The sequence below is a fragment of the Armatimonadota bacterium genome, assembly GCA_023511795.1.
Taxonomy (GTDB): domain Bacteria; phylum Armatimonadota; class UBA5829; order DTJY01; family DTJY01; genus JAIMAU01.
This window is the reverse complement of sequence record JAIMAU010000006.1, coordinates 1-57,671: the sequence shown is the minus strand read 5'-3', so window position 1 is coordinate 57,671 and position 57,671 is coordinate 1. Positions and strand designations below refer to the sequence as shown.

Annotated in this window: 52 protein-coding genes; 37 read left to right on the top strand and 15 right to left on the bottom strand. The window is 48.0% G+C overall.

Annotation, left to right across the window (positions count from 1 at the left end):
* Positions 1–64: 64 nt before the first annotated feature.
* From hrcA to K6T99_07265, 6 genes are all read left to right on the top strand, one after another.
* Complete coding sequence (hrcA, locus tag K6T99_07290; GenBank protein ID MCL6519624.1) at positions 65–1,102, top strand: heat-inducible transcriptional repressor HrcA; 1,038 nt, start codon at positions 65–67, stop codon at positions 1,100–1,102.
* Between the two features lie 69 nt (positions 1,103–1,171).
* The gene (locus tag K6T99_07285; GenBank protein MCL6519623.1) at positions 1,172–2,746 is read left to right on the top strand and encodes a TCP-1/cpn60 chaperonin family protein; all 1,575 of its coding nucleotides are present in this window, start codon (positions 1,172–1,174) and stop codon (positions 2,744–2,746) included.
* Positions 2,747–2,845: 99 nt separating this feature from the next.
* Positions 2,846–3,517, top strand: coding sequence for a nucleotide exchange factor GrpE (grpE, locus tag K6T99_07280; protein MCL6519622.1), 672 nt, complete (start codon positions 2,846–2,848; stop codon positions 3,515–3,517).
* Positions 3,518–3,528: 11 nt separating this feature from the next.
* Positions 3,529–4,497, top strand: coding sequence for a magnesium/cobalt transporter CorA (gene corA / locus K6T99_07275; GenBank protein ID MCL6519621.1), 969 nt, complete (start codon positions 3,529–3,531; stop codon positions 4,495–4,497).
* Between the two features lie 201 nt (positions 4,498–4,698).
* Positions 4,699–5,145, top strand: coding sequence for an Hsp20/alpha crystallin family protein (locus K6T99_07270; protein MCL6519620.1), 447 nt, complete (start codon positions 4,699–4,701; stop codon positions 5,143–5,145).
* A 106-nt stretch (positions 5,146–5,251) separates the two neighbouring features.
* Entirely contained in the window at positions 5,252–6,337 is a 1,086-nt protein-coding gene (locus K6T99_07265; GenBank protein MCL6519619.1) for an anti-sigma factor, read from the top strand.
* 61 nt (positions 6,338–6,398) lie between these two features.
* Here K6T99_07265 and K6T99_07260 read toward each other — a convergent pair whose 3' ends face one another.
* Entirely contained in the window at positions 6,399–7,181 is a 783-nt protein-coding gene (locus K6T99_07260; GenBank protein MCL6519618.1) for a hypothetical protein, read from the bottom strand.
* Positions 7,182–7,339: 158 nt separating this feature from the next.
* Here K6T99_07260 and K6T99_07255 point away from each other — a divergent pair, with 158 nt between their 5' ends.
* The 7 genes from K6T99_07255 (at position 7,340) to K6T99_07225 (ending at position 16,488) form a co-directional block, all read left to right on the top strand.
* Positions 7,340–7,807, top strand: coding sequence for a hypothetical protein (locus tag K6T99_07255; GenBank protein MCL6519617.1), 468 nt, complete (start codon positions 7,340–7,342; stop codon positions 7,805–7,807).
* Positions 7,808–7,816: 9 nt separating this feature from the next.
* On the top strand, positions 7,817–8,917 hold the full coding sequence (locus K6T99_07250) for a uroporphyrinogen decarboxylase family protein (protein ID MCL6519616.1): 1,101 nt from the start codon (positions 7,817–7,819) through the stop codon (positions 8,915–8,917).
* A 39-nt stretch (positions 8,918–8,956) separates the two neighbouring features.
* Entirely contained in the window at positions 8,957–9,757 is an 801-nt protein-coding gene (locus K6T99_07245) for a M55 family metallopeptidase (protein ID MCL6519615.1), read from the top strand.
* Between the two features lie 101 nt (positions 9,758–9,858).
* Entirely contained in the window at positions 9,859–10,767 is a 909-nt protein-coding gene (locus tag K6T99_07240) for a dihydrodipicolinate synthase family protein (GenBank protein MCL6519614.1), read from the top strand.
* 28 nt (positions 10,768–10,795) lie between these two features.
* Positions 10,796–13,078, top strand: coding sequence for a hypothetical protein (locus tag K6T99_07235; GenBank protein MCL6519613.1), 2,283 nt, complete (start codon positions 10,796–10,798; stop codon positions 13,076–13,078).
* Between the two features lie 135 nt (positions 13,079–13,213).
* Positions 13,214–15,397 carry a ThuA domain-containing protein gene (locus K6T99_07230; protein ID MCL6519612.1) on the top strand — a complete coding sequence of 728 codons (2,184 nt, stop codon included), beginning with the start codon at positions 13,214–13,216 and terminating at the stop codon, positions 15,395–15,397.
* Positions 15,398–15,450: 53 nt separating this feature from the next.
* Positions 15,451–16,488: a hypothetical protein gene (locus K6T99_07225; GenBank protein MCL6519611.1), complete on the top strand. Its 1,038-nt coding sequence runs from the start codon at positions 15,451–15,453 to the stop codon at positions 16,486–16,488.
* Positions 16,489–16,496: 8 nt separating this feature from the next.
* On the opposite strand, the gene K6T99_07220 is transcribed toward K6T99_07225, so the two are convergent.
* Both K6T99_07220 and K6T99_07215 read right to left on the bottom strand, forming a co-directional pair.
* Positions 16,497–17,255 (bottom strand): SDR family oxidoreductase, encoded by a 759-nt coding sequence (locus K6T99_07220; protein ID MCL6519610.1) that lies wholly within the window; start codon positions 17,253–17,255, stop codon positions 16,497–16,499.
* A 91-nt stretch (positions 17,256–17,346) separates the two neighbouring features.
* Positions 17,347–18,498: a hypothetical protein gene (locus tag K6T99_07215; GenBank protein MCL6519609.1), complete on the bottom strand. Its 1,152-nt coding sequence runs from the start codon at positions 18,496–18,498 to the stop codon at positions 17,347–17,349.
* Positions 18,499–18,664: 166 nt separating this feature from the next.
* Between K6T99_07215 and K6T99_07210 the strand changes: the two genes are divergently transcribed.
* Complete coding sequence (locus K6T99_07210; GenBank protein MCL6519608.1) at positions 18,665–19,426, top strand: tRNA 2-thiocytidine(32) synthetase TtcA; 762 nt, start codon at positions 18,665–18,667, stop codon at positions 19,424–19,426.
* Entirely contained in the window at positions 19,416–19,601 is a 186-nt protein-coding gene (locus K6T99_07205) for a hypothetical protein (protein ID MCL6519607.1), read from the top strand. The genes K6T99_07210 and K6T99_07205 overlap by 11 nt, the downstream gene beginning before the upstream one ends.
* Before the next feature lie 10 nt (positions 19,602–19,611).
* Here the strand turns inward: K6T99_07205 and K6T99_07200 are convergent, their stop codons facing one another.
* On the bottom strand, positions 19,612–22,800 hold the full coding sequence (locus tag K6T99_07200; GenBank protein ID MCL6519606.1) for a carboxypeptidase regulatory-like domain-containing protein: 3,189 nt from the start codon (positions 22,798–22,800) through the stop codon (positions 19,612–19,614).
* A 242-nt stretch (positions 22,801–23,042) separates the two neighbouring features.
* Here K6T99_07200 and glmU point away from each other — a divergent pair, with 242 nt between their 5' ends.
* The 3 genes from glmU (at position 23,043) to pth (ending at position 26,071) form a co-directional block, all read left to right on the top strand.
* On the top strand, positions 23,043–24,434 hold the full coding sequence (gene glmU, locus K6T99_07195) for a bifunctional UDP-N-acetylglucosamine diphosphorylase/glucosamine-1-phosphate N-acetyltransferase GlmU (GenBank protein ID MCL6519605.1): 1,392 nt from the start codon (positions 23,043–23,045) through the stop codon (positions 24,432–24,434).
* A gap of 126 nt (positions 24,435–24,560) precedes the next feature.
* On the top strand, positions 24,561–25,511 hold the full coding sequence (locus K6T99_07190; GenBank protein MCL6519604.1) for a ribose-phosphate pyrophosphokinase: 951 nt from the start codon (positions 24,561–24,563) through the stop codon (positions 25,509–25,511).
* A complete protein-coding gene (gene pth, locus K6T99_07185; GenBank protein ID MCL6519603.1) occupies positions 25,508–26,071 on the top strand; it encodes an aminoacyl-tRNA hydrolase in 564 nt (187 codons plus the stop codon). Before K6T99_07190 ends, pth begins: the two co-directional genes overlap by 4 nt.
* 108 nt (positions 26,072–26,179) lie before the next feature.
* Here the strand turns inward: pth and K6T99_07180 are convergent, their stop codons facing one another.
* Positions 26,180–26,440: a hypothetical protein gene (locus K6T99_07180; GenBank protein MCL6519602.1), complete on the bottom strand. Its 261-nt coding sequence runs from the start codon at positions 26,438–26,440 to the stop codon at positions 26,180–26,182.
* 143 nt (positions 26,441–26,583) lie between these two features.
* On the opposite strand from K6T99_07180, the gene thiE reads away from it, so the two are divergent.
* Positions 26,584–27,204, top strand: coding sequence for a thiamine phosphate synthase (gene thiE / locus K6T99_07175; protein MCL6519601.1), 621 nt, complete (start codon positions 26,584–26,586; stop codon positions 27,202–27,204).
* Here thiE and K6T99_07170 read toward each other — a convergent pair.
* The 7 genes from K6T99_07170 to K6T99_07140 form a co-directional block, all read right to left on the bottom strand.
* Positions 27,196–28,971: a hypothetical protein gene (locus K6T99_07170; protein ID MCL6519600.1), complete on the bottom strand. Its 1,776-nt coding sequence runs from the start codon at positions 28,969–28,971 to the stop codon at positions 27,196–27,198. The genes thiE and K6T99_07170 overlap by 9 nt on opposite strands.
* Before the next feature lie 22 nt (positions 28,972–28,993).
* The gene (gene prmA / locus K6T99_07165; GenBank protein ID MCL6519599.1) at positions 28,994–29,860 is read right to left on the bottom strand and encodes a 50S ribosomal protein L11 methyltransferase; all 867 of its coding nucleotides are present in this window, start codon (positions 29,858–29,860) and stop codon (positions 28,994–28,996) included.
* Positions 29,861–29,866: 6 nt separating this feature from the next.
* Positions 29,867–31,012, bottom strand: coding sequence for a molecular chaperone DnaJ (dnaJ, locus tag K6T99_07160; protein MCL6519598.1), 1,146 nt, complete (start codon positions 31,010–31,012; stop codon positions 29,867–29,869).
* 64 nt (positions 31,013–31,076) lie between these two features.
* A complete protein-coding gene (rpoZ, locus tag K6T99_07155; protein MCL6519597.1) occupies positions 31,077–31,517 on the bottom strand; it encodes a DNA-directed RNA polymerase subunit omega in 441 nt (146 codons plus the stop codon).
* 380 nt (positions 31,518–31,897) lie between these two features.
* Positions 31,898–32,932, bottom strand: a complete 1,035-nt coding sequence (locus tag K6T99_07150) for a TonB family protein (GenBank protein ID MCL6519596.1) — start codon at positions 32,930–32,932, stop codon at positions 31,898–31,900.
* 1 nt (position 32,933) lies between these two features.
* A complete protein-coding gene (locus K6T99_07145) occupies positions 32,934–33,347 on the bottom strand; it encodes a biopolymer transporter ExbD (GenBank protein ID MCL6519595.1) in 414 nt (137 codons plus the stop codon).
* A complete protein-coding gene (locus tag K6T99_07140; GenBank protein MCL6519594.1) occupies positions 33,322–33,981 on the bottom strand; it encodes a MotA/TolQ/ExbB proton channel family protein in 660 nt (219 codons plus the stop codon). Before K6T99_07140 ends, K6T99_07145 begins: the two co-directional genes overlap by 26 nt.
* A gap of 350 nt (positions 33,982–34,331) precedes the next feature.
* On the opposite strand from K6T99_07140, the gene K6T99_07135 reads away from it, so the two are divergent.
* The 13 genes from K6T99_07135 to xerD all read left to right on the top strand — a co-directional run bounded on the left by K6T99_07135 (position 34,332) and on the right by xerD (position 47,846).
* Complete coding sequence (locus tag K6T99_07135) at positions 34,332–35,156, top strand: mechanosensitive ion channel family protein (protein MCL6519593.1); 825 nt, start codon at positions 34,332–34,334, stop codon at positions 35,154–35,156.
* 312 nt (positions 35,157–35,468) lie between these two features.
* Complete coding sequence (gene thrS, locus K6T99_07130) at positions 35,469–37,187, top strand: threonine--tRNA ligase (GenBank protein ID MCL6519592.1); 1,719 nt, start codon at positions 35,469–35,471, stop codon at positions 37,185–37,187.
* Positions 37,188–37,348: 161 nt separating this feature from the next.
* Positions 37,349–37,855 (top strand): translation initiation factor IF-3, encoded by a 507-nt coding sequence (gene infC / locus K6T99_07125; protein MCL6519591.1) that lies wholly within the window; start codon positions 37,349–37,351, stop codon positions 37,853–37,855.
* A gap of 122 nt (positions 37,856–37,977) precedes the next feature.
* Complete coding sequence (gene rpmI, locus K6T99_07120; GenBank protein MCL6519590.1) at positions 37,978–38,178, top strand: 50S ribosomal protein L35; 201 nt, start codon at positions 37,978–37,980, stop codon at positions 38,176–38,178.
* Positions 38,179–38,241: 63 nt separating this feature from the next.
* Complete coding sequence (rplT, locus tag K6T99_07115; GenBank protein ID MCL6519589.1) at positions 38,242–38,601, top strand: 50S ribosomal protein L20; 360 nt, start codon at positions 38,242–38,244, stop codon at positions 38,599–38,601.
* Positions 38,602–38,625: 24 nt separating this feature from the next.
* The gene (pheS, locus tag K6T99_07110) at positions 38,626–39,648 is read left to right on the top strand and encodes a phenylalanine--tRNA ligase subunit alpha (protein MCL6519588.1); all 1,023 of its coding nucleotides are present in this window, start codon (positions 38,626–38,628) and stop codon (positions 39,646–39,648) included.
* A 23-nt stretch (positions 39,649–39,671) separates the two neighbouring features.
* Entirely contained in the window at positions 39,672–41,705 is a 2,034-nt protein-coding gene (gene pheT / locus K6T99_07105) for a phenylalanine--tRNA ligase subunit beta (GenBank protein ID MCL6519587.1), read from the top strand.
* A 15-nt stretch (positions 41,706–41,720) separates the two neighbouring features.
* Positions 41,721–42,377: a hypothetical protein gene (locus tag K6T99_07100; protein MCL6519586.1), complete on the top strand. Its 657-nt coding sequence runs from the start codon at positions 41,721–41,723 to the stop codon at positions 42,375–42,377.
* A 294-nt stretch (positions 42,378–42,671) separates the two neighbouring features.
* Entirely contained in the window at positions 42,672–43,979 is a 1,308-nt protein-coding gene (locus K6T99_07095; protein ID MCL6519585.1) for an HD-GYP domain-containing protein, read from the top strand.
* Positions 43,969–44,652 carry an HD domain-containing protein gene (locus K6T99_07090; GenBank protein MCL6519584.1) on the top strand — a complete coding sequence of 228 codons (684 nt, stop codon included), beginning with the start codon at positions 43,969–43,971 and terminating at the stop codon, positions 44,650–44,652. The genes K6T99_07095 and K6T99_07090 overlap by 11 nt, the downstream gene beginning before the upstream one ends.
* 110 nt (positions 44,653–44,762) lie before the next feature.
* Positions 44,763–45,227 (top strand): DUF5317 domain-containing protein, encoded by a 465-nt coding sequence (locus K6T99_07085; GenBank protein MCL6519583.1) that lies wholly within the window; start codon positions 44,763–44,765, stop codon positions 45,225–45,227.
* A 65-nt stretch (positions 45,228–45,292) separates the two neighbouring features.
* Entirely contained in the window at positions 45,293–46,966 is a 1,674-nt protein-coding gene (locus K6T99_07080) for a glycosyltransferase family 39 protein (GenBank protein MCL6519582.1), read from the top strand.
* Positions 46,959–47,846, top strand: a complete 888-nt coding sequence (gene xerD / locus K6T99_07075; protein MCL6519581.1) for a site-specific tyrosine recombinase XerD — start codon at positions 46,959–46,961, stop codon at positions 47,844–47,846. Before K6T99_07080 ends, xerD begins: the two co-directional genes overlap by 8 nt.
* Positions 47,847–47,857: 11 nt before the next feature.
* Here the strand turns inward: xerD and thiC are convergent, their stop codons facing one another.
* Together thiC and K6T99_07065 are read right to left on the bottom strand one after the other, a co-directional pair.
* A complete protein-coding gene (gene thiC / locus K6T99_07070) occupies positions 47,858–49,141 on the bottom strand; it encodes a phosphomethylpyrimidine synthase ThiC (GenBank protein MCL6519580.1) in 1,284 nt (427 codons plus the stop codon).
* Between the two features lie 122 nt (positions 49,142–49,263).
* Positions 49,264–50,304 carry a hypothetical protein gene (locus K6T99_07065; protein ID MCL6519579.1) on the bottom strand — a complete coding sequence of 347 codons (1,041 nt, stop codon included), beginning with the start codon at positions 50,302–50,304 and terminating at the stop codon, positions 49,264–49,266.
* Between the two features lie 304 nt (positions 50,305–50,608).
* On the opposite strand from K6T99_07065, the gene gyrA reads away from it, so the two are divergent.
* The 5 genes from gyrA to K6T99_07040 all read left to right on the top strand — a co-directional run bounded on the left by gyrA (position 50,609) and on the right by K6T99_07040 (position 56,126).
* Positions 50,609–53,065 (top strand): DNA gyrase subunit A, encoded by a 2,457-nt coding sequence (gyrA, locus tag K6T99_07060; GenBank protein MCL6519578.1) that lies wholly within the window; start codon positions 50,609–50,611, stop codon positions 53,063–53,065.
* Positions 53,065–53,487, top strand: coding sequence for an archease (locus tag K6T99_07055; GenBank protein ID MCL6519577.1), 423 nt, complete (start codon positions 53,065–53,067; stop codon positions 53,485–53,487). The genes gyrA and K6T99_07055 overlap by 1 nt, the downstream gene beginning before the upstream one ends.
* Positions 53,488–53,600: 113 nt before the next feature.
* Positions 53,601–54,215: a transcriptional repressor LexA gene (lexA, locus tag K6T99_07050; GenBank protein MCL6519576.1), complete on the top strand. Its 615-nt coding sequence runs from the start codon at positions 53,601–53,603 to the stop codon at positions 54,213–54,215.
* Positions 54,216–54,269: 54 nt separating this feature from the next.
* Positions 54,270–54,719 carry an SRPBCC family protein gene (locus tag K6T99_07045; GenBank protein MCL6519575.1) on the top strand — a complete coding sequence of 150 codons (450 nt, stop codon included), beginning with the start codon at positions 54,270–54,272 and terminating at the stop codon, positions 54,717–54,719.
* 60 nt (positions 54,720–54,779) lie between these two features.
* Entirely contained in the window at positions 54,780–56,126 is a 1,347-nt protein-coding gene (locus K6T99_07040; protein ID MCL6519574.1) for an NAD(P)/FAD-dependent oxidoreductase, read from the top strand.
* Between the two features lie 23 nt (positions 56,127–56,149).
* On the opposite strand, the gene K6T99_07035 is transcribed toward K6T99_07040, so the two are convergent.
* Positions 56,150–57,568, bottom strand: coding sequence for a SpoIID/LytB domain-containing protein (locus K6T99_07035; GenBank protein MCL6519573.1), 1,419 nt, complete (start codon positions 57,566–57,568; stop codon positions 56,150–56,152).
* Positions 57,569–57,671: the final 103 nt, after the last annotated feature.

Genomic DNA, 57,671 nt, shown 5'->3' with positions numbered 1-57,671 from the left:
ATGGTATACTCTTATCAGAAGAAGGTTTGCGCATACGGCTACCTTGTTATTTGAGGTGAAGCCGATGGAACTCGGCGAGCGGAGAAGCAAAATACTGGAAGCAATTGTAAATCAATATGTGAGGACTGCAGAACCGGTAGGTTCGGAAACGCTAGCGGCGAACTACAACTTCGGAATTAAGCCCGCGATGATTCGTCATGAGCTTGCAGCTATGTCAGAGCTGGGCTACTTGAAACAACCGCACAAATCTGCGGGCCGCGTACCATCAGACCTTGGCTATCGGTACTATGTTGACAAGCTAATGCCTGATCCCAAGCTGGGGCGAGCAGAAGCTTCGCGTGCAAGGGCGGCATATAATCCTTATGAGAGCGAAATTGAGAACATCCTTTTACAGACGTGCCGGATTCTGTCTGGATTGGCCCAATATACTTCTCTGGCAACTAAGCCACAGATGGGCACCATAAGTGTTCGCTATGTAGCACTCTCTCCAATTGGCCGGGGCAAGCTTCTTGTAATCACTGTACTTAGCACCGGACATATTGACCACCGATTGCTAGATTGGGAGAGCGACCTCAACACTGTTGACCTTAATTCTATTGGGAGTCTAGTTAACGAGCGTCTACAAGGTGCTGAGTTGCGCGAATTTACTACTAGGATTAGAAATGCTCTGCCGGCAGAGCTTTTTAGAATGACTGCTTTTTACAAAAAGGTGGTTGCCCTCGTAAAGCAGGCGCTGGTTGCGGCTACTGACAGCGAGGTTTTCATAGACGGAACAAGCCATATTCTCAAACAGCCGGAATTTTCCCGAACAGAAAAGCTTACGATGATTCTCAACGCCCTTGAAAAGCGCAAAGTCCTATTCCAGGTTTTGAGCACGGCATTACTTGGCAAGGATGTAACCGTCATTATCGGCGAGGAAAACCAGTTCTGTGAGCTAAGCGATTGCAGCTTTGTTACAGCAAACTATCACATCGGCGATCGCGTATGCGGGAGCATAGGAGTAGTAGGGCCTACAAGGATGGATTATCGGCGTGCAGTGGCCGCTGTTGAGCTAATGGCATCGAGCCTCAGCCAGATGCTGACCCAATTAAGTATTGGATAATCAGCATGTTATGGCGGGTTGCTGGATACCTGAATCCCTCAGCCCCAGGATCCCTTCTTAAGTTCAAAAATGAGTTCAAACATTAAGCAGGTAAGTAAGTCGGCGGACGTGGATGAGCGCCTTGCGGCATTGCTTGCGAATGCAACCGCAGTGCGCGCGGTTGCTTCGTCTGTTGAAGGAACGCTTGGACCTAAAGGTCTGAATTGCATGCTCGTTGACAAGTTCGGCGACGTGACAATTACCAATGATGGCAGTACGATTCTCGACAAGATTGATATAAGTCACCCTGCCGCAAGGTTAGTTATCCGTACCGCCAAGGCTCAAGATGAAGAAGTAGGCGACGGCACAACTACCGCTGCCATCCTAGCTTCTGCCCTTGTAATGGAAGGAGTCAGCAGGGTATCTAGAGGCGTGCCGGTGACAAAGGTGATACAAGGGCTTTCCATTGGTATGAAAAGAGCCCTTGAGGTATTGGAAGCCGCAAGCAAGCAAGTCAAGGACTTCGACGACCCACTTCTTTGGCAGGCGGCTTATATCGCCGGAAGAGAGGATGCCGAGATTGCAGACTTGGTCGTCCAGGCGGCAAAGCTTGTGGGTAAAGAAAAACTGGCGGAACCAGCATTCAAACTTGCTGATACTATTGTCGCAAAAGAAGGCGCGCAGAACGAAGTATTTACAGGTCTCATTATAGAGAAAGAGCGCATGAACCGCCAGATGCCGCGATCGCTTAAAGATGTCAAGGTGTTGGCAATTGATGACGCGCTTGAGCCCGAACGAATGGAAGATGATGCACTTGGCACAGAATCGGGTTTTGCGCGATATGTTCAACTTCAAAACGAGTTTTGTGAAAATTTGCGGAAAATCGTTGATTTGGGAATTGGTCTCGTTGTTACAAATAAAGGTGTTGCAGATTTGGCAGAGGAGTTACTTACCGATGCTGGTATTATAGTTCTCCGTCGTGTATCTACGAGGGACATAGCAAGGATTGTGGAACATACGGGTGCAAAGACAATAAAGCGAGCGGGTCTAAAGAAATCGCTTGAGGAGTTATCTTTGTTTGTTGGGCGATGCGCACGGGTATATGAAGATGAGAGGTTGGAACATACACGTATTATGGGCGGAATTGGGAAGCCTGCCGCCACACTACTTGTCGGTGCAGCAACAAGGGAGGTCAGAGACGAGCGCGAGCGGATTGCGCGCGACGCCGCCTCAGCAGTCCAGGCCGCTATTATAGGCGGGGTTGTTCCAGGCGGTGGCTCTATCGAGATTGCTGCATCGAGAGAGGTTTCTTTCCTGAGAGATGGGGTTAAGGGTATGGCAGCCTATGGCGTTGATTGTGTGGCGGAGGCCCTTAAGAAACCTCTGAGCCAAATCGTTGCAAATGCTGGGTTCAACCCCCTTGAGAAAGTCGAGGACGTGATAGCCGCCCAAGCAGAACAAGGCAAGGTCTCACTTGCCATTGAATGCGATACTGGCGAAGTTGCCGATATGTGGGAGCTGGGGGTAGTTGATCCCTTAAAGGTTAAAGTTCACGCTCTAAAGGCTGCTGCTGAGATTGCAGACGCCGTTCTCAGGATTAATACCATAATTAAAAAGCGTAATGATGACACCGAGGCGACTGCTCAGCCGCCAGCGGGTAAGTGAACGTAATTAGCTTTTGGTGTGAAAAAGCATGCCAGGGTTAACAAGAATTATCATATTCGAAAAGAACAAGCTGTGAAATTTGTTCATTGAGGTAGAAAAATGGCAAATAAACGGAAAATTCCAATAAATAATAATTCAGCGCAAAACTCTTCCGAGTCTGAGGCACAACACCGGGATAAAGAGCTTGAGGAGACTGGCGTAGTTCCGCCTGAGGTGTTTTCAGAATCGCCTGAAGAAGCGGATATTGTCGTGGAATCCACCGCAGAAGAAGTACTTCCCGAAGACATTCGCATCTTAAAGGAACGGTGTGAGGAAGCAGAGAGGCGAGCGGAGGAGGAGCATGACAATTTCCTTCGAACGCTTGCTGATTTTACCAACTACCGACGCCGTGCTAGGGAGGAGTTGGAGCAAGTAAGGAAATTTGCTACCGAAGACTTCATTATTCGGTTGCTTCCAATTCTTGACAACTTTGAAAGGGCTATCAAAGCTGCAGAAGAGACAAAGAATTTTGACTCTCTGCATGGAGGTGTAATACTCATCCTGCGTCAACTCCGTGATCTCCTCGCGAAGGAAGGCGTTGAACCGATAAAAGCTGTTGGTGAAAAATTCGACCCAATGAAGCATGAAGCTGTTGCACGTGTGGATACGACGGAATACCCCGACGAAACTATCGTTGAAGAGGTTCGGACAGGGTACACCATGAATGGCCGTGTGATTAGACCGAGTGCCGTAAAGGTTGCCCACCATCCCAGGGTGGACCAAGACGGTTAGGATATTACGACGTGTTCCGCATTACAGCTTATCACCCGAATAAAGGCGTCCAAATTATAAAAAACATAGCCCAGATTAGTGATTTTATTGCCGATCCAGAGACTATTGTTTGGTTGGACGCTATGAATCCTTCGAAAGAGGAGATGGAAAAGCTCGCCTCAGAGTTTGGTTTCCATCCGCTCGCAATAGACGATTATTTTACTCCACATCATAGGCCTAAGGTTGATGAATATCCAGGCTATCTTTTCTTGGTATCGCACTTTGTAACATACAACCCAAAGAAGGAAGATGTCCGGCCGATAGAGCTTGATATTTTTGTGGGCAAAAACTATATTGTAACTCTACATAAGCAGGAGCTCGCAGTTCTCCATGAGGTTGCGGATAGGTGGAGCCGGCACCCCCAGGCATTTGTGGGCGGTGTTGGACTGCTGTTGTACGATATTCTTGACGCACTGGTAGACTCTTATTTCCCCATCCTTGACCAAATAGACGAAAGGCTTGACCAAATTGAGACCAGTATATTTAAGCAGGAAGCAGCAGAGTCCCCTGAAAGAATATTTCGGCTGAAGCGAACCTTGCTGGTCTTGCGAAGGATTGCAACTCCACTGAGGGATATGTTCAATATCCTAACCCGAAGGGACCAACCGCTTCTTTCGGAGCAGGCAGTGACATATCTGCGCGACATTTACGACCACACCTTGCGAATTGTAGACACCATAGATACCTATCGCGACATCTTAGCAGGTGCGCTGGATGCCTATCTCACGGTAATTTCCAATCAGCTCAATGCTGTGATGAAATCGCTCACGGTCGCAGCGACAGTCTTGATCTCAGTGGGATTGGTAGCGGCTATTTACGGTATGAATTTCCGTTACATGCCGGAACTCACTTGGCGATATGGTTATCCTTACGCTTTAGGTCTAATGGCATTGATTGGTGTCGTTCTTCTCTATTACTTTAAGCGTATCAAGTGGTTGTAATATCCTAGATTGTAGTGTAGGTGCTTAGTTAGCCCTTGTGCCCCAACATGCTTTGAAAAGCCCCCAAATTTTCGTCATCCAAATAGTTTAAGCTCGTTTTTCTCCTGGGTATTAAAAAATTGCGATGGACACTTGTCCACAAAACGCAAAATCCTGATTCGCTAGGACACTCGAAAATAACATTCTTAGGAGGTGAGAGATATGAGTTTAATGAGATGGGAACCATTCTCTGAGCTAAGACGCATGCGAGAGGAGATGGACCGTCTGTTTGAGGAATTTTGGAGAACTCCTTTACTCGTGATGCCACGAGAGGAGGTAATCTCCCCGGCGATTGACATGTTTGAAAGGGATAACAACATAGTCATCAAGGCTGAGCTTCCTGGCCTAAAGCGGGAGGACGTCGAAGTTACGGCTACGGAAGACAGCATCAGCTTGAAGGGCGAGTTCAAGCGCGAGGAAGAGGTTAAAGAAGAAGGCTACTATCGCCGGGAGAGACGAGCTGGTAGGTTCTATCGCAGCATTCCCATGCCTGTAGCCATTAAGCCCGAAGAAGTTAAGGCTACGTTCAAGAACGGTGTACTAGAAGTCGTAGCTCCAAAGGCCGAGGAGGCGAAGGAGAAAGAGAAGAAAGTTCCTGTTGAGGGATAATAACTAAGTGCTAATTATGAGCGGCCGAGCCGGTTAGGCTCGGCCGCAGGGCTTTATGTGGTAGCAAATAGACAACCAATAGCATGAGGAAAGGGGAAAGAAAAGCATGAGAAGCGCAAGGTTAGTACTAATGCTGAGCTTGGCCGCTGTGTTTGTGCTGGGATTGCAGGCTCAGGCGGCCGATGTGTACAATGTGGACCTGAAACCCGTAGGGGATCAGGGAGTGTCTGGTTTGGCCACGATAATTTCGGCCAAGGTTTCGGGGACTAGCCCATATTACAATGTTGAGGTAAATGCCCGAACGGATAAGGCCCCACCCGCTAACATGGTTTATGAAGCATGGTTTGTTGATAATGATGCCAACTACAAACTCAGCCTTGGGGCTTTCGCGGGAATGAGGTTCAATGTAAGAACAAGGCTAGTCCGTTTTTCAGACGCCATGCCATTTGATATGCTGGCGGTTTCTCTTGAACCAGCGGATGATTCCAATCCAATGCCGACCACTATAGTCGCTCAAGGCAACCTTCCTGGCAGTCGTGTTTCAGCGGCTGATTTCTCGCGGGTTGCAGTGCTTCCCGAGGATGAGGCGTTCCTAAGCCACATCATCACTCAGAGATTTGGGTTGAGTAGTGACACAGCGAATGACTTACGGATGCGTGGTTGGAGCTATTCAGATATAGCCGTTATGGCAAATGCGGCTTTTAGGTGCAATAAACAGGTGGCTGATGTGGCTTCAATGCTTGAGTCTGGGAAAACTTGGAGCGACATCGCACAGTCATGCAATATGACAGTTGCTGAGCTTCTCACTCCCGTACCAAGGGTAGAGGTTGCAGGAGCCATAATGGAGCTGCCTTCTGTTACTGCGCCCTCTGGTGCGGTTGCACCGCTGCTTTACTATAAGAGAGGCGCAAATAACGCACCACTCATAACTCAGCAGAAGTGGAATGAACTCCGCGTTCGTGGCTACGATTGGCAAAGTGTAGCTATAGCGGCGAATATTGCTGCTGAGACGGGAGAGAGTGTTGATGATCTGCTTCGCATCAGGAGAATTCAAGGGCTGCCATGGCAAACCATCATAATTGACCGCGCTTTAGATATGAAAAAGATGATGGATGTGAGCGGTTGGCCGTTTAGCAAAGATGAGAGGGAGATGCAGACACCTCCACCGTTGCCTACAGCACCGGCGCAATAAGGTAGCTAAAAATCTGGTTTGGTGAAATGTTCGCACGGGAGCGGTTTTATCCGCTCCCACTTTATTTTTGGAAATGATGATTGCGTGGGCTTATGATTTCTCCAAACCCTGCTATGACGTTATCAAACAGGCTTATACTTTGTAGTTTGAGTATTGGTAAAATTGTTCCAATCACGCATGCAAGCGCAGCCCCGAAGACTGCTGTATTCACATAGAGCCAAGGTAGAAGAGCACTTTGAAGATGGGAGGGTGTTAGAATCCGTACCAAATTCGACGCACCCCATGCGGTCCACAGCGCGAGCAGTATCAAAGCTCCCGACAAAATATAGACCCACATCGGCTTCTCAATTTCATACTCAATTTTAGTGCATCTATCGTCTTCCGGCTTTATATAGATTACTGCATGTTCTGCAAGCATCTGCCTCTGCCTTAAAGGAAGTCTTACTGAATCCTCCAGGTTTTCTGGCCAATCGGCATACATTCTAGCTCGAAGGTCGGCGGTTTCTTGGTCTAGCCATTCGACTTGAATCCCTGTTGGAAAGCTGCTTTTTCCAAACATTGTCGCCATAGAGAGAAGACTAGATTTGTCCTCTTCACGCTTTAATAAATTTTCCAGTGTAATTTCGCCCAAAGCATTAATGCGTTCTTTGACTGCGATAGGTGATGAGGTGACAACGAATGCTCTTGCTGCCCAACTTCTTACGCCGAATCGGCGCGAATGCTCAAATGGTCGCTGATAAGGTGATAAGCGGTCAACCCATCGTACCCAGCGCTTATATACAAGAACAGCTGGTATTCCCAACAATATAAGCAAGCCGATTTCTGCAAATAGTACCCACAACAATGCGCATGCAGCTCCTTGCCATCCTCAAGTTCTCTAGTATAATCTAATTCGGCACCTATCATATATTTCCCTGCACATAGTACTGCTTGACCTCCTTTTAACACAATTCTATAATGGTTCTGCTGATTCAGGAGTGCGCGATTAGCAGGAGGCATATCGTGGAGAGAGCTGGGGGCGACATATCCGGGGGTTCCAATATTACCTCATGTGAGCTTGAACCTAGAATTGTTTTAAGTCTTAGGCTGACATTGCTAATTGCTGCCCTTGCGGATTTGTACCTACTTGTCGACCTTCTTGTCCGTTCGCACAGCCCCTTCAATTTGGCATTTGGAATCTTTGTTATAGCAATTTTAGCTATAGTCATTTGGCTTTACACTCGCATAGCTATAAGTTTTGCTGTCACCGATTTTGGCCTGCAGTTGGTAACAATCCTTGGCTCGAAGGAGAGCATCAAGTGGGCAGAAATACGCCTTCTCAGAGGAAAGAGAAATCGAGCAGTGCTGGTTTCTGAAGATCGTCCAATATACTATCTGTATCTGTTTCCGAAAGATGCAATGATGTCTCTTGCAGCGGTGTTGCGCGAAGCCAGCAATGCGCGAGTTATCGGCTTTGGCGAGAAGCTGTGAGCAGTCTCAATGTTTAATCCTGATAGCTATATAGACCGCATCGAGGAATCTAAAAAGCGGCTGGAAATAATAAGAAGATTTGAAGAGCCAGACCGCGTGCCAATTCAAATAGGCACAGGCGGCAGCTTCTATGCGAAGCTTTTTGGCTATAATATCCGCGACTACTACACCGACCTAGAAGTCTGCTTGGAAGTACAGCTCAGGGGTTTGGAATGGGCATTTGATGAGCTGCAAGACGATAGAGTCAGCTATGGGCTCCATCTGGATTTTGGACCAATTGGCGAAGGGCTTTATTTTGGCTTTCCAATCGAGTATCCGGACGACACATCCCCGTGGGTTGTGAAGACGATTGAGAAGCCAGAGCAAATTGAGGCATTTGAGGTACCAGATCCGGCCGAGAGTCCAGGGATTCAGGAAGCCTATCGCCGAATTGAAAAATTTAAGGAGTTGGTCGAAAAACGTGGAATCAGATTGCCAGCAGGGGGAGCTATCGGAATCCATCCACCATTGAGCTGTGCATGTGCCCTAGCCGAGCCAGAGCTTATATTCTCACTAATGTATGAAGCCCCCGACTTAATTCACCGTTTCTTTGCAAAGCTCCTAGAAGCATTCTGCCGACTTCAGGACTATCGCGACAAACTTGCTGGTCGGAGAACGGAGAGCATTGGTCTAGCCGATGATCATTCTGCATTCATCTCAAATGCAATGTACCGAGAATTTGTCTTTCCATACAATATGGCAATCTATGAACGATATGGCAAGAAGGGTCGGCATCTTCATGCTGACGGCCCAAATGACCACCATTTCGAGATGTATGCGAATGACATGAAGCTTACTAGCATGGATATCGGTGGCTTCAGCGATATAGCAAAAGCCAAACCGGCATTACATGGAAAGACAGTTTTCTCGGGTGGGCTAAATTGTCGGGATTTGTATTATGATTTGGAGACTGCAAAGCCAGCTATTGACCGCGCGATACGCATTGGTGCGCCCGGAGGTGGATTTATCCTGGCGGTTGGCGGCGAGACTTACGTAGGAGTTAATCCTAATACCTTGGTGCAGGCGGTGAAGTACGCAAAGGAAGTGGGAAGATATCCGATTAGAATTTAGCATAGCGAACCGCTGAGCTATGAAGGCAAGGAGGAATGAATGAAGGTCTATATTGTCACCGACCTTGAAGGCGTTGCCGGAGTGATTAGCAAGGAGCAGACTTTTTCAAATCAGCCTGATTACCCCAAGGCTTGTGAGTGGCTTACCCAGGAAGTGAATGCCGCAGTCGAGGGCGCCATTGAGGGGGGTGCAACCGATATCTTGGTGATTGATGGTCATGGGGCGCGTGGAGGACGTAATTTCGTTTATGAGAAGCTGACCCGTGGTGCGAGGTATATTCAAGGCACGCCCTGGACTGAGTATCTTCAAGCATTAGATAGTTCCTACGATGCGCTTTTTCACATTGGTGCTCATGCAATGTCCGGAACTCCCGGCGCCGTTCTTGAGCATACTATGTCATCAGAGGGATGGGTCGAGATGACAATCAATGGCAAACCGATGGGCGAAATAGGCCTTTGTGCGGCAATTGCTGGGGAATACGATGTGCCTTTCGTTATGGTGAGCGGTGACGACAAAGCCTGCGCGGAGGCGGCCGACCTCTCGCCAGGCATCGAGTGCGCAGTAGTGAAATATGGAGTCAGCCGCACTAGTGCAATTTTATTGCCCATCGAAGCGGCTCGAGACCTTATACGAGAAAAAGCAAGGGCGGCCATTAGTAAGGCAAAGGAAATCAAGCCCTTCAAAATTCAACCACCCATTGAAGTAATCGTAACATACTTTCGCACAGATATGGTAGAAAGGATAAAGGAAAGGAAGGGCGTTCGCAAAGTTGGGCCTCTGACAGTTGCCTACTCAGGGAACAGTGTGAAAGAGGCATTTGCTCGCGTCCTTGGAGCCTGAGCCGCTGGCAAATATTGAAAAGGGAGAAAAGGATTTAATATTAGCTAGTGGTTCTTATTTACGGTTAACTTTTCAAAAATCGAAGACAGGAGGTAAGGCTATTGCACGATTTGAGCAACCTTAAGGGGGTCATACCTGCGCTTATAACGCCTCTGACTGACGATCTTGAGTTTGACGAAGCCGGGATGCGGCGGTTGATTCGCTTCGTGCTTGAGAGCGGAGTGCATGGCGTCTTCGTCATGGGATCTAGTGGAGAATTCTATGCATTCACGCCAGACCAGCGTAGGCGCATCGTCGAATTCGTGGTGGACGAAGTGGCTGGCCGCGTACCTGTCTTTGCGGGAATTAGCGATGCAGCAACTGATTTGGCAATTAGAAACGGCAAGGATGCAAAGAAGGCTGGTGCGGATGCTGCAGTACTTGTGCTTCCATACTATGCGACACCTGTTCGTCAGGAAGATATGGCGGCACATTTCCGTTATGTCAGGGAACATATAGACATGCCGCTAGCAATGTACAACGTCCCGCAAGCAGTCAAGGGCTTCATCAAAGCAGAAACGATTGCAAGTCTTGCTGAAGATGGGACTGTATTCGCTCTTAAGGATAGCACTTGTGATTTCAATCACTTCCAGCAGGTAATCATAAAGCTGAAGGAACGGAAGTTTCCCATCTTCCAAGGTAGTGAGCCCCAATTGGCGGCTAGTGTGCTAATGGGAGGTCATGGTGGTGTTCTGGGCCTGGGAAACGTTGCGCCTAGACTGTGCGTAGATATATACGAAGCGGCATCTGCCGGACTAGCAAAAGAAGCAGCAAGGCTTCAGACAATTATGACTGAGTTATGGGACCTATTCTGGGCTGCCGAATCAACGATAGGTGGAATGAAAGCGGCTGTATCTCTTCTCGGAATTTGTGGGCCGGCGACTATGCGTCCAACGCCAGCGGCATCTCCTGCGGCAATGGAGAAGATACGCTCAATTATGAAGAGAGCAGGCATCATGCCTCAAGCATAAACAATATTTTAATTGGAGGTTCCACCAAATGGCTTGTAGATATTTTTGTGTGATTGCGCTTTTGGCCTTTATATTTGTAGGTGTTGCCCAGGCGGCTGACACTAGTAAGGGGCCGTTCCTTTGGGAAGCTGATACTACTTTTGCCGCATTTGCTGATAAAGCAAAAATAGATTCCTATCTTGATAACCTAAAGGCTCACGGCATTAACGGCATTTGGGTGCAGGTCGAAATGTATACCCAGGGCACGGTGAATTATAAGAAGACCACCCTGACCGCCTTGCCAACTGCTCAAAAATTCAAGACTGGCCAGTGGGCGAATGATGACTACCTCAATTACGTTATTGTGCAAGCAAAAAAGCGAAATATGAGCGTAATAATCAAGTTCCATGGCAGCAATGATATTTTGTGGGATAAGAATCCAAATTGGCGAATGAAGGATAGCAAGGGGAATGATGTTCTTTGGGGCGGTAAGTTTAAAAACTTTTGCGTGAATTCGCCATATTGGGACAAGGTTTTCTTCCCCATGATTCGCGAGATTGGAGCAAACTATGCGGTAGATGGGTTTTACTTCGATACATGCCAGGTGGTGTTTCCTAACTCGGATACATGTTTCTGTTCCAACTGCCAGGATAGGTTCCAGAAGGAGACTGGGAAAAGGCTTCCGATGAAGCCTGTCGACAAAGAGAATTGGAACGACGCGGTAGTAAAATTGTATGCCACTAAGCGTGTTGAGTGGCTAAATGAGTTCTACCAGAAATACCGCAAAGTAGTTGATGAAGCTAAACCTGGAGCGATTGCCCTCCTAAATGTTAGCGGTGGTTACAATTCTTATAAGGATGGCCTTTCGACGAGCGCTGCTGCGGAAAACGTTACCATGCTCACGCCCGAACCGGTCAATACTCCGCGGATGTATGCTGTCACCGAGAATCTTAAGCGCAAGAAGGCTGGACAGCCGCCTTTTGACGAGCGCGAGCTTGCCAAGCAAGAGATTAGCTGGAACATGAACAGGTATGGGTATAACGAGTTCATGGTCAAGACAATGCTTGCGGACGGCGGCGGCAAACCTGTTATTCCAATCAGCCGATATTGGTTTACCGACGAAGCTGCTGGGCTTATGGGCCCAACTGACCTAGAGATTGCGCAGATTGAATCAGGCATAGGCGGCGGTGCAAAAGGCTTCTGCTTCTTTGGGTATCTGGGCACTGCCATAGAGAAAGGTACTGTTAGTAAGACTGCGTGGGCTGATTCCAAGTTTATTAGCTATCTAAAAGGTTTGACATCTGGTGAACATGGAAGATGGATTGCTGACATGAAGCCAGATGCTCGAACTTGCATAATTTATGACAGGGGCGCAAGCTTCTGGAACGGCGACTATTGGAAACGCTTCCGGTCGGTAGGCGGCGTCTACTCTCTGCTTCAGTGCTGGAAGAAGAATCCAGTTGAACTTATTTCCGTTGGTGATCCTGCCGAACCTGGATCGCCATCACGGAAGCTCAACCTAGACGAGCTAAAGCGATATCGTGCCTTAATCGTTCCGGGACTTGACCATGTAACTAGGGAAGACTTAGAAACCCTTCGCGCATACGTCGAGGCAGGAAATGGATTGCTTCTAATGGGAAGCATAGGATCAGAGAAGAAACTGGACGGTACGTCCATCGCCGATGATGCCTACCAAATCTTTGGAATATCTACCGAGGGTGGTCCTGAACCTTCGGGGTTTGTGATAAAAAAGGAAAGGCATCCAGTGTTCATGGCTGTAGAAGGGACGGGGAGTTTTGGTAGTTTCCGAATAAGTCCCGATAAACATGATGCAGCAAGCTACAAACCGCGATATGATGATACATGGTCGGTGATGGCTGAAGAGGTGACGGATTCAGGAAGGCGAGCTTGCGTTTTGGAGAAGCGAATTGGGCGCGGGAGAATTGGCTATATTAACTCAAGTGAGGCGAAAGGCTTCACAGGTCAAATGAACCAGCTATTTGTTAATTTTGCAACCTACATCTCTGGCACAAGTCAGCTAATTATGCCAGTCGGCATGTCGCCTGCGTCGAGTTTAAATGTGTTCAAATCGGAGGATGGCCTTACGAGATATCTTCACATTCTCACCCCAGACGGCGAGTCTAATTTTGAGATAAGGTTGTACGCTGACAGAGGCTACTTTCCCGTCTCAGCTGAAATAATGCAGTCCGACGGCACCATTACTCCAGTTAAGATGGACGTGGCTTCTCCAAGCGGCAATTCAGTTATTAGAATCGATAAAATCAAACCAACCTGGGCAATTATAAGAATAAAAACCGAAAAACGCTCATGACTTTGACATTGGCTAGCAAAAGCAATTTAGAGACTATTGTTCGATAGCTAGGGATGAAGTGGGAATGGGGGAGTAGGGAGTCTGTGATAGTTATCACTTTCTCCCATTCTGCTTATTATATTGGGAGGAGAACAAATGCATTGGTGGCAGCGTCCGGTTAGGATGATGAGGCTAGACTATGTTGACAAGCTTGAGCGAATGAAAGACATTGATCTTGATGCTCTAGCTAGGAGTAAACGCGATGATTGGCATATCAATTGCGAGTGGGTTATAGGCACGCCGGGCATTGCACCAGGTCTCGGATATATGACGACATTTAATACCCAAAAATTCGAGAAGTATTCAGCACTTGGTGACTTTGACCTTATCCGTGAGTACCTCCCCTATGCACATAAATATGGCATTCATGTGATTGCTTACCTTAACATGCACTGGTTCTCCTATGAGTTTGCCGACCGACACCCAGGATGGGAACAAATCTTGGCTGATGGCACGCCTTATGGCAGGGTGCGTCCGCTTTATGGGAATGGAACGACCTTTTGCGTGAACAGCGGCTGGCGGCACTGGGCACAAGAACTGATTGTAGAGTGCATGAAAACCGGCATTGATGGAGTATTTCTCGACGGACCTGTAGTTTATCCTGATTGCTGTTACTGCGACTCTTGCCGCTTGCTGTTTGCGGAGCGCTATGGAAGAGAAATTCCGCCAGCCGAGGATTGGAGTAACCCAATCTGGAAAGACTTTATAGAGTTCCGAGAGGATTCGCTAGCACAGTTTCTTGCAGATTGCCGGGCTGCTGTGAAGTCGGTGAATTCTGAAGGGGTGATTTTCCTTAATGCAGGCAGTTGGCATGCTGGTGCGTGGAGAGTAGCACGCGATATTGAGAAGGTTGGCCCATACGAAGACTTCAACGGCGCTGAGGTGTTTTTTCACCCAGGGCCTAGGAACCACATCCTGCATTTCTGGTCAACGGCGGCAAAGCACTTGGTTGCGGGAAAGAAACCAGCAGTTGTTTTCAGCCACCATGCGCTAGGTTCGTGGCATTATGTTCCGTTGCCTCCTATTGAAGCAGAGCTTGCAATCGCACAAACAGTGGCATGCGGGGCAAATCCTTGGTTTGCGGTTTTCGATTATGCTCTCGACCACAGCCGCCATCTAGCAGTTACCCCGATTAAGAAGATTCAAAGTTTCCTTGAAAAGAACGAAGAGTATTATTGCGGAAGCACATCAGCCGCTGAGGTAGCTTTGTACTTCTCTAGGCAAGGTGCGACTTTTTATCTATCGGAATTAGAAGAACTATACGGCGAACAGGGAAGCGGCCGGGAGCAAGATTTAATTGCAGACCTGGGAAGCGGCAAACGCATTGTTGATTGGAAAAAGCGAAAGCAAATCTGCGACGAGCTCCACGGTAACACATACCTTGGTTATTTTACTTCCCTGGTTCGCGAGCACATCCCATTTGATGTTATACTTGACTCCGACCTGACTCATGAAGGGCTTGCAAAATACAAGGTAATAATTCTTGGGAATGCCGCCTGTCTATCGGATATGCAGGTTGAGGCGCTGAAGCAGTTTGTTGAAGAGGGCGGCGGCCTCATCGCCGAATTTGAGACAGGGAGGTATGATGAAAGAGGCAATCGGCGCAAAAAAAATCCGCTGGGCGAAATTTACGGTGCATTGGATATACTTGAAGTGATGACTCCTTCGGTTGCTGAAGAGTATGTTAAAATCAAAGCTAAACATCCAATTACTGAACAGTTCAATCTGGGTCAGCTTATCGCGCGCCCACAGTTTAGTGTCAAGATTAAAAAGGTGGACTCAGCGGAGGTACCTGTTATCTTCATGAACCCTACTGGGAGGTTGTATTCGGGTCTAACTGGCGAGTCACCATATCCCGCGATTATCGCTAACCGGGTTGGAAAAGGGCGCGTGGTTTATTTCCCAGCCTTGGTCGGCGAGTTCTATGCAAGATATCGAATGTGGGAATATCAGGCCCTTATAGGCAATGCTGTTAGATGGGCATGTGGTGGCAACCTTCCAATATTCGTTGGATGTCCTGCGTCTGTTGAGGTCGAGCTCCGACGACAGTCGAGTCCAACTCGGACGATCATTCATCTCGTCAACAACACGGGAGATATGCAAAGACCGATGTCGGGGATTATTCCCATTCGCAATATTCGAATAGCCTTAAAAACAGAAAATGTAAGCCGCGTCTATACGCTCTGGGCCCAACAGAATCTGAATTTTAATCGCACAGACGTGGGTATCGAATTTACAATTCCGGAAATAGGTACCTATGAAGTCGTTGTAGTAGAGTAAACTTATTTGGCGTATGGAACCAAACTAAATACTTCTAATGAGAAGATTAGCTTATGGTAGACGATCACAAGTACAGCGTCCGTCGAATAGTGGCATATAGACATCCCGAACCGGAACAACCAAAGGAGGTCTACGGCCCACTTGGGCCAGATCGAACCTACGGCATTGTACTTGAAGTCATGCTCGTTGGTGAGGGAAGCCCTCACTGGGAATATATAGTGAGGAATAGCTTCACCGGTGAGGTGCGGCAGATTGCCGAAAGCGAGATTTTCCACGGAGCTGACTGCGAGTATTTAGATTTTTACAGGCGTGATTCGATATTTCTCACGAGAGAATCACCTTCTCGGTTTGATGACGAGGATGCGAGGAGCCAGCACTGGCAACGTGCGCTTAAACGTTTTCTTCGAACAGGGGTGCGAAAGCTTCGTGAACGCGAGGAAAAGGAAGCTCGTGCGCGAGAAGAGGGTGTCAATCTTGGCCTTGCCCCAGGGGATTATGTTAGGCTTCGGGGCGACCTCCGTCCAGAAATGGAACAATATCATAACCTATATGGCAAAGTCTTAGCGGTTGCACCTGCGGATATCGAATTTTTAGAGATTGGTCCCGGCAAGGGTGGCATGTTGCCTGGTGTTTACAAGGTGCTGAAATCCTACCACATCAAACTAGATAATGGTGAAGAAGCTGACTTCTATGACGTGGAAATTAAGGCGGTTTATACAACAAATGGAAGACGCAAGATACTAAATTGGCGAGCAGCATCATTTCTTGCAGAGGCATTTGGAGACGAGCCGCCGTATCAAGCCGACCTTGAATACCTCTGCTCGCACGTTTTTACGCGCGCTGAACTGGAGGGGAAAAGTAACGAGGAGCTTGCCGAACTGTTGGCAAAGTTGATATTTGTTAAAGGTCAAGCGACTTTAGAGGAAATTGAGGAGAAACGAGCGGCGTTGGAAAACTCGCCGACGACCTATCTTGTAGACCAAATACTGGCTCTTTCTCGTTTCGATATGTCTAAAAACCGCTCGCTTACAGATGAAGAGATTGAACAATCTCGCATCGCGGATGCCAAACTTAAGGAGTTGTTTGAGTAGGACCTTCCTTAAGTTGCAAGCCATCCGCCGTCAATAAATATAGTAGCTCCTGTGATGTAATCCGCTTCTTCAGATGCTAGAAAGACTGCTAGGTTGGCTATATCTTCAGGAGTGCCCACTCGCCCCTTGGGTATTCGCTGTTTGACGAGTGTTTCCAGGACGCCTTCTTTTTCCAAAGGGGTAATCATAGCGGTTTTTATTACCCCTGGGCCAATTGCGTTGACGTTTATACCATAAGGTCCCAACTCAATCGCCATCGCTTCTGTCATGCCTGTTATTCCACCTTTTGAGGCAGTATAATGTACAAGGTTCGGAAAGCCTATGCCAATTTGGCCTGAGGCAACAGAAGCGATGTTTATGATTCTGCCCCAGCGTCGCTTAATCATATCTCGGGCTGCTGCCTGGGCACAGAGAAATTGCCCTCCCAAATTTATACTTGTTGTTTCATCCCATTCTTCAGGGGTAATTTCGAGGAATGGCTTGAACTTTGCAATGCCTGCGTTGTTCACCAGTATATCTACTTTGCCAAACGTTCGAATGGTCTCGTCAAAGAGATTGTCTACTTGCTCTTTTGAGCTTACGTCACATAAAATTGCACGACCCTTGGCGCCCTGCGACTCAATTTCTGCTACTACGGCTTTGGATTTGTCTGGATTTATGTCAGCAACCACCACAGCTGCGCCTTCAGAAGCCATTGCAAGCGCAATTTCTCTGCCAATTCCTTGCTGAGCACCGGTCACCACTGCACATTTTTCGCGTAGTTTCATGTCTTGGGTCTCCTTTCAAATAAAAACACCAGAATCTTGGAGGAATTATACCCGCAATGGTAGTGAGATAAAGATGGAGTGTTGTTAAAAATTACTTTATCTTGTATACATGCACTTCTAGCGGGGCAAAGTTGTCGCTCCAGATACCGTCTTTTGCTTCCAACGTGCGGGATTCAAAAACGACCTCGACGCGTGCGCTCTTTTGGAGACCCTTTAGATTGAAGGTTGCTTTGCATGCGTCTGAATTGTGATTTACAGCTAAAACGTAGAACGCATCTCCTACTTGCTTGACCATTGTATCTATGGGCGCATCCACTGGCGACACAGCAAGGGTGCCTTCAATACTTCGAGCAAGGAGCGCTGGTGTTAGGAGCTTCATCTCACCAGCCAACTTCTTAACCGTTGCCCAATGGAGTGGGTAGTCGTGAATATAGTACCTTGAGCCGAGGTGAGCCCAGTAAATAATGCCCTTTGCTCCATGAACTAGCGCAAGGTAGGTCATGCATCGCTCTTCCTCGGGTGTTGGCCTATGTACTTTATCTACCTTTCCAGTTTTCCAAACATTCCAGTCAAATGCTTGAAGAACCGCCCATACAGGTTTGTCCTTGCCAACTGCTTTGATGGCGCCCGACACGCAGTCGGTGACGTAGGTTACGGGTCTGTATGGTATAGGATATGGGTCAATCCACATTATATCCGTACATAATCTGTATTTTTCAGCCGCCTGGGGGCTCATTACAACCAAGGAACAAGGATGCTTTGGGTCTGTTTTTTTGATAAGTTTATAGCGGTGAAGTACCTCCTCGACTGAGCCCTTTCCAATGCCTTCGGGCTCGTCAACAACATACCAACCGAGGAGAGCTGGGTGGTTCTTGCGCAACTCAATATCCTTGACAATAGCTTCGTCTGTGAGGGTCTTTCCTCCCTCTATGCTGAAGGGAATTGTAGGGTAGATAAAAGCCAGTATCCCATTGCGAGCCGCCGCATCCAAGAGTGGGGTCACTGTTTCGGGTGTGTAAGCATAAAAAACCGTCATGTTGAACCCTGCGGCTTTGCCCTCAGCCATAACTGCATCATGGTTTTTCCCGTCTTTATTCTGCAGGGTGTATATTCCTATTGGAAAAAACGGCTTCCCATTTACGTTCAAAAATCCGTCTTTATCAAAGGTAATCTGCGGGTTGGTAGAGCCGAGCATTGGGATTAAGCTTAAGAGACATACGGAAAGCACGTCACGTAACCTCATGGAGTCCTCCGATGAATTATTACTTTTGCTACCGAGCGGCAATATAACAAAAAGACGCGAATACGTCAAATAATTTCTAGTTTTAGCTTTGATGCTGATAAAGCAGAAAGGCGGCAGAATGGTTTTTAATAGCAGTGAATAGCTGAATTTGATACAATGAATCGCCATGGCTACTAATCTTAAAGCTGAGCGATTAGCTCGATTCATGCTAAAGAAAGTCAACAAGGCAATTTATGAGTTTAGAATGATAGAGGATGGCGACCGCATAGCTGTTGCGGTCTCGGGCGGAAAGGATAGCCTCAGCTTGCTATATATCCTTAGATTCAGAATGCGCTTCGTGCCTGAGAGATACAGTGTCGTTGCCATCCACGTCGTCGGTGATGCCCGAGGTTCGTACTTGCTACCATACCCAGAGCTTGAGGAGTGGCTTCGGGCGCACGAAATCGAATATCTGGTTCGACAAATGTTCGTGCCCGAAGGGGAGTCAATCCCGATGACCTGTGAGCGTTGCACTTGGAACCGCCGGCGCACCCTTTTTGAGATGGCAAGGGAATTGGGATGCAATAAAGTAGCATTTGGCCACCATCTCGATGATTTGGCAGAAACTGCCCTTCTTAATCTCATTTATCATGGAAGGTTGGAAACAATGACACCATGTGCGTCCTATTTTGGCGGAATGTTTAAGCTAATTCGTCCCTTAGCTTATGTTCCGGAGGCCGAAATTAAACGCTTCTCTTCGCTTATTGAGTTGCCCTCGCCCCCGCCACCTTGCCCGCGGAGTGAGCAAACTAAAAGACAGCTAATGAGGAAACTAATTGAGGAAATGGGTAAAGATGCTCATAGGATTAGGGAGAATATTGTGCGGGCAGCATTAGAAAGCGAGATTTATGAAAAGGAATCTTTAAGGAGGGCAGAGGATGAGAAATAGCAGTGGCAATCCAGGAAACCCAGCGGCCACTCTTGGCATTGGCTTTGGTTCAGTACTAGCTGCGCTTATTTCGTGGTCGCATACCACCTCGGTAGTGTGGACCTTCGTGCACATGATCTTCGGCTGGTTTTATGTAATATATGCGTTAATTGTTGGGAAGGCTCACTTGCTATAGGTGGCGCTCATTATTGCAAAGTCAAGATGTCTTCTTGGCGGAGTACTAAGATGCCGTCTGCTTCCACTAGACCAGTTACCCTAACGTATGCGTTCATGGCCGGCGGCGTTATTCCCGAAAGGTATTTTATTGGCAGGCTGTTGGGCATGGGGCAACCATCGGAAATATAGAAGACTCCTGGGTCCGAACCTATTACCCGCCCGAAAACAACGGCAGTCAGCCCGACGTTGTTCGGGCCTCTTCCCCATGGTGTTCCCTTTTGCCCTTGAACTGGCGGCCCCGGGTCATAGAAGAAATCAGCGCCGCCAACGTCACGGTTTGTCAGAAGAACTGGGTCACCGTTAGCCGAACCGCCAGTGGTAATATACACATCTGTCAGCTCTCTAGTGTGGCCTGCGCTGGACATTCGACCCATCACCGTAAGCTGAGTGCCTCTTGCTATTGATGGCAGAGTCCCTGTGCCCTTTGTGAGTTTGATCCCAACATAGCTGTCGGATTGACGTACCCCCATGCAGTTGGCCGTTGCAGGAAGAGTGCAGACAAGGTTTTGAACTTCTACCCAGCGGCCGTCCAGGCATTTCTTTGCCTCTGCAAGAGATGGCACTGATTGCACCACGCGTATGCCGTCCGACGCCATGATGTCGCTCCATTGATTGTGGGGATTTCTAGCCTTTACCAGGATGTAATATACTTGTCCATTGACAAGCGAGAGCCCAGTCCTGGTGCCTTGTGGGCCACTGGTGTAAAGCCAACCCCCACCAGGAATGATTCCAGATTCATCTGGCGTTGTGCTAATTGCATAGCTGTATAACTGAATACCTGATTCCGGGTCGGATGCTAGCCATGAGCCATGAATGGATGTTGTGCTTGTCTGGTAGACACCATCGTCATTGACGTACACCATCACGGGTGGAGTGGGCACCTCGTAGATTTCAGCGTCATCTGCATAAGCCCAGCTTGGCCCAGTGCCGCCTTCGTAATATTGGCCAAACTTATAGAAAATGGAAATTTTGTCGGTAGTGGCTGTCACAGTTTTTGTATAGTATAGCCAAGTGTTCTGGCCGCCGCTTTCAAGCTTCGTGTATTGCACCGTGCTTGCTTCGCCGTTTGAGGTCTGGCCGGTCAGATCGTATCCTATCTCGGCCCAAGCGCCAGGATCGGTCGCTTGAAACCTAATCCAGCCGCTAACAGTGTACTGTCGTCCAGGGGTCACCCCGCCTACCGATTGGCATATTCCTCCGTGGACGCGGTAACGGTCGGGTCTTCCCCATTTCTGCGCATGGCTTCCGCCGTGAACTGGCGATGTTGAATCGGTGTATGTAATTGAGTTGCTCCAAGGTGAAATCCAGGGGGTCCAATAGTTTGCCACACCATTTGGTTGGAATCCACCCTCAAAATCACCGTTTAGTAACATATTGCTACCAATCATTGTAAGTGTGAAGTTCTGACTTGTAGTTCCTCCTGAAACTACGGTCACATTGGGGATGGTCTGATAGCAGTATGCTGGCTTTGAGGCGGTAACCGTATAAGTTCCTGGCATAATATTGGTTAAAGTATATTCACCGCTACTGTTGGTAGTAGCAGAATAGCCTCCTGGGCTTGTGGAAACTGTTGCGCCATATATTCCGCTTCCGTTCCTATTGCGCACAAAGCCGGTGATAGTTCCGGGGAGCTGCAGCGGCGATTTGTACTCCCATCGCATTGCGTCTGCAATTACGACCTTTGATGCCTCTGCGTTGTCTGAGAGGGAAACATAGCCAGACTGTCCAGCGTTGAATGGGAATGTTCCTAATGAATTCCATTTCCCGCCATTTATCGTCTGGTTGATAATGATTGTGTTCGAGCCATCCTTATGAACAACCGTAAAAGGAGCATTGACGGCACGATTTGTGCCAGCTGGGTACCATGCCATTACTTCATAATTGCCGCTTTGGATCAGGTTTGGCGTCCATCTTACTACATCCTCGCCTGTTCCAGTGCTATTCCAGCGGTAGTCGGCGCCGTATTTGTCTGTAGCAGATGTGCCGGTGTTCCAAGTGCCCGATATCACAGCAAACTGCGAATCTGAATTATCAATGATAATGCCAGGGTCAGGCCAGCGGTATTTTTGTGAGACTGCTTGGTCGAGGTCGCTTAGGATTTGGTTCTTGTACGGATTGCTTGCCCCATCAATATTCCAGTCATCACAATAGGCACACCAGCGATACATATTGATACAGCGGAAAATCGGCTTTCCTTCTGTCCTTGCTTGTTGATTGTACCTATTAATCTCAGCGTAAATTTCTTGCATCCATCCCGGTTCATAATGGCTAGTCGGATTTTCTGGGTGGCCCCCCTTCCAATAGTAAACGCCGTTGCACTCTGTGACATAGAGTGGAAGATGATATAAATCGGCAGGGATGCCATAGTCAATCCAGTCTTTGTACACATAGAAGCTGAAGTATAGCATCTGGCCGCCTGCATTTACCTTCTGAGTACTGTGGATGTCGGCATAGGTATAGCCTCGGGAGTTAATATGCAATGCTATGCCATCAATGCCCCCTGTGCTCTTAATGGCTGTAAGCATTTGGTTCATATATGTCACCCAGTTGATTGGGCAGGCATCGTGGGTATATCCACATACTGTACCGGAGCCATACGGCCCTCCAAAAGGGGCAATTGCTTGGCAGACGACCTTATCGTTTGGTCTAACTGCTTTGATTGCGTTGTAGCACAAACGGAAACATTGAGCATAGCTCTCAGGCGAGACATATGCTTTATGTCCGTTTCTCGGCGGCCATTCGACTGCTAGATTTGTCTCATTTCCAATGACCCAAATATTACAGCCAGGCGAATGTGAAACAAAGTTGGCGCACCTCTGTGCGAAATCGGCGTAATATTCAGGTAGTGGAATTGTGCCGACGTCGCAATAACCGTTGTTAATTCGACAGATTACTGTATGTCCAGCGTTTGAGAAGGACGTGAAGTCTACGCCGCTCTGATCATTTGGGTTGTGTCCAACTGCAACGGTGGCAGTAATCCAGCCGCCGGTGACACCGTATTGTTTGATGTGATTGAGATATTCGGTAGGGGCAGGGTCGTGGTCGTGAATGCCGTAGAGGTACGGGCACTCTGCCGCTAATACTCTAACGGCAGATAGAATAAGCCACAGAATGTATGCTGTGCGGAGGGCGATAAAGAGTCTAGAGCCACCGCTCATGTTTCTTCTCCGAAACATTAGTTACCAAAATGTGTAAAATTTCCATAAATTAGACTACCAAATAACTTTCAGAAAGACAACCAGTAAATATACTAGTTGCTAACTACTATTGCGGCCTTAGTAACGTAGGCAGCAGCATCTACTCCGAAGGAATTCCCATACATCTCGGCGAAGGTATTAAAGATGTTGCGCTCGATAGGGATGTTCAAAATCTAGTAAAATTATCTCTGGGGAGCATGAGGATGCAGGATATTGTTGGGATAATTCTTGCTGCTGGAAAGGGCACGAGAATGAAGTCAAAACTACCGAAAGCCCTTCATCCAATCTGCGGCAAACCAATGACGCGATATATTATTGACGCGTGTAAGGACGCAGGAATTAATGAATGCGTTGTTGTAATTGGGTACGGCGCCGAGCAAGTTAGAGAAGGACTTGGCAGAGATGTCTCATATGTCGTCCAGGAAGAACAGCTGGGCACGGGTGATGCGTGCCGGCGGGCTGTTGATACCCTTGGCAACCGTTCTTGCAATGTCCTCGTCCTCCCGGGCGACACACCGCTTGTGACAGCCGATGTCCTGAAGCGATTAATCAGCGAACATTCTCAGTCTGAGGCGGACGCAACTGTTCTCACGGCAGTTCTCGAAAATGGTGCGCACTATGGCCGGGTCGTACGTGGTTCGGATGGCTCAATTAAACGAATTGTCGAGGCAAAGGATGCCTCGCCTGAAGAGACTGAAATTCGTGAAATCAATACGGCTATCTATTGCTTCAAACTGGCATGCCTCCAAACTTACTTGCAGAAGATTTCGCCAAATAACAAGCAGGGAGAGTATTACCTTACGGATGTAATCGAGTTTATGGCTAATGATGGTCTGAGAGTGGGAGGAGTGGTGTCAGACGACCCGGATGTAGTTCTTGGAGTTAATGACCGCGTTCAGCTTGCGAAGCTGGGGGATGTCATTAGAAGGCGAATCCTCGAGCGGTTGATGCTGGAAGGAGTAACAGTGGTTGACCCATCATCAACATATGTTGATTGGGATGTGAAAATTGGCCAGGATACCATTCTATATCCAGGCACAATTATCGAAAAAGGATGTCAGATAGGTGCCGATTGCTTAATAGGCCCTGCGGCACGGCTGGTTAATGTGGAGGTTGGTGATCGAGTAACAATCCTTTACTCAACCGTTATTGAAAGCGTCATAGATGATGGAACTCGCGTAGGACCATTTGCAAATATACGTCCTGGATGCAAAATAGGTAAGGATGTTCGATTGGGCGACTTTGTCGAAGCAAAGAATGCGATAATTGGAAATTCGGTTTCGATGGCGCACCTCGCTTATGTAGGTGATGCTGAAGTTGGCGATAATACCAACGTCGGCGCTGGAACAATCACCTGCAACTACGATGGCATTAAGAAAAACCGCACAATAATCGGCAAGAACGCTTTTGTTGGGTCGAATGTAACCTTAATAGCGCCTGTTACTATTGGCGATGGTGCTTACATTGCTGCTGGGTCTACAATCACAAAGGACGTCCCTGCAGACTCGCTTGCGGTTGCTAGAAAGCGTCAGGAAGTTAAAGAAGGCTGGGCAAAGCGCCGTCGTGAGAAAAGCCAAAAGGATGGCAATACCTAATCCATTTGCCTTCCATATTGTGGCTGATTTAGCTGCCAACCCTTTATTTTCCAAGTAAAGTCGTGGTATCCCCTAATGATGCTGCCTCAGTAAGGGGGCGAAAGCTAGAAAAAAAGGAGATATGAGATGCCGAGGAATTCTGATTTGCGAATATTTGCCGGGAACTCAAATCCTGGATTGGCGGAGTCTATTGCTCGGGAGCTTGGCCTTTCGCTTGGAAAAATGTTGGTTTCCCGGTTCTCTGATGGCGAAGTTCGGGTTAAGATAGATGAAAGCGCTAGGGGCACGGATGTTTTTCTTATACAATCGACATGTGCGCCTGTCAACGAAAATCTCATGGAGCTTCTTGTAATGCTTGACGCATTTAGAAGAGCCTCTGCGAAGCGCATCACATGCGTAATCCCTTACTACGGCTATGCCCGCCAGGATAAGAAGGTAAAGCCGCGCGAACCTGTCACTGCCAGGTTGGTGGCGGACCTTTTGACAGTTGCTGGTGCAAGCCGTGTTCTTACTGTAGATCTTCATGCCGACCAAATCCAAGGTTTTTTTGATATTCCTGTGGATCACCTTTCAGGTTGCCCCATCATCGCGGAGCATCTAAAGAAATTGGGCCTAACAGATTCAGGTTTGGTTGTGGTTTCCCCCGATGTCGGTGGTGTGGCGCGAGCAAGGGCGCTTGCCGAAATGCTTCAAAGTCCAATTGCAATAATTGCAAAGCGTCGGCCGGAACCAAACAGGGCAGAGGTCATGGAAATCATCGGCGACGTAAATGATAAGATTGCAGTGATGATAGACGATATGATAGATACCGGAGGCTCAATCGCCACAGGAGCACTTGAGCTGAAGAAACGAGGAGCAAAGAAGGTTTATGCATGTTGCACACATCCTGTGCTCTCAGGCGGGGCAATTGAAAGACTAGATGCGGCGCCGATTGAAAAAGTTGTAGTGACTGACACAATACCGGTTAAAGCTCAGCCGAACAGTAAGATTACAGTTCTCTCGGTGGCGCCATTGTTAGCAGATGCAATCCGGCGAATTCACCTAGATGAGTCCGTAAGCGAGTTGTTCAGAGAATGAAAATCATCGTTGGTCTTGGCAATCCAGGCAGAAAATACCAAGGCACACGACATAATGTTGGATATATGACTGTTGATTTGTTGAGTCGCAGGCATCATATTCCTATCAGATCGCGGGCGCTGAGGGCGCTTATAGGCCAGGGGATTATAGCAGACCAAGAGGTAGTGCTTGCCAAGCCGCTCACTTTCATGAACCTGAGTGGTCAGGCAGTGTCGGCATTAGTTCGCAAATATCAGGTAACGACTGCCGATTTGATTATTATTAGCGATGATGTCAATCTCCCATTGGGAAGGCTTAGAATCCGAGCTGGCGGCTCGGCTGGAGGACATGGGGGCTTAAAGTCCATTATTAATGAGCTAGGCACTGAAGATTTTTCAAGAATTAGGATTGGCATTGGCATGCCAGCCGGGGACATGGTTGATTATGTGCTCAGCAAATTTAGCCATTCGGAGATGCCAATTATTCGCGAGGTGGTTTCACGAGCCGCAGATGCTGTCGAAACTATCCTCGAGCAAGGCATAGAACAGGCTATGAACCGCTTCAATGCGCCATCTTTATAAGAGAAAGCTGAGAACGATTACATATTTCCAACTAAAGAAATTTTAATCAAGAAAACGATTACAAAAAGATTGAATAGTTTTCATTTTAGTACTTGACAAGCGTTCGTGCTAGTGGTATATTCGCTTTGGTGTGGGTGAACCGCCAGCGTCAGGGAGGTGATTCTGATAACAAAGTTCGATACCAGAGCTGAGATAAGCCCGGTGGTGGCAGCGGTGGTGATCATACTTGTTTTGGCCGTTGCCGCGGCCATAGTCACCTACCCACTGGTTGCAAGCAAATCCTCCAGGCCAGCCTCGCCTTCCGAATTGCGGCATATCGAACCCGCCCCGGACATTGGCAAGCCTGCAGAGCCTGCGAATCAAAATCAAGCAACGCCTCTACCATCGCCCGTTCCTGATAAACGATGAAGGCAAGATGAGCTTTGTCAGGGGTGAATCGGTCGGTAAATAAGTTGACTTTAAAGTTTTCGAACTGCACCCAAGCAGCTAGCAGAAAGAGCTTACGCCATCAAATAGCTGGTATTTATGTTATTACCGATGAGCAGCTAGCCCCGGGGCGAACCCATCTTGAAATTGCTAGGGCTGCCATTTCCGGCGGAGCTCGTATTATCCAGCTGAGGGATAAAACTGCCGATGATAGCCGCTTAATCGAAGTTGGAACTGAAATCGTTCGGATTACCACTAGGGCTGGGGCTTTGTTCATTGTTAATGACCGGGTCGAAGTTGCTATCGCATGCGGCGCGGACGGAGTACATATCGGGCAAGAAGATCAGCCAATTCAAGAAGTCCGCAAGCTATTCCCCCGCGGAATCATCGGAGTTTCCGTATCAACGATTGAGGAAGCCCTAGCGGCTGAGGAGGCTGGCGCCGACTATATAGGTGTAGGTTCAATTTTCTCAACTTCCACTAAATCAGATGCTGGGCCTCCTATTGGGATTGAGGGCTTAGTAGCCATTCGCAAAGTTTGTAAAATTCCTATTGTAGCGATTGGCGGAATCTCGCTTGAGAATATACGCGAAGTTGCTAGGGCTGGTGCTGATTCGGCGGCAGTTATATCGGCAGTAGTTTGTGCTGATGATATGAAAGCTGCAACCGCCGCCTTAATTGCCGAATTCCAATCTGCCCTACGGTGACTTGTTGCGGTCTTTTTGTTCCACCTTGAGTATTCTAATTGCCTGTGAATCAAGCTTTCTGCTAATGTTTGTTGGAACTCCTCCTGGCTTGGCAGTAAGCATCTCAATTAATCCTCCATGCTGACTTGCCGACGCGGCAAATGCCTTCGCCTTTGGAGACCAGTCAAGATGTATGAGGTCGCTCTCCTTTGAAAACCGAGAAAGCCAGCCTTCTGGGAAGGTTCCAGGAGCGGTAATGATTACTTTGCCCCACTCCTTCTCGATAACTTTGCCATCGCTAGCCCCTAGTAAGTAGTGCTGTGAAGACCCATCTTCAATTAATATAATCTTCTCGCCCTGCTCATTCTTTGTCGTGAAATCTTCGCTTGAGCCAATGTAACCACCGTAAACTCCCGGCATAAGCTGGATATTTTCCACCCGCACGTTGTCTAGGGGCTTAGCTTTCCCTTCGCTAAGATTGGCGAGAATTGGCTTCTCGCCATCGAGATAGGAGATGCAGCCGTCTTGTATGCCTAGGATGCACATTTCTTTGGCACTCGTGGCGACAGTCTTTATGCGGAGGTTTTCTTCAGACATGCAGAGGAGCATATATTCATCTCCAGACCTAACAACGACTGTCCACGTTTTGCCGTCCTCGCTCCACCCATCGTCAACGTACAATCCTGGCAAGCGGATTGACTGGGTATTCTGAGAAAAGGGATCCACGAAGTATACAATGGAGTTTCTCGTTTCCTCAGCACTTAGGTATTTACCATTTATTCCCAAGTCGACGCCTGTGAGTCCTACCACCACTGCTAAAACCCTTGAAGTGGGTTGCCAGCTCAAGTTCGTCGGGAAAAAACCACGTTTGAGAACCGCCAATTTGTTTTTTAAAGAAACTGGTTTCGCGATATAGGGATTCAATAGGAGCACATCTGATGCGTAGCGAATGTCGTCATCCATGCCTGAGACAATTGCCGCTATCATGCTTCCATCCGGTGACCATAAAACCTTTGTGATTGCATCTTCACAGTCGGTGATTAAGCGAGTGGTCCCTCGTGTTAAATCTGCCACCACAACCTTGCCGTCTGCGATGTATGCAATCATCCGCTCGTTAGGCGACCAAACAGGTAAGCCAAAGATGCTGTGTGTTCCAGCAAGCGACCGCAAGCTCTTTGTCGCTGTTGTACCACCTGTGCGTATAGGTCGGCTTCCATCAGGCGAAGCTATTAGGACGTCCACAATATCTCCCCGCCACGACTGGAACGCAAGTCGGCTCCCCGATGGAGAAAAGACTGGAAAGCCATCATCTGGAAATGCGGTTAGCGCATGCTTCGCGCGACGTGTATGGTAATCTGAAAGATCGCCGAAAAGTTCAAGGCTATTGCCTGCAGACATTTCAAGCAAAGCATGCATAACCCTTGGGTCAGTAAATGGTGGCTTGACCACTGCCTGAACATTTTGGCCTTTCAGCACCATTCCTGGCGGTTTGCCTTCCAAACCAAACACCGAAATTTCAACGTCCAGCTTATTGCCAATGGAACTTACTGCCGGCGAACGCATATAGCTTTCAAAAAGCCGCTTTTGGTGGGCCAAGTTCTGCATTAATGCCCAAAAGCCGTAGCTAGTGGGGATTGGTGTACCAACGGAATCTCTATAGGCGATCTCAACATGACGGGTTTCCCACCGGTAGGAAATGTTGTGTGTTGCGGAGCATTTAGCATATATGGTGGATGCGAAAATTATTATGGCGCAGATCCGAAACACAAGGCCTATGGGGGGCTTCATTGTTGGCCTCCTTTGTTAAGAGTTAGCTGGCTTTATGTGCTACCAAGGTTGTCCATTCGCCATCTTTGAGGATCTCCGCTATGTCAAAACCTTCGTTTCGAAGTGCACGTTCGACGTCTGCCGATTTCTCGTCTACGATACCTGAAGCAATGAGGATGCCGCCCCTGCGAAGTACGCGGGCGATGTCAGGAGCGTTTTTTGTGATCGTTTCGGCTACTATGTTTGCCGTGATTAGGTCAACAGTAGTTTGAATGAACCCTAAGTTATCAGTTTGGTGGACCTCGATATGCTCTTCTTCGTTATTACGCTGGACGTTTTCCCTTGCTGCTCGGACGGCGAGCTCGTCTATGTCGAATGCGATTACAAGGCAGGCGCCTAGTTTCGCCGCTGCAATCGCCAAGATTCCCGAACCAGTACCAAAATCTACGACGGTCATGCATTGCCGAACGCGCTTCTCAAGGGCTTCAAGGCTCATACGAGTGGTTGGGTGTTGCCCTGTTCCAAAGGCCATGCCTGCCTCGATTTCAATCACTACGTCGCCGGGTTCAGGATTAAATTTTTCCCATGGGGGTTTAATAACTATATGCTTTCCAACTCGGGTTGTGCGGAAAAACTGACGCCACGCCTCTGCCCATTCTTGTTCTTCGGCATATTTGATAGTAATTTCGGCAGGAGCTGGGTCCAGCCCAAACTTGGTGAGGTTTGCAATGCCACTTTGGATATTGGATATGCGTTCTTCTAGCCGATCGTCAACTGGGAGGTAGCATTTAATGAAGACAGGGGTTTCACCTTGAATGGCTAAGCCACCACATCCGTTCTCAAACATTATCGCTTCGACGGCTTCTTGAGCCGTCACGTTGGTTTGGACTTCCATTTCGGCCCAACGCATGATATTTCAGCCTACTTCTTTTGTTGTTTTTTTTCTAAACAAGCCTTTGCCTCGGCCATTTTCTACCGAGATCCCGCTCAACTGAGCGAACTGCTCGAGCAATTCTTTCTGCTGGGCCGAAAGCTCAGTCGGGATTGTTACTTTGATAACCACGTGTTCGTCGCCCCGCCGCCCTGTATCAAGATTGGGCATACCCTTGCCGTCAAGTTTGAAAACCTGTCCTGGTTGGGTCCCCTGCGGAATGCGCAGAGTAGTAGTCCCACCAAGCACTGGCACCTCAATCGTATCACCAAGCGCAGCTTGAACAAAGCTTATGGGAACCTCGCAAATGATGTCGTCCCCGCGACGCTCAAATATGTTGTGAGGCTTGATGTAGACTATTACGTACAAATCTCCTGCTCGGCCGCCTCGAATACCTGCATCGCCAGCCCCACGGATTCTAATTCGAGAGCCGTTTTCAACGCCGGCCGGTATGTGAACAGTTTGCTCACTCGTCTGGCGAATGCGCCCCTGGCCGCCGCAATTGCGACAAGGGTTCGTAAGTATCTCGCCTGTGCCCCGGCATCGGGAGCATGTGCTTACCGATGAGATATACCCAAGTATTGTTGAGCGACGATGTTCTATCTGGCCAGTGCCGCCACAGTCAGGGCATAACCCTGGCGAACTGCCTTGTGGATACCCAGCTCCATTACAGGCTTCGCATCGTTCCATTCTTGATAGTCGGAATACACGTTCAACGCCGGTGGCAGCTTCCTCCAGGGTAATCTCAAGTTCATATTGAAGGTCTGCACCGGGTTCGGCGGTTGATCTTCGATGTTGTTCTGTTCTTATGCCTGAGCCAAAGAACAAATCGAAGATATCGCCAAATCCGCCAATGCCGAAGTCCTCAAATCCAAACCCAGGTCCAGACCCTGAAAAGCGACCATTTAGCCCTTGATGACCATATCGGTCATATATCTCGCGCTTCTTTGGGTCGCTCAGGACATCATAGGCTTCGTTGATTTCCTTGAAGATTTCCTCGGCGTTCGAGTCGCCCTTATTTACATCTGGATGGTATTGGCGAGCTAACCGTCGGTATGCCTTCTTGATTTCTTCCTGAGATACCCCGCGGTCAACTCCCAATACCTCATAGTAATCTCTTTTCACAGGCATCTTGGTTGTTTAGTTACTCAATGTGTGCTTAAGTTGTTTCGAGGCTTTTTATAATTTCTAAGTATTATTCTTCTACAATCTCGGGCCTTTCTTCGAGCCCGATTTCACCCAATGAACCTTGGTCATCTACATTGGACAAGCCATTGCCCGAAGCAGTGAGCTCTCCTTCTTCCTCATGGGATGTTTTTTCATCGCCCGTCTTTTCCGTGACTTCTTGTACCGGAGCTCTGAGAAGATCGACTGCTTCTTCTATTTCACGCTTGCGTTCGCGAGGAAGAGCAAGCTGTTCTTCCCGGGCCGCTTGTTCCTCTGGAGTTGGCTTGTGAATCCGAATCTTTCCAGCCGCAATTTCTTCAAGAGCAATGGTGATCGGATTTTTGGATGTGCTTTCGACCAGCGGTTGAGCACCCTCGCGCAATTGGCGCGCTCGCTTTGCCACTGCTATAACTAGCGCATACTTGCTTCCTACCTTGGCGTCAAGCTCATCCATCGAAGGATATATCATTCCGACTCCCCTTTCACATTATTAAACTGTTGGCGGTGATAGTAAACCCAAATAACTGCACACCTAACCGCTTGGCTTTTCAATCAAATATCAGATGACAAAGCTCGAAAATTGCAACTTATGATTTTAAATCTAAACACTGCTTGATGTCAAGATGGCTAATGCTTCTATAGCATCGCCGAAAAATTAGAACATTCAAGCAGAAATCTGCATGCAAAATGGATTTACTCATGGGCTAGACACATCTGCGGCAACATCTCATGCCGGGAAGTGCTGACAAAGTTTTTGGTTGCTTCTTCAAAGTATGCCAAGTCTTGCGGCCATGAGGATGAATGGGCGATAAATAGAAAATGGGATGAGCACTGAACCTCTTGATTAGCTTAATCCAGTGCAAAGTGGAAAGTTTCGCGTTTGCGAAAGTTTCGAGGAATGCCGCCCTGAACGGCAGGCTTATATTTTCGACTTTGGACGGTTTCGGTCGCCGCGCGGTCAAGTTCGATGCTGCCGGAAGATTTTGTAACCTTTACGCCCACAACATTGCCTTCTGTGTTGATGGTATACTCGACTGTTACAGAGCCCTCGATTCCTTGGTCCCTGGCTGATGGAGGGTATTTCGGACGCTTTGACCCGCTGACCAATTCTGGCTCAGCCCTGTCGGCCAGGGTTGAGATATGCTTTGGCTTGCAGATTGTGCAAATTGAGGTTGGTTCTTTGCCAGGCCTAAATGACTTAATCACCGTTTTTTCGCAGTATGGACCTGGCAGCATTCCAGATTCGGCGCATACCTTTACGTCTATGTCAGGCGGCGGCGGAGGTGGCGGAGGTGGTGGAGGTGGTGGCGCTGGGTTTGGTTCTTGACCAGGACCTGGAGTCGCATTCGGTAGGGGTTCTGGCTTTCCAACACCTTCTCCACTGCCTGAACCTACGCCCTTGCCGCCCGGGTTTCCAGGAACCCATCCAACTGGTGTCTGGCCACTTGGGCCAATGTTGATATCACCATGATGGCTTGGTGAGCCGAAGTTCAAGTCCCCGCCCGGGTCGCCCGGCGGTTTATTAGAGGCAATGGTTGAGCCAGGAGAATATCCAGAAATTGGCGCCTTTTTTCTAGTCTCTTGATATGGAGGCTGTTTACCTGGCTTTGGTTTTGGCTTTGCTGGCGGTGCTACTGGTATCTTTTCCGGCGGTGGGAGCGGTAAGTGTTCAGACTCGGTTGATTTGAGTTTAGGCGCAGGTTTGATGTTCTCTGGCTCTGAAACTTTCACATTCTCCGGGATGTCAACAACCTCTACTCGAACTAGCTTAAGATCTTCGATTTCAATCGGACGGGCAGCCGATGTTTTGCCAACCAAACCAAGAATGGCAAGATGGATTCCAATCGAAGCAGCAATTGCGTATGTAAGCAACCGGTCGCGCATATTACTTTTTCTCAATCTTTGGTTCTGTGGCAATGGTGATGATTTCAGCGCCGGCCTTTTTTGCTTCATCCATCACCTCGATGCCATCGCCCCAATTGCGGCTCTTGTCGCAATTGATTACAACAACCATTTTAGGATTCTCTTTCAGTTTCTCCCTCAAAGTCGGTTGGATAAGCGCGAATGGAACAGGACGCTTGTCCACATAGAATTTGCCAGTTGCAGTTATGGTGACAACGGTCTTCACCATAGACCTATCTTGAGCCGTGCTTGACTTAGGTAGGTTTACTGGCATGCCTTTCATGGTGGTCATTGCCAGCGAGGCAATCATAAAGAAAACGAGAAGAAAGAAGATCGTGTCTATCATCGGCACGATCTCAATCCTTGCCCTCTTAGGCTCGAAGCGCTTTAGCCTCATGCTGGTCCTCCTCGCCGGCTGACAGGATGTTGACTAAGCGTGTTCCGTATATCTCCATGTCGCTGACCAATGCCTTGGCTTTTTCAGTTAAGTAGTTGTAGCCAACAAGGGTGGCAATTGCAATGGCGAGGCCCGTTGCAGTGGCAATCAAAGCCTCAGCGACGCCGCCGGTGATTGCAGTAGGCGTTCCAATGCCTGACTTAGTGGATATTACATGGAATGAGCGTATCATACCGGTGACTGTTCCTAGCAATCCCAAGAGAGGAGCAATTGTAATTATTGTGTCTAGGATAGGTAACCGGCAAAACAAATTTGGCGTCATTCTGAGAGCATACTCCTCCATGCATTTCTCAGCCTGTCGAGATCCTATTCCACGACATTCAAGCCCTCGGGCGAGCATTTCCGCTAAAGGGGTGCCGACGGTTCGGCAAAGGTTGACTGCATCTGAGCCCTTGCCAAGAGCAAGGCATTTTTCAATGCGTTCCATTAGCTCGTCAGGGTCGGCTCCTGCATTCCTTAGGCGTATGAAGCGCTCAATCATTACTGCTACTGAGATTATCGAGCAGGCTATTAGTGGAATCATTACGGGGCCGCCCTTGCATAGGAAATTGAATGCGTCAACAAACCAAATCATGAAGTTTTTTCCTCCTCGCTTTTAAAGGTGGAAGCATAAGCCCACCAAATCGTCTCATCAGATGTCTCCATACTGTGTCTTCAAAAGACATAAACAGCTATTTTATAATTATCGGCGAAACCCAAGAGAAGCCGCAGCCTCCAAGAAGAGGTTCAGAGTCGATGGGGGCAAAAAATTTTGGCAAATGCTTAAAACACATATCACATGTTTATTATCGGTTAACTGCGAACTAGCATTCAGTGTAACTCCAGCCGCTTGCGCCTTGGAGTAGCCCCTGCTTTTGCATATCTAAGGGAAAATTGTTACAATCCGTTTCGGCTATTGAAAGCTCTGCCAGAGGTGTACAAGGTATGAATTGGAATATCCTGTTTATTGCTGAGTTTTGGAGGACAGCGGCGCACAAGATTATTCCCTCCACTTTGGCCGCGGTTAAGATAGTAGTCATCTTCCTATTAATTCGCGCTGCGGTTAACAAATTTGTTGAACGCGTGATTCAAGTGGTAACTCAGCGCGAAACTAAGGGACCGACACCAGAAACGATTGCGCGTGCAAAAACGCTTGGCACTCTCATTAAGAGTGTAATTTCTTATGTCCTAATTTTTATAGCAGGTGTAATGGTCCTGGAGGTCTTCAAGGTTAACATTGCTCCTGTGCTCACAACTGCTGGGGTCGCTGGTTTGGCAATAGGCTTTGGCGCCCAAAGGCTTGTTCGCGATGTTATTTCTGGCTTCTTTATAGTTTTGGAAAATCAGTATGCAGTTGGGGATTATGTCACCATCGGTAGCATCTCGGGTTTAGTTGAGGAGCTCGGTATGCGAGTCACTAAAATTCGTGACGATGTTGGCAAGCTTGTATTTATATCAAATGGCGATGTAACTCTAGTAACTAACCATTCCCGCGGGACAATACAGGTGTCGTTGGATGTTAACATTGCTCCGAACTCCAATCTTGAGATGGTACGGTCTTTGATAAATGAATTAGGCAAAAGGATTGCGGATGAGGTTGAAGGCGTTGTCACTCCGCCACGTGCTGACGGAATTATAGCCATAGATGCATCTAAAGTTACTATTCGCATTACTGGTTCCGTAAAGCCAGGCTATCAGGAATCGTTGCAAACTGCTCTACGCGAGCGCATTTTGGAGAGAGCTTCTGCTGGCGAAATCAATTTAGTTTGATGGTATTCAAGGGTAAGACGATGAGAAGAAAAGCTCAAAAGCTTATTCTTCGAGGTAGGAGATGCTGTGTATGTGGATGTTTGGAAGAAAACCGATTTAAAATAGTAAGCCTAGATATTTTTAGCAATGTCATTTCCTTTATTGCCACTATATCTGGTCGGATTGGCGATTTTGCCCGATTATTCAATAGCTTGCGGCGTTCCCCACCTGCGTAATTTGCAAATCTCTGAAGAATCTTGTATCATCTCTAAGGTAATTAGGTGATAGAAAGGATGCCCATAATTACCTACTGGTCTTTTAGAATTTCCTTACTTGGTTGATGAGAGGTGCAAAGTGGATCCTCTTACGTTGAGACATAGTGCAGCGCATATACTGGCACAAGCAGTGAAAGAACTTTATCCTGAGGTCAAGCTTGGAATCGGGCCTGCAATAGAGGACGGCTTTTATTATGATTTCGACCGCAAAGGTGGTTTCTCGCCGGAAGACTTAGAGAAAATTGAAGCCCGAATGCGCGAGATTATCGCAGCAGATCTTCCGTTCGAGAAAAAGGAAATATCAAAGGAAGAGGCTTTTAGCCTTTTTGCTGATGAGCCCTACAAGCTCGATCTTCTTCGTGAAATCGAAGAACCTGTTGTCACCGTCTACAGCCAGGGGTCTTTTATTGACTTGTGCCGCGGTCCTCATCTTCCAAGCACTGGTTTGGTGAAGGCTTTCAAGCTCCTGAGCGTTGCAGGAGCTTATTGGCGAGGCAATTCAAAGAATCCAATGCTACAACGCATCTATGGCACAGCGTTTCCTACCCAGAAGGAGCTGGATGAATATTTAAAGCGCCTTGAGGAAGCTAAGAAACGCGACCATCGAAAGATTGGTAAAGACCTTGACCTTTTCAGTTTCCATGAGGAAGGTCCTGGATTTCCTTTCTGGCATCCAAAAGGAGCAATTGTCTATAACCAGATTATTGATTTTTGGCGGCAGGAACATCAAAAGCGCGGATATTTAGAAATTCGCACACCGATGATCTTGAACGAATCACTTTGGCGCCAGAGCGGCCATTGGGAAACATATCGCGATAATATGTATTTCCTTGAGATAGACGACCAGACCTATGCAGTTAAGCCAATGAATTGCCCTGGCGCAATTCTAATCTACAAGGAGACGCTAAAATCATATCGCGACCTTCCGCTTAGATATGCCGAACTAGGGCTTGTCCATCGGCACGAGCTCTCGGGAGTGTTGACCGGCTTGTTCCGAGTGCGGAGCTTTACAATTGACGATGGACACATTTTTTGCCGCCCTGAGCAAATACAGTCAGAGATAACGGGCGTCATTGACCTAATTCGCACAACGTATGCGAAGTATGGATTCAAAGATTACCGCATTGAGCTCAGTACGCGGCCGGAAAAATCCATTGGCTCTGACGAGATATGGGAAACCGCAGAGAAAGCCCTTCACGAAGCACTTCGCGCAAATAACATAATTTATCAAATAAACCCAGGTGATGGAGCTTTCTATGGGCCAAAGATTGACTTTCACGTCAAAGACTCGATAGGACGCTCTTGGCAGCTAGGCACGATACAGCTCGATTTCTCGATGCCAGAGCGCTTCGACCTAGAGTACATCGGCGAGGATGGCAAGCCCCACCGACCGGTGATGATTCATAGGGCGGCTTTGGGTGCTATCGAACGATTCATGGGTGTTCTGATTGAGGAATATGCCGGAGCATTTCCTCTTTGGCTTGCGCCAATACAAATGATTGTGTTGCCAATCGCAGACAGGCATCGGGAATATGGAGAGAAGGTAGCGGGTCGTCTTAGTGAGGCAGGCTTTAGGGTGTCAGTAGATTCAAGAAATGAAAAGACAGGTTTTAAAATCCGTGAGGCCCAGGTACAAAAGATACCGTATATGCTCATAGTTGGCGATAAAGAGGCCGAGTCAGGCAAAGTATCGGTGAGGAAGCGCGAAACCGGTGACATAGGAGTTATGCTAATAGAGGACTTTATCGCATTTGCTAAAAACGAGTTGACGAATTAATGATATTATGCTATACTAACTCCAATAATACTTTAAATGCTACGACCGCAGGGTTCGGATGGCGCACGGAGACGCGGTTGCTGGGGTTTAGCACACCAACTCCGGGCTGTGTGTGCAGTCCGCATATGGCCCTGTGGTTAATTTTTACGAGGTGATGGAGCATAAATAAAGATCTCAGGGTTAATGAGCGGATTCGGGCTCGAGAATGCAGGCTGGTTGACGAACAGGGAAACCAGCTTGGAATCAAACCCGTTCACGAAGCACTAGCGATTGCAAGGGAGAAGGGCCTTGATTTAATTGAGGTGGCGCCGACCGCTGTGCCTCCTGTATGCAAAATAATGGACTACGGGAAATATAAGTATGAGCAAGGAAAGCGCGAACGGGAGGCTCGAAAGAAGCAGCGGATTACCGAAGTGAAAAGCATTAAAATGCGCCCTGGCACTGATGAGCATGATTTTCAGGTCAAGCTGAGACACGCCCTGAGGTTCCTTGGAGAAGGAAACAAGGTTAAAATAATAGTAATATTCCGGAGTCGCGAAATAACTCATCCGGAGTTCGCCAAGCGCGCACTTGATCGGATTGCAGAGGCAACCGCTGATATAGCGGTGGTTGAAAAACCTGCCGCCATGGAAGGCAGGACGATGACGATGGTGTTAAGCCCAAAGTAGGAAGGATTGTCTAGGTCTGCCGATTGGTGAACTAATCATAGGAACGCCTAGCCGTGCCACGGATCCGGAGCTTGGCTCGAGAGGTCGCGTGGCAACTTGTATCTTGAAAGGAATAGAGTCGAATGCCAAAGATAAGGACAAGAAAAACAGCTGCCAAGAGATTCGAAATAACTGCATCAGGTAAAATTGTACGGCGAAATACGGGGAAAGGACACCTAATGATGAAGAAGTCCCCAGCCAGAAAGCGCAGACTGAGCGTAGAGTCTTTGGTTTTTGGCGGCGAAAAGCAGAAAGTTCACCGCATGATTCCTTACGGTTCATAACAGGAGATGGCCATAACATAAAAAGGCCGAATACAAGTTGCAATATTGAAAGGAGCAGGTTAGATGCCACGGGTAAAACGTGGGATAATGACCCATAAGCGGCATAAGAAAGTCATGGAGCGCGCAAAAGGCTATTGGGGCGCAAGAAGCCGCCTCTTCAAAACTGCGAATGAAGCAGTCGCAAAGGCGCTCAACTATGCATACCGCGACCGCAGAGTTAGGAAGCGAGAGTTTCGGAGTCTTTGGATAACACGCATCAATGCGGCATGCCGAGAAAACGGCATATCCTATAGCAGATTCATCCAGGGCTTAGCGAAAGGCGGAATAGCCATAGACCGCAAGGTTCTTGCGGAAATGGCTGTTAATGACAAAGCCGCCTTCGCTGCGCTGGTTAAACATGCCTCAGAACAGCTAGCAGCTTGACTTTCTAAGAACGGGGAGTAGGATTTGGTTTACGAGCAAATCGAAGCCCTGCGCCGTGAAGCAGAGCAACGGATTGCATCAGCCGCATCTTCGCAGACGTTGGCGGAGCTGGAAACCGAGTACCTCGGACGTAAGGGCAAGGTTACTGAGCTATTGCGCAGCGTGAAAACGCTGCCCCCAGAGCAAAGGCCATCGTTTGGCCAGAGCGCAAACGAACTTCGACAACTGCTAGAAGGAAAGATCGCCGAGAAGCGCGAGAAGATTTTAATCGAGGAGCGGGATGCCCAGCTTGCCCGCGAAGCTGTGGATGTCACGCTGCCAGGCAGATTGTTCCAAGTAGGCAGGCGCCATATCCTGTCTGTAACCATCGCAGAAGTAAAGCGAATCTTCATCGGGATGGGCTATCAAGTGGTCGAAGGACCGGAAATCGAACAATATCTTTACAACTTCGAAGCCTTGAACTATCCCGAAGAACATCCGGCGCTGGATGAGCAGATGTCATTTTATATAACTGATGACCTCCTACTCAGGACGCAGACGACTGCTCTTCAGGGAAGGGTAATGGAAAGCCAGAAACCGCCATTCCGTATCGCAACAATTGGGCGATGTTTTAGGTTCGATGCTGTGGATGCTACGCATTCACACACTTTCCACCAAGTTGACTGTTTTACGGTCGACGAAGGGATAAGCTTGGCAAACCTAAAAGGGACTTTGGCACAATTCGTGCGCGAGATGTTCGGACCAGAAACCAAAGTGCGGTTTCGCCCAGACTACTTTCCATTCGTAGAACCTGGCGCTGAGTGGGCTATTAGCTGCGTAATGTGTAAGGGCGCCGGATGTTCACTTTGCAAGTCTACCGGCTGGCTTGAATTAGGCGGTGCCGGAATGATTCACCCAAACGTACTTGAGCGCTTTGACATAGACTCGGAAAAGTACACGGGGTTTGCTTTTGGCCTGGGAATCGAACGCATGCCGATGCTTAAGCATGCCATCGACGATTTGCGCCTGTTCCTTGAGAACGACTTGCGCTTTCTTCAGCAATTTTAGGCTTCCTACAAAGGGTTCCTGTCGTGTTAGTACCTGTCGAATGGCTAAGAGAATATGTGAGCTTTGATGTCCCTCCGAAGCAACTAGCGGAGCGATTGACACTCGCTGGCCTCGAAGTGGAAGAGGTAACCGAGATAGGCGACAAGCTTGTCTTCTCAACCTACGTTACCCCAAATAGGCCTGATTTGCTTTCAATAGTTGGCGTTGCACGAGAGGTTTCAGCTTTACTTGGGACCCAACTAAATCCTCCAATCCCTAAGTTGGTCGAAAGTGATACGAAGGCATCTGACCTCGTAAAAGTTGACATCGAAAGCCCCATCAATTGTCCACGATACTCAGCACGCGTAGTTACCGATGTCAAGGTAGGGCCGTCACCAGCATGGGTTCAGGAAAGGCTAGTCGCTGGGGGCCTCCGGCCCATAAATAATGTCGTGGATGCGACGAATTATGTGCTACTTGAGCTAGGGCAGCCCCTTCATGCTTTCGATTACGATTTGGTGAAGAATCACCATATAATCGTTCGCCAAGCAATACCTGACGAAAGAATCGTAACTTTAGATGGCGAAGAGCGCATACTGAACGAGGAAATCCTGGTGATAGCAGATTCTGAGAGGGCTATTGCCATCGCAGGAGTGATGGGCGGTGCAGACACCGAGGTAAGCTTTAACACGCGCAACGTTCTTTTGGAGTCAGCCCATTTTAACCGAATCTCTATACGAAAAACCGCAAAATATCTCGGCATGAGTACCGAAGCATCGTATAGGTTTGAGCGCAGCGTTGATCCTGAATTAACAACCTATGCCCTTGACCGTGTAGCCCAATTGATTGTGGAGTGGTCTGGCGGGTCAATCGCTAAGGGCATTGTGGACGCCTATCCAAGAAAGATTAACCCGGTAACCTTAGAGATTAGGCCTCAACGTACAAGCGAGGTCTTAGGCGTTAAAGTAAGCTCAGAGCAAATCGCAGACTACCTTTCCAGACTAGGTATGTCTGTTGCGAAAGGTGACCCGCTATTGGTGACCGTTCCTACGTTTCGGCCAGACATAACGCGCGAAATTGACTTGATTGAAGAAGTTGGCAGGTTGTACGGATACAATGCAATCCCAGAGAAACTCCCTATGGGTGAAACAATGCAAGGGAGCGACAGCCCGGAAGGAAGGTTTGCTTCTGAAGTTGCGGATACGTTGATTGCATGCGGCCTTCAGGAAGTTGTCACTCATTCACTTGTACCTCCAACAGAGGGCGAACACGGCGAAGTCGTGATTCGCAACCCGATAAGCGATGATCTAAGCAGGATACGAAAGCGCCTTATTCCAAATCTATTAGGAGTAATTGGCTACAACGCAAGTCGAGGGATAAGGGATATCGGCATATTCGAGATTGGACGCGTGGCCTCTACCGATAATGGCGCGATTATCGAACGTTTGAGCATCGCTGGGGCTTTAACTGGCTCGATGTGGCAGACGGCTTGGAATGTGGACAAAAGTAGCCTCGAAGCAGATTTCTTCTTGGCAAAAGGCGTAGTTGAAACTATTTTCAACCGATTGGTAAAGGGCGAAGTGCTTTTCAGACAGGCGCGGCTTGATGGATTCCACCCGACTAGAGCAGCAATCATACAAATAGGAAATACCGAAGTCGGCGTTCTTGGCGAGGTCAGCTCGGACCTTGCTGCTAAGTTCGATCTTCCAGGTCGAACTTACGCATTCGAACTTGATTTTGACGAATTGATTAGTCGTCGTCGAGAAGCAGAACCATATCGTCCGTTCTCTCGATATCCAGCACTTACGAGGGACTTGGCCGTCGTTGTCGCCGACGAGATTCCATATGATAGGGTTAGAGAGGTTTTGGAAGAAGGGGCGGGAGACCTACTAGAAAGTATATCGTTGTTTGATTTATATAAAGGTCCACCCTTACCTGCAGGGCAGAAGAGTCTTGCGTTTAGAATGGTATTTCGTTCGCCTACGAAGACCCTACGGGATGAGGAAGTAGACGACCGCATGGCAAGGATAAGAAATCTCCTTGGAGACAAGCTTGCAGCATCCTTTAGAGATGCATAGCTCGGAGGAATAAAAATGGGGACCACAAGAAAAATATCGGCTTCAGAAATTGAATCAGTTATTCGCTCGCTCAACCATATCATCTCAAGCCGTGTTGTAACAAACAATGCAGGCGTCATAGAAGAGATTCATGTTCTAGCAGAGTCGAGCAGAGCACCAAAGCAAGTTGTAAGGGATGTCGAGTCAGCACTCATGGCCAAGTTCGGAATCGAACTAGACCACAAAAAAGTAAGCGTAGCACAAACACAGGATGGAAAGCGCTTCAGGTTCGACATAGGAAGATTGAAGTTTTCGGATGTCTCAATCTCACTTAATGGAGCTCATTCTCAGGCTACTGTTCATCTTAAAAAAGACCAAGAAGTATATACTGGCAGTGCAACAGGTCATAGTTCAAGTCTGAGCCAACTCAGGCTCATAGCGACGGCAACCCTCCGAGCAGTTGAAAATTGTGAAGGCACCGATGGGACATTCGTTGTTGAAGACATCAATCCTAATATTACTTTGTCAGGCAGGCAAATAGTAATAGTTTTAATAAACATGATAACTTCACGGGGCGAAGAACCACTTATAGGTTCAGCAATCGTCAAGCAGGATTTATGGAAAGCGGTGGTGAATGCAACGCTAGATGCCGTCAATAGACGGCTGGGCTTAATGGGCGAAGAGAAAGAATAATTTGTTTGGGCCGACGGCAGGCGGTGAAAAGGTCGCAAAAACGATTCAAATCCCGAGCGAAGCGGTGGAAATGTCTATGTCTAGCGGAAATAGACATTATCCTCACGACGAAAGGGGTTGACGTAAATGAAGACCTTGGTCAAAGTACTGCTTGCTCTGGCGTCGCTGGTGCTTACATCCGGCGCGTTCGGTAGATTCTGGCCACCGCCCTAGGATCTAGGACGGGTAAATTTAGGCTGATGCCTAACCCAAAGTAGCCACCTCCGTCGGCCCAACTCTGAACAGGAAGTTCAAGTGCGTCAGGTCGCCAAAGCATTCACTCAGTATAAGTACACTATATACCTCCTCGGTTTTATTATTTTGACTTCAGCCGTGGCGTTTGGGGGAATAGAACTACACGCCTGGCCTGAATTAGTTGTTTTCTTTATCCTTATCTTCTTTGCCGAAATACTTCCCGTTGTATTCCCCAGCTCAGCAACCGAATATACGATGACTATGCCAGCGGTTCTGGCCTTATTTATTAGCCATGGATTCACCGAAACCTTACTTGTAACTTCATTAGGTTTAATTGCGTCAAACATGGTGTTCCACCGCGGCAAATACCCACTAAGATTGCTCTTAGATTTGACGTACTACAACTTGTGCAATACTATCATTTCGATAACAGTTGCATCTATCGCCTACATATTTTCTGGCGGCATGACCTTGCAGACAGGAAGTGAAGTCACTTTGTCTGCAGTTGTGCTACCTGTGTTGCTATGGGTATTTACCTGCACAACGACAAATGCACTATTACTAGCAACCGCTTTGGCCTTACATCTTCGCGAACCCTGGCGAATTCATGTGGCTCAACAATTGCGATGGACAGCCACCAACAATCTCGTGACTGGCCCATCAGGAATACTGTTTGCATACCTTTACTTAGCCTATGGTATACATGGAATATTGCTTATGATAATCCCGTTTTTGATGGGGAGACAGGCTCTCAACCAATATGCCAAACGACTTGATACTTACCGCGAGACGATTACTTCACTAGGCATCTATATGCAGCATTACCACCCATATACAAAAGGACACCTCGAAAGGGTGGCGGACATCTCCGATAAAATTGCCCGGCAAATGGGTTTACCTTTGCGAAGTTTGATGTTAATACGCGATGCGGGCCTTCTACACGATGTAGGTAAGATCGGGGTGGACGAGCAGATTTTGGACAAAGTCGGAGCTCTTTCCGAAGAAGATTGGGCTATTATAAAGCAGCACCCCGCGCGAGGAGCAGAGATTCTCTCACAAATGAAGCACCTTGAAGCGATAGTCCCATGGGTACGTGGACATCACGAACGTCCAGATGGCAAGGGCTATCCAGATGGCCTCAAGGATGGCGAGATTCCAATAGAGGCAGCTGTGATTGCCGTTGCCGACGCTTTTGATGCCATGACGGGAGGGCCTGACGAGAAAGATAGGCGCGTATACCGAGCGCCATTAACAATTGATCAAGCAATAGATCAAGTACGCTACGGAGCCGGGACTCAGTTCGACCCACGGGTTGTAAAGGCATTCATGCAAGTAATGGCGAGAGAGGAGTTGGAGCATGGGGAATAGCTTCTGGCTCAGTCCGGTTTTCCTCATGGCTGTAGCATTCACCATCGTGTTTGGGTGCTATTCATATATATATCTGCCATTACAAATGCGTCGGGCTTATAGGCAGTCCCTCCTGACACTTGCCCGCGCTGTTGAAACAAAAGACGTCGGTGCTGAGGGGCATGGAGAACGTGTAGCACGATATGTGGTAGATATTGCCCGCGAGATGCGCATACCCAGGGCGCAAATTCTGCGGATGGAGTATGCGGCTTTACTTGCAGACATCGGCAATGTGAGGGTGCCGTATGCAATCCTCAGCAGAAAAGGCAAGCTTACCTCCAAGGAGTTTGAGATTCTAAAACAACATGCCGTAATCGGCGCTGAGATGGTGGAACAAGTCAGATTACTCAAAGATCTTGCGCCGCTGATTCGCCATCATCATGAATGCTGGGATGGCTCGGGATACCCGGATGGGCTAAAAGGCGAAGAAATTCCCCTTGGTGCGAGAATTCTAGCTGTAGCAACTGCGTATGATTCTATGGAATCGAAAAAATCATTTCACGGCAAGATGGATGATAAGCGTGCAATTGAGGAACTCAAGAATAACGCAGGAGCTAAATATGACCCAGCGGTAGTAGAAGCCTTCTTGAAAGTATTGCAGAGGCGCTGGCGAAGTGAAAGGCAGCTATCTTGATTATTGAATTTGCCATACTTTCCTTAATATTGGGGATAATTAGGAGAGGGAAACTAAAAAATCTTTCAAGTATCCCTCTAAAGCATTTATACCTTTTTGCGTTCCCATTTGTGTCTTTCGTAGCAATGTATATTGTCGCCCTTTTCGGGCATTTTTCCTTTCGCGGATATGCAGGGTTACTGAATATCGTTAATTACATTCTTTTGCTTGTAGCTATCGGTGCAAACTTGCACATCAAAGATCTGCGAACAGTATGGGGAGGCACATTTTTAAACTTTTTGGTCTGCGCGGCAAATGGCGGCTACATGCCTATTAGCGAGAAGGCTGCTAAAATAGCTGGGCTTGCCAACATAATCAATCCTAGCCGAGAGGGGGAATTCGTACGCCATGTGCTTCTTACGGCCGATTCAAGGCTTAAGTGGTTGGCAGACGTTATTCCCCTTCCGGGGTTTGGTCCTCATACTCCGGAAGTGGCAAGCATTGGAGATGTAGTGATAACAATTGGTATATTTGTGCTAATCCAGAGATATATGTGCGTCCAAAAATCGTCGCTTAAAAAGAAGAAACCACGCTAGTTCGCAATTTAGCGAATGTCAAACCTATTAAACTTCGGTAGCAATTTTGGAGGAGACCTTCGAAGGTGATCAGAAGATTCTCACCGTTTTTCGCAATTCTAATCACAGCAATAGCGCTAGCACTTCGACTCTATGGCCTTAAGTGGGGGCTGCCGAACATGGATCATTATTCTTCCTATCATCCTGATGAAACAACGATTTTGGAGGCGGCTCAGCGAATTGACTTCTTTAATAGGCAAATAGATCCTAGATTCTACAATTACGGTTCTCTATATATATACCTTGTAAACATTGCAATCTTCATGGGGGCAGGTTGGGGGCTTATAGTTCTCGGTAAAAGAGACCCTGAATTGGTAGTGCGCGGCTATGCGCAGATGTACCTGGCTGGACGCATTGTTGCATTGTTGATGGGGGTTGCTACAGTGCTGCTGGTCTACTATCTCGGGCGCCGGATGTATGGCCGAAGAACAGGGCTGATAGCTGCAATCTTCATGGCGATATTGCCAATTCACGTTATGCATTCACATTTTCTGGCAGTGGATGTTCCTGCAACGTTCTTTGTGACATGCAGTTTACTATTTGCATCTCGTATACCTGAGGAAAAATCTAAAACTCGATATTATTTGCTTTCAGGACTTTTTGCTGGATTCTCTGCCGCGACAAAATACAACGCTGGCTTGGTTGTGCTCGCACCTATTGTAGCCCACCTTTCCAGAGGAGGTCCTTTCTTTAGACGCCTAATGTCTGTGAACTTGCTTTTGATAATTATTGGCTTGGCAGCAGGGTTCCTTATTGGTTGTCCAGGTGCAGTGCTCAACTCCGAAAGTTTTCTGCGAGGTTTCCTTTATGAAGCCCATCACGTACAAACAGGTCATGGGTTGCTCTTTGCCGAGACAGGCTCCGGTTTTATTTACCACTTGATTCATTCTCTTCTCCCAGGGATGGGTTTGCCCATAATGGTCCTTGCTCTGGCGGGGGTAATTTACGCTATAAGGAAATGGACCCCGCAGGATGCCATGCTTATTGCTTTTCTAGTGCCGTACTACGTACTAATTGGTGTAGCACAAGTCAGGTTTGCGCGGTATACCATGCCAATATTGCCGCCGCTTGTCCTGCTCGGGGCTCGAATTCCTGGTAAACTAATGGAAAGGTTTGAAGATGAAAGAGGTTTTGCTAGGGGCATTGCCAGGGTTGTCACCGGTGTGTTCACCGGCCTGATAGTTCTATATACCTTATTTTACTCTATTTCGCTCGACGAAGTTATGGCACGGGAGGATAACAGAGATGCGGCTCTCACGTGGATTAGGAAAAACATTCCACCCGGAAGCAACATCGCCATGCCGACAATTCCTTGGTTTTATACACCCCCGCTAGACCCCCGCTTTGGATACGGTAGCGCCCGCACCCGTTTCGAGGCCGCTCAGAGCATCGCTGAATATGGGATTATTACAGACGAAAGCAAGGAATGGAATTGGCGTCTGCTCAGCGAAATGGAACCCGAGTTTGTTATTCTCTCCGAGTTTGAGTATGAAGATAGGCTTCGGATTGGCGATCAAGCAGCAATAGACTATTTTGCTGTTTTGGATAAAAAATATAGGCTTGTTCGCCAATTTGATTCACCGCCATCTATTTTTGGAAAGAAATTCCCGCTTATAGTTGAATTGCCGCATGATATGTCGTATGCAAATCCAAAAATAAAAATATTTGCGCGAAACGATATTTTGTTGAACAATGGATGAGGCAATCCAAGCATTTGTTGATTACGTCGCTATTGAGCGAGGACTTTCGCAGAATACCGTGGCAGCGTATGCACGCGACCTCTCGCAATTTGCACATTACGCTACCGGGAAAGGCATCAACTCTCCCGAAGGCCTTTCGGAGGAAGTGCTGGCGGGGTTCCTCGAGGAATTGCAGAAGGCTGGGATGTCGCCTAGTAGTATTAGCAGGAAGCTTTCTGCAATAAAGACGTTCTGCAAATTTGCCTGCCGAGAGGGGCTGATTACAAAAGATTTTACCTCGGGCATCGAGACTACGAAGTCAGCACTTCGCTTGCCTAGCGTATTATCAATCGAGGAGGTGTCAGAACTCCTAGCCCAGCCCGATTGGCGTGACCCATCTGGATGTCGGGACAAAGCAATGCTTGAAGTGCTGTATGCAACAGGAATTCGAGTTTCGGAGCTTCTAAGCCTTCGGATAAGCGATGTAAACACAAGCGTCGGCTTCCTCAAATGCTTTGGAAAGGGCTCAAAAGAGCGTATAGTTCCCCTGGGCAAGGTGGCGATTGAATATCTCGAGCGATATTTGTCTACCGGTAGACCAAAGTTTGCTAGATCAGGAAGTTCAGAATTTCTTTTTCTCACAAATCGCGGTCGGAAGATGTCGCGTGTTGGCTTCTGGAAGCTAATCAAGAAATATGCTGCTCAAGCTGGAATCACTAAAAACATAACGCCACATACCATCAGGCATTCATTCGCTACCCATCTTCTCCAGGGAGGAGCTGATTTGCGCTCGATTCAAGAGATGCTTGGGCATGCTAATATTGCTACTACCCAGGTTTATACACACATCTCTCGAGAAAAGTTAAAGCAAGCATATAAGAAGTTTCATCCTCGTGCCTGATAAGAAAAGCCCTATTTCCGACGTAGATATTCGTCAACGACCTTCATTGCACAGTATTGGCTACACATTGAGCACACGTCTTCCGAATTGCCGGCACGCTCGGTGCGATACTTTTTGAACGCTATTGGGTCAAGTGCAAGCTCAGCCTGTTTTTGCCAATTCCTAGCCTTTCGTGCGGCTGACATCTCATTGTCCCATTCAATAGCGCTAGGAATGCCTTTCGCTATGTCGGCTGCATGGGCTGCGATGCGCGCAGCAGCGACTCCCACGCGAACTTCGTCGGGTCCGGGGAGCCCTAGGTGTTCGGAAGGTGTGACGTAGCACAGAAAATCTGCACCTGAAGCGGCTGCGATTGCCCCACCTATCGCCGAAGTTATGTGGTCATAGCCAGGTGCAACGTCGGTCACGAGTGGCCCAAGCACGTAGAACGGGGCGCCTTTGCAAATCGTTTTCTGGATTTGAATGTTAGCGGCAATTTGATGCATTGGCACATGTCCTGGGCCTTCGACCATAACTTGTACGCCAGCCTTCCGCGCACGGTCGACTAGTTCGCCGAGGATTATCAATTCTTGGATTTGTGCTCGGTCGCTAGCGTCAGCCAAGCAACCAGGGCGCATTCCGTCGCCAAGGCTAAGCGTTACGTCATGCTTTCGGCATATTTCAAGGAGATCATCGAATCGGGCGTAGAGAGGGTTCTCCCTGTCGTTTTGTAGCATCCAGCAGACGAGAAATGCCCCGCCCCTGCTCACGACATCCGTAACCCGTCCTGATTCGCGAAGCCGCCTAAGCGATTCTCGCGTGATTCCGCAGTGAACGGTTATAAAGTCAACTCCATCCTCGGCGTTTCTTTCAATTACTCTGAAAAGTTGGTCCTCTGACATGTTTGCAACAGAGCTGTCTTCCGCCGCCTTAATTGCAGCTTCGTAAATGGGGACGGTTCCAAGCGGTATGGTGCAATGTGAAATTATTGCTTTTCTGATTGCCGAAAGGTCCCCACCTGTGCTTAAGTCCATCGCTGTGTCGGCTCCGGCCTCAATGGCTACCTGCAGTTTTTTTAGCTCATCATCAAGATTTGGAAAATCTGCGGAAGTACCAATGTTGGCATTAACCTTAGTTCGGAGGCCAGCGCCAATCCCGCAAGGCTTTTTGGGTGTCGCATTGACATTTGCGGGAATGACAATAGTTCCCGCAGCAACACCCGAGCGGATAATTTCTGCATCCAGGCGTTCTTGCTCTGCCACCATCTTCATTTCGAGGGTGATTTTGCCTGTTCTCGCACTTTCAAGCTGAGTCATAGTACCTTCTTTGGAATAATTGTGTGGAATAGCGGAGTGCCAGATTCCTTAACGCAGTATACCATCAGGGTGGTATGCTGTCAAACACTGCGCTGTTTAAGCGACATTGGTTGCATACCGCTTCATAGATTGCCTTGTACCATTTCCGCCATTGCTATGAAGTTGCTGGCGCCGTTCTCGCCATAGGTACCAGATGACGTGCCGCCGAGGATAAAGCCCCTATCACCCGCCGCCTCAAGTCGCTCCCTGGCAATGGCTAGAACTTGCTTAGTAGTAAGTTTGTCAATTACTTCCATATCGTCGAGGTTTCCGACAAAGCAAATTTTATCTCCAAAGCGCTTGCGTGCTTCATGGAGGTCTGCATCGCCCCATGGGGGCGCCTCTAGTGGGTCTAGCGAATCCATGCCAATTATGGCAAAGTCTTCTAAGTAGTGCATCACTGGGCCATGATTATGATAGTGGGCAACCGCCCCATAACGATGCATAACATCAATTAACTCCCTATCATAGGGCACGCAGAGTCGGCGGAATCCTTCAGGGCCTAATTGAACGCTTGCATATTCTCCACCACAAATGCGGAATGCGTCCACGCCTGATTTACAGCATTTTTCCACGAAAACAATCAACCTCTCTGTGGCAACGGCAGTCAAGCGTTCGACAAGATTGGGTGCATCTGCCCATGCAAAGCAGAACCCCTCTGGAGAGAACCATGAGGCTGGTGTTGCTACTCCATTTCCCATGCCAATCATTACAAGCCCTTCATTGCCAATCTTTTCGCGGTACTTCCAATAATGCGAAAGGTCTGGGTCACCCGGCTCGAATGGGATGGAAAGTGCTTTTTCAACGTCAGAGGGATCCTTGAGAAGAAACTCAATTGTAGCGCCGGTGACTTCTGTCCTGCGGTATCGGCTCGTAAGATCGCCCTTTGGAGTATGGATAACCGTAATTATAGTCTCGCCTTCTTGCTGACTTTCTATCTTAGCTGCTTTGCCGAGGAAAGGATCATAGCCAGCGCCGACATCAATTATTATATCCGTTTTCTGTATCAATTGTCGACCAAGCGGAGTTTCGGGGTTTATTTTCCCAAAGCCCCAAGGAGAAACGGGTACGCGGTCAACCCTCTCAAACCTCATGGCCGAGAGTATACGTTCTCTTGAAGTCATTGCGGCTCTAAAACAATATTGTTTTCTGTACAAGTTAATGAAATTTCCCCAGATTCCTTCTTACCCCAAAAGGCAAGCTTAGCCAAGATATTAGCGATTTGGCTTTTAATAATTAGATTGTAGGGTGTGGCATCCCGTGTTTTATGACAAATGCTTTGAATCTGACACTATCCTGCAAGATAATTTGTTGATAAAGAAAGCAAACTCTTTTTCTTTTTCTGTTTTGTTTGACATTGCCTGCAATAACCAGTATAATTACTAGTGCGAACATATGTACTGATTTTGATAAACGAGGGGCTCTTTTGTGAATCAAATTGCACGGGAAGTTATACCAATAAACATCGAAGACGAAATGAAGCGCTCGTATTTGGGCTATGCTGTCAGCATGATCATAGCCCGTGCGCTTCCGGATGTTCGGGATGGTTTGAAGCCGGTCCAGCGTCGAATCCTTATGGCGATGCACGACCTCAACCTGACCCCGAACGCCCACTATAGAAAATCTGCAAAGATTGCAGGCGACACATCTGGAAATTACCACCCCCATGGCGAGCAGATAATCTACCCAACCATGGTTCGAATGGCCCAAGATTTCAACGCTCGCTATCCTCTCATCGACGGCCAAGGGAACATGGGCAGCATTGATGGCGATCCTCCAGCGGCAATGCGTTATACCGAGATGCGCATGTCGCCGTTTGCCGTAGAGATGTTGGAGGACCTCGATAAAGATACAGTTGATTGGCAGCCAAACTATGACCAAACGCGCGAGGAGCCGATGGTTCTGCCGGGCAAGTTTCCAAATCTTCTTTGCAATGGGTCGGCAGGAATCGCGGTTGGCATGGCGACGAACATACCGCCGCATAATCTGCGTGAAGTCATCGACGCGACAATTTGGTTGATAGATCATCCCGAATGTACGGTTGGGGACTTGATGCAGCATATAAAGGGTCCAGACTTCCCGACGGCAGGGCTTATACTTGGGACTCGAGGCATCCGTGCGGCGTACGAAACTGGCAGGGGCCAAGTCACAATGCAAGCGGAGGTAACCATCGAACAGCACGAGACCGGGAAGAGCCAAATTGTTATCACAGAGCTCCCCTACCAGGTCAACAAGAAAAAGCTTATTGAGGACATTGCCGAATTAGTGAAGGCGAAAAAGGTGGATGGCATTACCGCTCTTGACGATTTCAGCGACCGAACCGGCATGCGGGTAGTCATCGAACTCCGCCGAGACACTCATCCCAAAAAGGTGCTCAATTATCTACTCAAACATACCCAGCTTAGAACCAATTTTGGCGTGATAATGCTCGCGCTTGTTGACGGGACGCCGCGGGTGCTCAACCTCAAGCAAATTATCCAGCTTTATGTAGACCACCGCAGAGAGATTGTTGTTCGCCGGACGCGCTATGAGCTGGAGAAAGCGAAGTCGAGGGCGCATATCCTAGAGGGCCTGCGAATTGCACTTCAGTTCCTTGATGAGATTATCAAGATAATCCGTGAGTCAAGGACGACTGAAATTGCCCGGACGACTATGATGTCTCGATTTGGCTTAAGCCAGGTCCAAGCCGAGGCGATTCTAAATATGCTTCTTCGCCAGCTTACCGGTTTGGAGCGTGAGAAGATTGAGAACGAGTACCGCGAAGTACTAAAGCAAATAGCTTACCTCGAGGATATTCTCGCAAATCCACAAAGAGTTTTTGAAATCATCAAGCAGGAGCTAAGAGTTCTCAAAGACAAATATGGCGATGACCGGCGGACCCGCATTATCCCAGTGGAGGCCGAAGAAATTGGCGAAGAAGATACAATCCCCGAGGAAGAGACAATAGTCACCATAACAAGAGGCGGATATATAAAGCGCGTGCCGGCAGATACATACCGCAGCCAGCGAAGACCTGGCAGGGGCGTTATTGCGGCGAATACTAAAGAAAAAGACATCTTGGAACATGTTTTTGTTGCTACAACCCACCACTATATCCTATTCTTCACGGATAAAGGCAGGGTCTATCGTTTAAAAGCCTATGAAGTGCCCCAGGGCTCCCGCCAGGCGATGGGGACGGCTATAATCAACCTAATTCAAATTGAACCAGGCGAAGCAATTACAGCTACTGTGCCCGTGAGAGAACTTGAGGGCGAGGGCTATTTGGTAATGGCCACTAAAAATGGCGAAGTAAAGCGGACGGCAATAAGTGAATTCCATTATCTCCGAGCAAACGGCCTTCGAGCATTCGACCTCGAAGAAGGCGATGAGCTCCGATGGGTCAAGCTGACTACAGGCAAGGACCACATAATTATGGTCACCAGAAAAGGGATGGCAATACGATTTCCCGAAACGCAGCTTAGAGTAGCAAGCCGAGCGTCGGGCGGTGTAAGAGGAATTTCCCTTCAAGAAGGTGATTATGTCGTCGGCATGGATGTAGTCAAGGATGACAGCGAGCTCCTAGTCGTAAGTGAGAAGGGTCTCGGAAAGCGGACACCTCTTAAGTTGTATAAGCACCAAACCCGTGGGGGCAAGGGCCTTATAACTATGGCAATCACCCCAAAGGGCGGGGAAGTAGTAAGTGCACACGTCGTCACCGGAGAGGATAACGTCTTCATCCTGACTGCAAAGGGTATTGGAATTCATATCAGACTAAGCGAAGTTCGATGCTGTGGCCGCAGCACTCAGGGCGTCAAGTTGATTAACCTTGAGAAAGGTGACTGGGTATCTTCGGTCGCTGTAATAGCAAGAAAAGACGAGGACGAAGAGGATAACGGAAAAGGCTAGTGTCGTGCAAACGTTTTGAAGTACTCGAGCATACGGCAGACAAAGGTATAAAGGCATATGGCTCTACTTTCGAAGAGCTGTGTGAGAATGCTGCCTATGGTATGTTTTCCTTGATGGCCGACCTTGAAAGATACAAGCCGGTGTTCTCTAGAACGATCGAAGTGTCGGCGGACGAACCTGAAGAGCTTCTGCGGGCTTGGCTAGGCGAATTACTCTATCAGTTTGAGGTTGATGAAGTCCTCTTTGTTGAGTTTAAGGTAACCAGGGTCGAGGATGGAAGACTGACTGGTATTGCCTGGGGTCTGCCGTTTGACCATCAAATTGAATGGCTTGGTGCTACCATTAAAGCTGTTACTCACCACGGCCTTTATGTTCGTCAAACAGACAGTTGCTGGGAAGCTCAAGTTATATTTGACGTGTAACCTTTTAGAGAAATTTTAAAAATTAAGTATGTAGCATTCTGCTTAATAAATGACAGTTTGATTCCAATCAGCTCTTCAACTTCCGGATATTGAACTTCCCCGGAGGGATTTATATGCCAAAAGAATTGACGGCAAGACAAAGGCAAATTTTGCAATACATCCTACAGCACATTGAGATGAGAGGATATCCGCCGACTGTGCGGGAGATAGGTGAGGCGGTTAATCTCAGCTCGAGCTCGACGGTTCATGCGCACCTCCGAAGTCTCGAAGATGCTGGCCTAATCAAGAGAGATGCAGCTTTGACCCGAGCAATCAAACTGCTCCCTGGCCCAGTTGCGAAGACAAAGACACGCAGAGTGGTTAACGTGCCAATTGTTGGCCAGGTTGCCGCCGGAAAACCGACTCTCGCCACCGAGGACATCCAAGATTACTACCCGCTTCCATACGATTTTCTTGCAGGTGCCGATGGTTTCATACTTGAGGTTCACGGTGACAGCATGATTGAAGATGGCATCCTAGATGGCGACTTGGTAATAGTGCGCCGCCAGCCTGTTGCAGAGAATGGCGATACCATAGTTGCACTGATTGATAATGAAGCAACTGTTAAGCGATTCTACCAAGAAAATGGAAAAATTCGCCTCCAGCCTGCGAACTCCTCAATGCGTCCGATAATTGTCGATGAAGCTACAATAATTGGCAAAGTAGTTGGTCTAATACGTAAGATGTAGGCAAATGATTTGCAATTTCTCATTGCAAGCCGCTCATCATAAGGGAGGTTTCTGTTGCCAAGAGTTGAAAGTTCGGTAGTTATTAAAAGTGATGTTGACAGGGTATTTGCCCTGGCAAGGGATATCGAATCGTTCCCAAAGTTTATGCCAGACCTAAAGAAAGTCACCATCCTTGACAAAAGCCCCGACGGAAGCCATGTAATCTCGGAGTTCGTCGGTGACATAAAGCAGTTCAAGGTCACCGTCAAATGGGTTGAAGAAGATGAATGGGACGAGCAGGCAAAAACCTGTCGATTTAAGCTGGTAAAAGGCGATTTTAAGAACTACTCTGGCTTATGGACGTTTGAACCAATCGAGGATGGTACAAAATTTACGTCCGTAATTGATTTCGAATATGATATTCCGCTAATTGGTCCGATGATTAAGGCATTGGTTGCTAAACTGATGAAGCAAAACGTGGAGAATATGCTCCAAGCAATCAAAAAGAAGGCTGAAGAGGGCTAGGCTAAATGTTTTAAAAATGCTAGTTTATGCCCAATTTTCAACCGCTTATAATGGTGAAAAATGAAACGATATGATGTCATAATCGTTGGCGCTGGGCCAGCAGGAATATTTGCTGCGCTTGAGCTTTCAAAAGTTAAGGGAATTAAAATCCTAATCCTCGACAAAGGGAGCGATATCGAAAAACGCATTAAGGAAGTCCCTAGGTCGCTACTCTGCGGTTGGGGTGGCGCAGGTGCATTCTCCGATGGGAAGCTCACGCTTTCTACTGAAGTTGGCGGCCAACTTACGATGTATATCCCCGAGGAGGAAGTCCAGCGTCTTATTAACTATGTTGATCGAATTTATGTTGAATTTGGCGCTCCTGAACAACTTTTTGGCACTAATGAGGACGAGGTAAGCCGCATTGCCCATAAAGCGACCTTAGCCGACCTAAAACTAATCCCGTCAGCTGTTCGCCACGTTGGCACTGACCAGTGGCCTGCAATGCTTCGGAAGTTTCACGAGGTCATTGAGAAAAAGGCTGACATACGGATGGAAACCGCTGTCAGCCGAATTCTTACTCGCGAAGGAAAAGCTGTTGGCGTTGAGACTTCCACCGGAGAAGTTATTGAGGGGGATTTCGTGATAGTCGCGCCCGGTCGCGAAGGAGCAGACTGGCTAGTGGAAGAGAGTCGCCGCCTCGATTTGGAGTTGACTATAAATCCTGTTGACATCGGTGTTCGAGTAGAGCTTCCAGCACCTGTTTTGGAGCCAATCACGGATGTAGTATACGAGCCCAAGCTGATATTCTACTCGCCGACTTTCGATGACAAGGTGCGCTCGTTCTGCGTTTGTCCTTATGGCGAGGTCGTGATGGAATACAATGACAGCGTTACGACAGTTAATGGGCACAGTTATGCGGCGAAAAAGACGAAAAACACGAATTTCGCACTCTTAGTTTCCACAATGTTTACCGAGCCGTTCCGCGAACCAATTACCTATGGCCGGTATATCGCGTCACTTTCGAACTTACTGAGCGGCAGCGTTATAGTCCAGCGGTTGGGAGATTTGAAAGCAGGACGGCGGTCAACATTGTCGCGAATAGAGCGCGGCTTAGTCGAGCCGACACTCAAGACAGCGACCCCTGGCGATCTAAGCTTTGTGCTCCCCTATCGGTATCTTACAAGTATAATGGAAATGCTCGACGCAATGGATAAGCTTGCGCCTGGCGTGGCTTCTAGGCACACCCTTCTCTATGGAGTTGAGGTTAAGTTCTACTCTTCGCGTCTTAGACTGACGCCTTCGCTTGAAACGGATGTCCAAAACCTTTTCACCGTTGGCGATGGAGCGGGTGTCACTCGCGGTTTGGTGCAAGCATCGGCATCAGGGGTGGTAGCGGCGCGCGAAATAATCAGGCGTCGGATGTAAAAACCTACATTTCGCACGGAAAGCTAATTCTCGGCGGGTTTATTATCTTTTATAATAAGACTAGGCAGTTCGTCGAGCCAAGCTTTGCATTCCCATATTGGTTTAATCTCAACGCCGGCATAATAGTGCTTGAGGATTTCTTCTGCTGTTTTGCCCAGGCGGCCAAGTTGGTCTGCTCCATACATGCAAGCCCCGAGTCCATGTCCGTAGCCACTGCCAGTGATGATATACTTTCCTTCCGGTGAAATAGTCAAAGTTGCCCTTGTGCTCTTTAATTTATCATGCCCAAGTGCATTTCTTAGTTCTTTGCCGTGAATTACACACTCACTTTTATCACCTTTGAGTAGAACAGCTTTTACATGCCCTGATAAATCGAACTCGGCGAACTCGATGCTTTTGAGTTTGCCAATCTTGCCTCCCCAAGCTGAAAGTTTGTTTGCTAGTTCATCAATGGTATAGGTAATCGTCCAAAGATGATGTGGACTTTTTGAACAGTAATCCTTTGGGGTGATGTTCTCAGCTGGAGGTTCTGCTTCGTTGACGTTATTCGCACCATTGTTTTCATCAGCGGGAGGAGGTTTAATGGGCGTCAGTATGCCTGAGGGATTATCAACAACCGAGCGCAAATATGGGAAAGAAACCACTCCATTGCCAGAGTCCTCACTATTCATCGTTGCCCCACCGCAATCGGCCATGTAGGTGGCAAAAATCGGCTTGTCGTCGTAAGAAATAACAAGGCCTTTTGTTTCGTCCACTGCTTGCCGTACCCACTCCGCCTCCCTGCTAGCACCATAATAAGTCTGGCAGTGGGTTGAGTCACATAGGTTGAAACCGGCGTCGAAGTGGCGCTTCATACATCGAAGCGCATATGTTCTTGCCGCAATTGCAAACGCTTTCTGAGATTCCGGGCTGAAACTTCGGGGAACCTCGCTCGGCAATACTCCGTAGACATAGTGTTCAAGGTCTATTTCATTTATGACCGAAAGCTCGCTGCCGCCATATATGATTAGAGTCCCGCGAAAATACTTATTGCGAACTTTTGTAGGCTGGATGACTTCAAAAATTTGGTCCGAATCTTCAGGCTCAAACCGAATCGGTCCTTTAAAGGTACCAATTTGATTGCCATCTATGGCAAGAGTGATTAGGCCGTCTTTGAGGGAGGTTTCAACCTTGCTTATGGCTTTCACTGGGGAAGCTGGGCATTCTCCTGACGAATCTACTATTCGGAACTCCTTGGCGGATGTCAGCGTCAGACAGTTGACGCCAGCGAAATTCCTGGTAAGCCCAACTCGAATGATGATATCTTTTGGAATTTCATTAGCACTCAGTGATTGTAAGGGAATTTTGCAGACGCAGAAAAGAAAAACAAAAGCAAAACAAGATGCGAAAGAAAACCTTCGGCGGTTTTTGTATCCGTGTTCGATTGGCGGACCTTTTCTCAACGGATCTTCTCTTGCATATGCAAATAAAATGGTCGGGGTGGCGAGACTTGAACTCGCGGACCTCTCGCACCCGAAACGAGCGCTCTACCAAACTGAGCTACAC

What these genes read in the sequence shown, in the direction of transcription:
- hrcA (MCL6519624.1), top strand. Translation starts at nt 65, where the DNA reads ATGGAACTCGGCGAGCGGAGAAGCAAAATACTGGAAGCAATTGTAAAT.
- K6T99_07285 (MCL6519623.1), top strand. Translation starts at nt 1,172, where the DNA reads ATGAGTTCAAACATTAAGCAGGTAAGTAAGTCGGCGGACGTGGATGAG.
- grpE (MCL6519622.1), top strand. Translation starts at nt 2,846, where the DNA reads ATGGCAAATAAACGGAAAATTCCAATAAATAATAATTCAGCGCAAAAC.
- K6T99_07270 (MCL6519620.1), top strand. Translation starts at nt 4,699, where the DNA reads ATGAGTTTAATGAGATGGGAACCATTCTCTGAGCTAAGACGCATGCGA.
- K6T99_07265 (MCL6519619.1), top strand. Translation starts at nt 5,252, where the DNA reads ATGAGAAGCGCAAGGTTAGTACTAATGCTGAGCTTGGCCGCTGTGTTT.
- K6T99_07250 (MCL6519616.1), top strand. Translation starts at nt 7,817, where the DNA reads ATGTTTAATCCTGATAGCTATATAGACCGCATCGAGGAATCTAAAAAG.
- K6T99_07245 (MCL6519615.1), top strand. Translation starts at nt 8,957, where the DNA reads ATGAAGGTCTATATTGTCACCGACCTTGAAGGCGTTGCCGGAGTGATT.
- K6T99_07235 (MCL6519613.1), top strand. Translation starts at nt 10,796, where the DNA reads ATGGCTTGTAGATATTTTTGTGTGATTGCGCTTTTGGCCTTTATATTT.
- K6T99_07230 (MCL6519612.1), top strand. Translation starts at nt 13,214, where the DNA reads ATGCATTGGTGGCAGCGTCCGGTTAGGATGATGAGGCTAGACTATGTT.
- K6T99_07225 (MCL6519611.1), top strand. Translation starts at nt 15,451, where the DNA reads ATGGTAGACGATCACAAGTACAGCGTCCGTCGAATAGTGGCATATAGA.
- K6T99_07220 (MCL6519610.1), bottom strand. Translation starts at nt 17,255, where the DNA reads ATGAAACTACGCGAAAAATGTGCAGTGGTGACCGGTGCTCAGCAAGGA.
- K6T99_07215 (MCL6519609.1), bottom strand. Translation starts at nt 18,498, where the DNA reads ATGAGGTTACGTGACGTGCTTTCCGTATGTCTCTTAAGCTTAATCCCA.
- K6T99_07210 (MCL6519608.1), top strand. Translation starts at nt 18,665, where the DNA reads ATGGCTACTAATCTTAAAGCTGAGCGATTAGCTCGATTCATGCTAAAG.
- K6T99_07205 (MCL6519607.1), top strand. Translation starts at nt 19,416, where the DNA reads ATGAGAAATAGCAGTGGCAATCCAGGAAACCCAGCGGCCACTCTTGGC.
- K6T99_07200 (MCL6519606.1), bottom strand. Translation starts at nt 22,800, where the DNA reads ATGAGCGGTGGCTCTAGACTCTTTATCGCCCTCCGCACAGCATACATT.
- glmU (MCL6519605.1), top strand. Translation starts at nt 23,043, where the DNA reads ATGCAGGATATTGTTGGGATAATTCTTGCTGCTGGAAAGGGCACGAGA.
- K6T99_07190 (MCL6519604.1), top strand. Translation starts at nt 24,561, where the DNA reads ATGCCGAGGAATTCTGATTTGCGAATATTTGCCGGGAACTCAAATCCT.
- pth (MCL6519603.1), top strand. Translation starts at nt 25,508, where the DNA reads ATGAAAATCATCGTTGGTCTTGGCAATCCAGGCAGAAAATACCAAGGC.
- K6T99_07170 (MCL6519600.1), bottom strand. Translation starts at nt 28,971, where the DNA reads ATGAAGCCCCCCATAGGCCTTGTGTTTCGGATCTGCGCCATAATAATT.
- prmA (MCL6519599.1), bottom strand. Translation starts at nt 29,860, where the DNA reads ATGCGTTGGGCCGAAATGGAAGTCCAAACCAACGTGACGGCTCAAGAA.
- dnaJ (MCL6519598.1), bottom strand. Translation starts at nt 31,012, where the DNA reads ATGCCTGTGAAAAGAGATTACTATGAGGTATTGGGAGTTGACCGCGGG.
- rpoZ (MCL6519597.1), bottom strand. Translation starts at nt 31,517, where the DNA reads ATGATATATCCTTCGATGGATGAGCTTGACGCCAAGGTAGGAAGCAAG.
- K6T99_07150 (MCL6519596.1), bottom strand. Translation starts at nt 32,932, where the DNA reads ATGCGCGACCGGTTGCTTACATACGCAATTGCTGCTTCGATTGGAATC.
- K6T99_07145 (MCL6519595.1), bottom strand. Translation starts at nt 33,347, where the DNA reads ATGAGGCTAAAGCGCTTCGAGCCTAAGAGGGCAAGGATTGAGATCGTG.
- K6T99_07140 (MCL6519594.1), bottom strand. Translation starts at nt 33,981, where the DNA reads ATGATTTGGTTTGTTGACGCATTCAATTTCCTATGCAAGGGCGGCCCC.
- K6T99_07135 (MCL6519593.1), top strand. Translation starts at nt 34,332, where the DNA reads ATGAATTGGAATATCCTGTTTATTGCTGAGTTTTGGAGGACAGCGGCG.
- rpmI (MCL6519590.1), top strand. Translation starts at nt 37,978, where the DNA reads ATGCCAAAGATAAGGACAAGAAAAACAGCTGCCAAGAGATTCGAAATA.
- rplT (MCL6519589.1), top strand. Translation starts at nt 38,242, where the DNA reads ATGCCACGGGTAAAACGTGGGATAATGACCCATAAGCGGCATAAGAAA.
- K6T99_07100 (MCL6519586.1), top strand. Translation starts at nt 41,721, where the DNA reads ATGGGGACCACAAGAAAAATATCGGCTTCAGAAATTGAATCAGTTATT.
- K6T99_07090 (MCL6519584.1), top strand. Translation starts at nt 43,969, where the DNA reads ATGGGGAATAGCTTCTGGCTCAGTCCGGTTTTCCTCATGGCTGTAGCA.
- xerD (MCL6519581.1), top strand. Translation starts at nt 46,959, where the DNA reads ATGGATGAGGCAATCCAAGCATTTGTTGATTACGTCGCTATTGAGCGA.
- thiC (MCL6519580.1), bottom strand. Translation starts at nt 49,141, where the DNA reads ATGACTCAGCTTGAAAGTGCGAGAACAGGCAAAATCACCCTCGAAATG.
- K6T99_07065 (MCL6519579.1), bottom strand. Translation starts at nt 50,304, where the DNA reads ATGACTTCAAGAGAACGTATACTCTCGGCCATGAGGTTTGAGAGGGTT.
- lexA (MCL6519576.1), top strand. Translation starts at nt 53,601, where the DNA reads ATGCCAAAAGAATTGACGGCAAGACAAAGGCAAATTTTGCAATACATC.
- K6T99_07040 (MCL6519574.1), top strand. Translation starts at nt 54,780, where the DNA reads ATGAAACGATATGATGTCATAATCGTTGGCGCTGGGCCAGCAGGAATA.